At 62.9% G+C, this 56022-nt stretch carries 58 protein-coding genes; 37 read left to right on the top strand and 21 right to left on the bottom strand.

Features of this window, described 5'->3' with window-relative positions; genetic code table 11:
- The first annotated feature begins 8 nt into the window (after positions 1-8).
- Positions 9-305, top strand: a complete 297-nt coding sequence (locus V1289_RS00290; RefSeq protein ID WP_334395159.1) for a DUF1330 domain-containing protein — start codon at positions 9-11, stop codon at positions 303-305.
- A gap of 120 nt (positions 306-425) precedes the next feature.
- On the opposite strand, the gene V1289_RS00285 is transcribed toward V1289_RS00290, so the two are convergent.
- The gene (locus V1289_RS00285) at positions 426-1439 is read right to left on the bottom strand and encodes a zinc-binding alcohol dehydrogenase family protein (protein WP_334395158.1); all 1014 of its coding nucleotides are present in this window, start codon (positions 1437-1439) and stop codon (positions 426-428) included.
- A gap of 135 nt (positions 1440-1574) precedes the next feature.
- Between V1289_RS00285 and V1289_RS00280 the strand changes: the two genes are divergently transcribed.
- The 5 genes from V1289_RS00280 to V1289_RS00260 all read left to right on the top strand — a co-directional run bounded on the left by V1289_RS00280 (position 1575) and on the right by V1289_RS00260 (position 7482).
- The gene (locus V1289_RS00280) at positions 1575-1952 is read left to right on the top strand and encodes a winged helix-turn-helix transcriptional regulator (protein ID WP_334395157.1); all 378 of its coding nucleotides are present in this window, start codon (positions 1575-1577) and stop codon (positions 1950-1952) included.
- Positions 1953-2093: 141 nt separating this feature from the next.
- On the top strand, positions 2094-3485 hold the full coding sequence (locus V1289_RS00275; protein WP_334395156.1) for a DegQ family serine endoprotease: 1392 nt from the start codon (positions 2094-2096) through the stop codon (positions 3483-3485).
- A complete protein-coding gene (locus V1289_RS00270; protein ID WP_334395155.1) occupies positions 3482-4816 on the top strand; it encodes a replication-associated recombination protein A in 1335 nt (444 codons plus the stop codon). The genes V1289_RS00275 and V1289_RS00270 overlap by 4 nt, the downstream gene beginning before the upstream one ends.
- A 90-nt stretch (positions 4817-4906) precedes the next feature.
- The gene (locus tag V1289_RS00265) at positions 4907-6103 is read left to right on the top strand and encodes an RluA family pseudouridine synthase (protein WP_334395154.1); all 1197 of its coding nucleotides are present in this window, start codon (positions 4907-4909) and stop codon (positions 6101-6103) included.
- A gap of 158 nt (positions 6104-6261) precedes the next feature.
- The gene (locus tag V1289_RS00260) at positions 6262-7482 is read left to right on the top strand and encodes an amidohydrolase family protein (RefSeq protein WP_334395153.1); all 1221 of its coding nucleotides are present in this window, start codon (positions 6262-6264) and stop codon (positions 7480-7482) included.
- Positions 7483-7502: 20 nt separating this feature from the next.
- Here the strand turns inward: V1289_RS00260 and V1289_RS00255 are convergent, their stop codons facing one another.
- A complete protein-coding gene (locus V1289_RS00255; RefSeq protein WP_334407197.1) occupies positions 7503-7946 on the bottom strand; it encodes a hypothetical protein in 444 nt (147 codons plus the stop codon).
- 102 nt (positions 7947-8048) lie between these two features.
- Here V1289_RS00255 and V1289_RS00250 point away from each other — a divergent pair, with 102 nt between their 5' ends.
- From V1289_RS00250 to V1289_RS00230, 5 genes are all read left to right on the top strand, one after another.
- Complete coding sequence (locus V1289_RS00250; protein WP_334395152.1) at positions 8049-8825, top strand: ATP12 family chaperone protein; 777 nt, start codon at positions 8049-8051, stop codon at positions 8823-8825.
- A gap of 150 nt (positions 8826-8975) precedes the next feature.
- Positions 8976-10610 (top strand): flagellar hook-length control protein FliK, encoded by a 1635-nt coding sequence (fliK, locus tag V1289_RS00245; protein ID WP_334395151.1) that lies wholly within the window; start codon positions 8976-8978, stop codon positions 10608-10610.
- Positions 10607-10873 carry an EscU/YscU/HrcU family type III secretion system export apparatus switch protein gene (locus V1289_RS00240; RefSeq protein WP_074276065.1) on the top strand — a complete coding sequence of 89 codons (267 nt, stop codon included), beginning with the start codon at positions 10607-10609 and terminating at the stop codon, positions 10871-10873. Before fliK ends, V1289_RS00240 begins: the two co-directional genes overlap by 4 nt.
- A gap of 213 nt (positions 10874-11086) precedes the next feature.
- A complete protein-coding gene (gene blaOXA / locus V1289_RS00235; RefSeq protein WP_334395150.1) occupies positions 11087-11905 on the top strand; it encodes a class D beta-lactamase in 819 nt (272 codons plus the stop codon).
- Positions 11906-11991: 86 nt separating this feature from the next.
- Positions 11992-12648, top strand: coding sequence for a carboxymuconolactone decarboxylase family protein (locus V1289_RS00230; RefSeq protein ID WP_334395149.1), 657 nt, complete (start codon positions 11992-11994; stop codon positions 12646-12648).
- A gap of 172 nt (positions 12649-12820) precedes the next feature.
- Here V1289_RS00230 and V1289_RS00225 read toward each other — a convergent pair whose 3' ends face one another.
- Complete coding sequence (locus V1289_RS00225) at positions 12821-13822, bottom strand: dienelactone hydrolase family protein (protein WP_334395148.1); 1002 nt, start codon at positions 13820-13822, stop codon at positions 12821-12823.
- A 69-nt stretch (positions 13823-13891) separates the two neighbouring features.
- Positions 13892-14299, bottom strand: coding sequence for a DUF4260 domain-containing protein (locus V1289_RS00220; protein ID WP_334395147.1), 408 nt, complete (start codon positions 14297-14299; stop codon positions 13892-13894).
- 232 nt (positions 14300-14531) lie between these two features.
- Between V1289_RS00220 and V1289_RS00215 the strand changes: the two genes are divergently transcribed.
- Entirely contained in the window at positions 14532-16064 is a 1533-nt protein-coding gene (locus V1289_RS00215; RefSeq protein ID WP_334407196.1) for an acyl-CoA carboxylase subunit beta, read from the top strand.
- A 120-nt stretch (positions 16065-16184) separates the two neighbouring features.
- On the opposite strand, the gene V1289_RS00210 is transcribed toward V1289_RS00215, so the two are convergent.
- Positions 16185-16394, bottom strand: coding sequence for a hypothetical protein (locus V1289_RS00210; protein ID WP_334395146.1), 210 nt, complete (start codon positions 16392-16394; stop codon positions 16185-16187).
- 470 nt (positions 16395-16864) lie between these two features.
- Here V1289_RS00210 and V1289_RS00205 point away from each other — a divergent pair, with 470 nt between their 5' ends.
- The gene (locus tag V1289_RS00205) at positions 16865-17311 is read left to right on the top strand and encodes a DUF2214 family protein (protein ID WP_334395145.1); all 447 of its coding nucleotides are present in this window, start codon (positions 16865-16867) and stop codon (positions 17309-17311) included.
- A gap of 150 nt (positions 17312-17461) precedes the next feature.
- Positions 17462-17776: a hypothetical protein gene (locus V1289_RS00200; protein ID WP_334395144.1), complete on the top strand. Its 315-nt coding sequence runs from the start codon at positions 17462-17464 to the stop codon at positions 17774-17776.
- A 139-nt stretch (positions 17777-17915) separates the two neighbouring features.
- Here the strand turns inward: V1289_RS00200 and V1289_RS00195 are convergent, their stop codons facing one another.
- Positions 17916-19163 carry a glycerophosphodiester phosphodiesterase family protein gene (locus tag V1289_RS00195; protein ID WP_334395143.1) on the bottom strand — a complete coding sequence of 416 codons (1248 nt, stop codon included), beginning with the start codon at positions 19161-19163 and terminating at the stop codon, positions 17916-17918.
- 184 nt (positions 19164-19347) lie between these two features.
- On the opposite strand from V1289_RS00195, the gene V1289_RS00190 reads away from it, so the two are divergent.
- Positions 19348-19665 carry a twin-arginine translocation signal domain-containing protein gene (locus V1289_RS00190; protein WP_334395142.1) on the top strand — a complete coding sequence of 106 codons (318 nt, stop codon included), beginning with the start codon at positions 19348-19350 and terminating at the stop codon, positions 19663-19665.
- Positions 19666-19857: 192 nt separating this feature from the next.
- Here V1289_RS00190 and V1289_RS00185 read toward each other — a convergent pair whose 3' ends face one another.
- The 3 genes from V1289_RS00185 to V1289_RS00175 all read right to left on the bottom strand — a co-directional run bounded on the left by V1289_RS00185 (position 19858) and on the right by V1289_RS00175 (position 22126).
- Positions 19858-20103 carry a GCG_CRPN prefix-to-repeats domain-containing protein gene (locus tag V1289_RS00185; protein WP_334395141.1) on the bottom strand — a complete coding sequence of 82 codons (246 nt, stop codon included), beginning with the start codon at positions 20101-20103 and terminating at the stop codon, positions 19858-19860.
- 159 nt (positions 20104-20262) lie between these two features.
- Positions 20263-21267, bottom strand: a complete 1005-nt coding sequence (locus V1289_RS00180; RefSeq protein ID WP_334395140.1) for an alpha/beta fold hydrolase — start codon at positions 21265-21267, stop codon at positions 20263-20265.
- 163 nt (positions 21268-21430) lie between these two features.
- Complete coding sequence (locus V1289_RS00175) at positions 21431-22126, bottom strand: ArsR/SmtB family transcription factor (RefSeq protein ID WP_334395139.1); 696 nt, start codon at positions 22124-22126, stop codon at positions 21431-21433.
- A gap of 228 nt (positions 22127-22354) precedes the next feature.
- Here V1289_RS00175 and V1289_RS00170 point away from each other — a divergent pair, with 228 nt between their 5' ends.
- From V1289_RS00170 to V1289_RS00160, 3 genes are read left to right on the top strand one after another with little or no spacing between them, the layout of a single operon-like run.
- Positions 22355-22663 carry an NIPSNAP family protein gene (locus V1289_RS00170; RefSeq protein ID WP_334395138.1) on the top strand — a complete coding sequence of 103 codons (309 nt, stop codon included), beginning with the start codon at positions 22355-22357 and terminating at the stop codon, positions 22661-22663.
- Positions 22664-22691: 28 nt separating this feature from the next.
- Positions 22692-23042, top strand: a complete 351-nt coding sequence (locus tag V1289_RS00165) for an antibiotic biosynthesis monooxygenase family protein (protein WP_334395137.1) — start codon at positions 22692-22694, stop codon at positions 23040-23042.
- Positions 23043-23097: 55 nt separating this feature from the next.
- A complete protein-coding gene (locus tag V1289_RS00160; protein WP_334395136.1) occupies positions 23098-23913 on the top strand; it encodes an isocitrate lyase/PEP mutase family protein in 816 nt (271 codons plus the stop codon).
- Between the two features lie 67 nt (positions 23914-23980).
- Here V1289_RS00160 and V1289_RS00155 read toward each other — a convergent pair whose 3' ends face one another.
- Positions 23981-24415 carry a hypothetical protein gene (locus tag V1289_RS00155; RefSeq protein ID WP_334395135.1) on the bottom strand — a complete coding sequence of 145 codons (435 nt, stop codon included), beginning with the start codon at positions 24413-24415 and terminating at the stop codon, positions 23981-23983.
- Between the two features lie 166 nt (positions 24416-24581).
- Here V1289_RS00155 and V1289_RS00150 point away from each other — a divergent pair, with 166 nt between their 5' ends.
- The gene (locus tag V1289_RS00150) at positions 24582-25229 is read left to right on the top strand and encodes a trimeric intracellular cation channel family protein (RefSeq protein ID WP_334395134.1); all 648 of its coding nucleotides are present in this window, start codon (positions 24582-24584) and stop codon (positions 25227-25229) included.
- 3 nt (positions 25230-25232) lie between these two features.
- Here V1289_RS00150 and V1289_RS00145 read toward each other — a convergent pair whose 3' ends face one another.
- Positions 25233-26444: a cytochrome c gene (locus tag V1289_RS00145; protein ID WP_334407195.1), complete on the bottom strand. Its 1212-nt coding sequence runs from the start codon at positions 26442-26444 to the stop codon at positions 25233-25235.
- Between the two features lie 309 nt (positions 26445-26753).
- Here V1289_RS00145 and V1289_RS00140 point away from each other — a divergent pair, with 309 nt between their 5' ends.
- The gene (locus V1289_RS00140; RefSeq protein ID WP_334395133.1) at positions 26754-30245 is read left to right on the top strand and encodes an indolepyruvate ferredoxin oxidoreductase family protein; all 3492 of its coding nucleotides are present in this window, start codon (positions 26754-26756) and stop codon (positions 30243-30245) included.
- A gap of 137 nt (positions 30246-30382) precedes the next feature.
- Here the strand turns inward: V1289_RS00140 and V1289_RS00135 are convergent, their stop codons facing one another.
- The gene (locus tag V1289_RS00135; protein ID WP_334395132.1) at positions 30383-31234 is read right to left on the bottom strand and encodes a hypothetical protein; all 852 of its coding nucleotides are present in this window, start codon (positions 31232-31234) and stop codon (positions 30383-30385) included.
- Positions 31231-31887 (bottom strand): cation transporter, encoded by a 657-nt coding sequence (locus V1289_RS00130; protein WP_334395131.1) that lies wholly within the window; start codon positions 31885-31887, stop codon positions 31231-31233. Before V1289_RS00130 ends, V1289_RS00135 begins: the two co-directional genes overlap by 4 nt.
- A 71-nt stretch (positions 31888-31958) precedes the next feature.
- Between V1289_RS00130 and V1289_RS00125 the strand changes: the two genes are divergently transcribed.
- Positions 31959-32375, top strand: a complete 417-nt coding sequence (locus V1289_RS00125; protein ID WP_334395130.1) for a MerR family transcriptional regulator — start codon at positions 31959-31961, stop codon at positions 32373-32375.
- Positions 32376-33030: 655 nt separating this feature from the next.
- Here V1289_RS00125 and V1289_RS00120 read toward each other — a convergent pair.
- The gene (locus tag V1289_RS00120) at positions 33031-33993 is read right to left on the bottom strand and encodes an IS110 family transposase (protein ID WP_334395129.1); all 963 of its coding nucleotides are present in this window, start codon (positions 33991-33993) and stop codon (positions 33031-33033) included.
- Positions 33994-34662: 669 nt separating this feature from the next.
- On the opposite strand from V1289_RS00120, the gene V1289_RS00115 reads away from it, so the two are divergent.
- From V1289_RS00115 to V1289_RS00085, 7 genes are all read left to right on the top strand, one after another.
- A complete protein-coding gene (locus V1289_RS00115) occupies positions 34663-35811 on the top strand; it encodes a thiolase domain-containing protein (protein ID WP_334395128.1) in 1149 nt (382 codons plus the stop codon).
- Positions 35811-36200, top strand: a complete 390-nt coding sequence (locus tag V1289_RS00110) for a Zn-ribbon domain-containing OB-fold protein (RefSeq protein WP_334395127.1) — start codon at positions 35811-35813, stop codon at positions 36198-36200. The genes V1289_RS00115 and V1289_RS00110 overlap by 1 nt, the downstream gene beginning before the upstream one ends.
- Positions 36201-36336: 136 nt before the next feature.
- Positions 36337-37197 carry a MaoC/PaaZ C-terminal domain-containing protein gene (locus V1289_RS00105; RefSeq protein ID WP_334395126.1) on the top strand — a complete coding sequence of 287 codons (861 nt, stop codon included), beginning with the start codon at positions 36337-36339 and terminating at the stop codon, positions 37195-37197.
- A 152-nt stretch (positions 37198-37349) separates the two neighbouring features.
- Positions 37350-38228 (top strand): SDR family oxidoreductase, encoded by an 879-nt coding sequence (locus V1289_RS00100; protein WP_334395125.1) that lies wholly within the window; start codon positions 37350-37352, stop codon positions 38226-38228.
- A 122-nt stretch (positions 38229-38350) separates the two neighbouring features.
- Positions 38351-39307 carry a dihydrodipicolinate synthase family protein gene (locus V1289_RS00095; protein ID WP_334395124.1) on the top strand — a complete coding sequence of 319 codons (957 nt, stop codon included), beginning with the start codon at positions 38351-38353 and terminating at the stop codon, positions 39305-39307.
- A gap of 123 nt (positions 39308-39430) precedes the next feature.
- Entirely contained in the window at positions 39431-40231 is an 801-nt protein-coding gene (locus tag V1289_RS00090) for an NUDIX hydrolase (protein WP_334395123.1), read from the top strand.
- Between the two features lie 82 nt (positions 40232-40313).
- Positions 40314-41237 carry a DMT family transporter gene (locus V1289_RS00085; protein ID WP_334395122.1) on the top strand — a complete coding sequence of 308 codons (924 nt, stop codon included), beginning with the start codon at positions 40314-40316 and terminating at the stop codon, positions 41235-41237.
- Here the strand turns inward: V1289_RS00085 and V1289_RS00080 are convergent.
- The gene (locus V1289_RS00080; RefSeq protein ID WP_334395121.1) at positions 41229-41423 is read right to left on the bottom strand and encodes a cytochrome-c peroxidase; all 195 of its coding nucleotides are present in this window, start codon (positions 41421-41423) and stop codon (positions 41229-41231) included. The genes V1289_RS00085 and V1289_RS00080 overlap by 9 nt on opposite strands.
- 207 nt (positions 41424-41630) lie before the next feature.
- Here V1289_RS00080 and V1289_RS00075 point away from each other — a divergent pair, with 207 nt between their 5' ends.
- The gene (locus tag V1289_RS00075) at positions 41631-44312 is read left to right on the top strand and encodes a PAS domain S-box protein (protein ID WP_334395120.1); all 2682 of its coding nucleotides are present in this window, start codon (positions 41631-41633) and stop codon (positions 44310-44312) included.
- 184 nt (positions 44313-44496) lie between these two features.
- Here the strand turns inward: V1289_RS00075 and V1289_RS00070 are convergent, their stop codons facing one another.
- Positions 44497-44844 (bottom strand): GrlR family regulatory protein, encoded by a 348-nt coding sequence (locus V1289_RS00070; RefSeq protein ID WP_334395119.1) that lies wholly within the window; start codon positions 44842-44844, stop codon positions 44497-44499.
- Positions 44845-45084: 240 nt separating this feature from the next.
- On the opposite strand from V1289_RS00070, the gene V1289_RS00065 reads away from it, so the two are divergent.
- The gene (locus tag V1289_RS00065) at positions 45085-45564 is read left to right on the top strand and encodes a hypothetical protein (protein ID WP_442895931.1); all 480 of its coding nucleotides are present in this window, start codon (positions 45085-45087) and stop codon (positions 45562-45564) included.
- A gap of 149 nt (positions 45565-45713) precedes the next feature.
- Here V1289_RS00065 and V1289_RS00060 read toward each other — a convergent pair whose 3' ends face one another.
- Positions 45714-46091, bottom strand: a complete 378-nt coding sequence (locus V1289_RS00060) for a VOC family protein (protein WP_309177572.1) — start codon at positions 46089-46091, stop codon at positions 45714-45716.
- Between the two features lie 296 nt (positions 46092-46387).
- Here V1289_RS00060 and V1289_RS00055 point away from each other — a divergent pair, with 296 nt between their 5' ends.
- Both V1289_RS00055 and V1289_RS00050 read left to right on the top strand, forming a co-directional pair.
- Positions 46388-46957, top strand: a complete 570-nt coding sequence (locus V1289_RS00055) for a hypothetical protein (RefSeq protein ID WP_334395117.1) — start codon at positions 46388-46390, stop codon at positions 46955-46957.
- A gap of 118 nt (positions 46958-47075) precedes the next feature.
- Positions 47076-47534, top strand: coding sequence for a hypothetical protein (locus V1289_RS00050; RefSeq protein WP_334395116.1), 459 nt, complete (start codon positions 47076-47078; stop codon positions 47532-47534).
- A 95-nt stretch (positions 47535-47629) separates the two neighbouring features.
- On the opposite strand, the gene V1289_RS00045 is transcribed toward V1289_RS00050, so the two are convergent.
- Both V1289_RS00045 and V1289_RS00040 read right to left on the bottom strand, forming a co-directional pair.
- Positions 47630-48010, bottom strand: a complete 381-nt coding sequence (locus tag V1289_RS00045; RefSeq protein WP_334395115.1) for a hypothetical protein — start codon at positions 48008-48010, stop codon at positions 47630-47632.
- Positions 48011-48198: 188 nt separating this feature from the next.
- Entirely contained in the window at positions 48199-48402 is a 204-nt protein-coding gene (locus V1289_RS00040; protein WP_334395114.1) for a hypothetical protein, read from the bottom strand.
- Positions 48403-48548: 146 nt separating this feature from the next.
- Here V1289_RS00040 and V1289_RS00035 point away from each other — a divergent pair, with 146 nt between their 5' ends.
- From V1289_RS00035 to V1289_RS00015, 5 genes are all read left to right on the top strand, one after another.
- Positions 48549-49634: a pyridoxal phosphate-dependent aminotransferase gene (locus tag V1289_RS00035; protein ID WP_334395113.1), complete on the top strand. Its 1086-nt coding sequence runs from the start codon at positions 48549-48551 to the stop codon at positions 49632-49634.
- Between the two features lie 240 nt (positions 49635-49874).
- On the top strand, positions 49875-50861 hold the full coding sequence (locus tag V1289_RS00030) for an alpha/beta hydrolase (protein WP_334407194.1): 987 nt from the start codon (positions 49875-49877) through the stop codon (positions 50859-50861).
- Positions 50862-51034: 173 nt separating this feature from the next.
- Positions 51035-51595, top strand: a complete 561-nt coding sequence (locus V1289_RS00025; protein WP_334395112.1) for a hypothetical protein — start codon at positions 51035-51037, stop codon at positions 51593-51595.
- Between the two features lie 488 nt (positions 51596-52083).
- Complete coding sequence (locus tag V1289_RS00020) at positions 52084-52287, top strand: hypothetical protein (RefSeq protein WP_334395111.1); 204 nt, start codon at positions 52084-52086, stop codon at positions 52285-52287.
- Between the two features lie 1194 nt (positions 52288-53481).
- Positions 53482-54617 (top strand): IS3 family transposase gene (locus V1289_RS00015; RefSeq protein ID WP_334395110.1). Its coding sequence is split into 2 segments (ribosomal slippage): positions 53482-53740 and positions 53740-54617, totalling 1137 coding nucleotides; the frame shifts between segments, so codons are not numbered across the junction.
- A gap of 1008 nt (positions 54618-55625) precedes the next feature.
- Here the strand turns inward: V1289_RS00015 and V1289_RS00010 are convergent.
- Complete coding sequence (locus tag V1289_RS00010; RefSeq protein ID WP_334395109.1) at positions 55626-55775, bottom strand: hypothetical protein; 150 nt, start codon at positions 55773-55775, stop codon at positions 55626-55628.
- A partial coding sequence (locus V1289_RS00005) for a hypothetical protein (RefSeq protein ID WP_334395108.1) occupies positions 55765-56022 on the bottom strand: 258 nt, incomplete at its 5' end. The genes V1289_RS00005 and V1289_RS00010, both read right to left, overlap by 11 nt.

Here is a 56022-nt window from a genome sequence, read left to right as displayed (position 1 = left end):
GATGAGAGATGTCGGCCTATGTGATTTCAGAACTCGAAGTGCGCGATCCCGTCGCCGTCGAGACCTATCGCACCATCGCCGCCAAATCGATTGCGCAATATGGCGGCCGCTATCTGGTCCGCGGTGGCGCCGCCGAGGTCGCCGAGGGCGGCCCGCCGGTGAAGACCATCGTCGTCGTCGAGTTTCCCTCGATGGAACGCCTGCGCGAATGGTACGCCTCGCCGGAATACGCCGAGCCGCTGAAGCACCGGCGGACGGCGCTGGAGCGGCGTTTGATTTTTGTCGAGGGTGTGGCGGCGGCATAGTTCGTCATTTTCCGTCATGGCCGGGCTTGTCCCGGCCATCCACGTATTCCTGCTTCGCTGCACGCGAAGTCGTGGATGCCCGGGACAAGCCCGGGCATGACGAGGCGGATGGAGAGACGCTTACCACCCCTCCAGCACGATCTTGCCGCGCGATTTGCCGCTTTCCAGCAGCGCATGCGCGCGCTTCAGGTTCGCCGAATTGATCGTGCCAAACGTCTGATCGAGCGTGGTGCGCAGCACGCCCTTGTCGATGAGGTCGGCGACGTCGTTCAGCAGCATGTGCTGGCCGATCATGTCTGCGGTCTGGAACGAGGAGCGCGTGAACATGGATTCCCAGTGGATCGAGACCGCCTTGCCCTTGAAGGCGCTGACATTGAATTCCGGGGGATCGTCGATCAGACCGAACTTGCCCTGCGGCGCGATGAAGTCGGCGATTCCCTTGTAGTGCTGGTCGGTGTAGGTCAAGCTTGCGACCAGGCCGACCGGCGGCAGCTTCAGCTTTTCGATCTGCTCCTTCATTGGCTTCGCGTGATCGATCACGGCATGGGCGCCGAGATCGAGGCACCATTTTTGCGATTCCGGACGTGTCGCGGTGGCGACCACGGTCAAGCCCGTGAGGCGGCGCGCGAGCTGGATCAGGATCGAGCCGACGCCGCCGGCGCCGCCGGTGATCAAAAGCGTGCGCGGGTCGACGCTCTTGCCCGGCACGGCGCCGAGGCGGTCGAACAGCAATTCCCAGGCGGTGATCGAGGTCAGCGGCAATGCTGCCGCCTGTGCAAACGACAGCGATTTCGGCTTCTTGCCGACGATGCGCTCGTCGACCAGATGAAACTCCGAATTGGTGCCCTGGCGCTGGATCGAGCCGGCATAAAAGACTTCGTCGCCCGGCTTGAAGAGGCTGACGTCGGGGCCGACGGCATCGACGATTCCGGCGGCGTCATAGCCCAAAATCTTGGTCTCGCCCTCCGGGGGTGCTGCACGCTTGCGGACCTTGTAGTCGACCGGGTTGGCGGAGATCGCCTTCACGGCGACCCTGACGTCGCGGCCCTTCGGCTCGGGTTTGGCGGTCTCGAAATCGATCAGTGCATCCGCGGCATCGATCGGCAGCGATTTTTTGTATCCGACGGCCTTCATGTCCTGTCTCCATCTGCGGGCGCCTGAAAAATGCTCTCCGGCTAATTGTCGCGCTGGCGTCAAAATGGCAAGTACTGTAAATTCAGGGATATAGTCCCTGTTTGGATACTATTGGAAAACACCCGGAAAAATCGCATGAAACGGCGGAATTTTGCCCATCGGCCCGGCTGCGCGGTGGAAACAACGCTCGACCTGATCGATGGCAAGTGGAAGGGCGTCATCCTGTTCCACCTGCAGGTCGGCACCCAGCGCTTTGGGGAGTTGCGGCGGCGGATGCCCGGCATTACCCAGCGCATGCTGACAAAACAGCTCCGCGCGCTCGAGGATGACCATCTCGTGATCCGCAAGGTCTATGCCGAGGTGCCGCCGCGGGTCGAATATACCCTGTCGGAAATCGGCGAAAGCCTGCGGCCGGTGATCGATACGTTGAAGGCCTGGGGCGAAGGCCATCAGGAAAGGCTATCCTGTGCACCGGTGCCGGCAACCATCAAAGCGCCCGATCGCGCGGCGTAGAGCATGATCCGGAAAAGTGGGCACCGGTTTTCCGAAAAGATCATGCTCAAACAAAGGTAACGGTTTCGCGTCCCGGTTTCTCTTCTCTCGCTGTTGGCTCGCGCCTATATCAAAGGCCACGAATTTCAGGATTTTCGCAAGATGTTGATACGCTCTTTGGCTGTGCTGCTGGTTTCCGCCGTAGTCGCAACCCCGGCGCTGGCGCAGGACCGCCGTGTGCCGTCCTCGCCCGCGGAACTGCGAATGTCCTACGCGCCGATCGTGCAGCGCGTGCAGCCCGCGGTGGTCAACGTCTATGCCGCCAAGACCGTGCAGAACCGCAACCCGCTGCTGGACGATCCGATCTTCCGCCGCTTTTTTGGCGTACCCGGCCAGCAGCCGGAACAGATGCAGCGTTCGCTGGGTTCGGGCGTGATGGTCGACGCGTCCGGTCTGGTCGTCACCAACAACCACGTCATCGAAGGCGCCGACCAGGTCAAGATCTCGCTCGCCGACAAGCGGGAATACGAGGCCGAGATCGTGCTCAAGGACAGCCGCACTGATTTGGCGGTGCTGCGCCTGAAGGACACCAAGGAGAAGTTTCCGACCCTCGACTTCGCCAACTCGGATGAATTGCTGGTCGGCGACGTCGTGCTCGCAATCGGCAATCCCTTCGGTGTCGGCCAGACCGTGACGCACGGCATCATCTCGGCGCTGGCGCGCACCCAGGTCGGCATCACCGACTATCAGTTCTTCATCCAGACCGATGCTGCGATCAATCCCGGCAATTCCGGCGGCGCGCTGGTCGACATGACCGGCAAGCTCGCCGGCATCAACACCGCTATCTACTCGCGCTCCGGCGGCTCGCAGGGCATCGGCTTTGCGATCCCCGCCAACATGGTGCGCGTGGTGGTGGCATCCGCCAAGAGCGGCGGCAAGGCGGTGAAGCGCCCGTGGCTCGGCGCGCGGCTGCAGGCGGTGACGCCTGAAATCGCTGAGACCTTGGGGCTGAAGCTGCCGAATGGCGCGCTGGTCGCCAATGTCGCGCCGAACAGCCCGGCGTCGCGGGCAGGGCTGAAATTGTCGGATCTGATTGTCGCGATCGACGGCCAGGCGATCGACGATCCCAACGCATTCGACTATCGCTTCGCCACCCGGCCGCTCGGCGGCTCGGCACAGATCGACGTGCAGCGCGGCAGCAAGACCGTCAAGCTGACGGTGGCGCTGGAGACCGCGCCCGACACCAACCGCGATGAAATCGTGCTGACCGCGCGTTCGCCGTTCCAGGGCGCCAAGGTCGCCAACATCTCGCCTGCGGTGGCCGACGAACTGCATCTGGACGGGTCGACCGAAGGCGTCGTGGTGACCGATCTCGCCGACGATGGAACGGCCGCCAATGTCGGCTTCCAGAAGGGCGACATTATCCTGGCGGTGAATAATGAGAAGATCGCCAAAACCAGTGACCTCGACAAGGCTTCGAAGACGTCAGCGAGAGTCTGGCGCATCGTCCTGGTGCGCGGCGGGCAGCAGATCAACGTGACGCTGGGCGGATGAGCCCGAAGCAACCGCGCGAGGCTACCAACCTCTTTGCCGCGGCAGGGATGGAGCAGGACGCCCCGCGTCCGCTGCCGGACCGGTTGCGCCCGCGGGCACTGGCCGATGTCGTCGGTCAGGATCACATCCTCGGCCCCGACGGCGCGCTGACGCGGATGCTGGAAACGCGCACGCTGGGCTCATTGGTGTTCTGGGGACCGCCCGGCACCGGCAAGACCACGGTGGCGCGGCTGTTGGCGGATGCCACGGAGCTGCATTTCGAGCAGATTTCGGCGGTGTTTTCCGGCGTGGCCGATCTGAAAAAGGTGTTCGATGCCGCGCGCGCGCGCCGCGAGATGGGCAGGGGCACGCTGCTGTTCGTCGACGAGGTGCACAGATTCAACCGCGCGCAGCAGGATTCCTTTCTGCCTGTGATGGAAGACGGCACGGTGGTGCTGGTCGGCGCCACCACCGAAAATCCGTCCTTCGAGCTCAACGCGGCGTTGTTGTCGCGGGCGCGCGTGCTGGTGTTTCATTCGCTCGATCCCGCCGCGGTCGAAAAACTTTACGCCCATGCGGAGAAGGTCGAGGCACGGAAACTGCCGCTCGATGCCGAGGCGCGCGCCGTGCTGGTGCGGATGGCCGATGGCGACGGCCGTGCCGCGCTGACCCTTGCGGAAGAAGTCTGGCGCGCCGCGCGCAAGGACGAGGTCTTCAACGCCGAACAGTTGCAGGACATTCTGCAGCGCCGCGCGCCGATCTACGACAAATCGGCCGACGGCCATTACAACCTGATCTCGGCGCTGCATAAATCCGTGCGCGGCTCCGATCCGGATGCGGCGCTGTACTATCTCGCGCGCATGATGGATGCCGGCGAGGATCCGCTGTTCCTGGCGCGGCGCGTGGTGCGGATGGCGGTCGAGGATATCGGCCTCGCCGATCCGCAGGCGCTGGTGATCTGCAACGCCGCCAAGGATGCCTATGATTTCTTGGGCCACCCCGAAGGCGAGCTCGCGATCGCGCAGGCCGTGATCTATCTCGCCACCGCGCCGAAATCGAACGCCGCCTACATGGCATTCGGTGCCGCGATGCGCGCGGCGAAGGAGGGCGGTTCGCTGCTGCCGCCAAAGCATATCCTCAATTCGCCGACCAAGCTGATGAAGTCGGAAGGCTATGGCGGCGGCTACGAATACGACCACGACGCGTCGGACGCGTTTTCCGGCCAGGAGTATTTCCCGGACGCGCTGGGCCATCAGACTTTCTACGACCCGCCCGACCGCGGCTTTGAGCGCGAGATCCGCCGGCGGCTGGATTACTGGGCGAAGCTGCGGCGGGAGCGGGGGCCGAAATAGGCCGATCCGACGCCGGATTTCTCCCGATTCACCGTGACGATTCGCGGCATTTGCGCTACCCAACGGCTTAACTCCGGAGCCAGCGCAATCATGAGCCGTCGCGTCAAGAAACCTCTCCGCCCGGCGGGCGATCGCCCCAAGGGCGCGCGGCCCTATCGGGGTTCGCAGGCCGAGCGGGCGCCGGCGCATCGTCCGGGCGGCAAGCCCGCGCGCTTTGCGGCTTCGGCGCCGCGTGCGCCGAAGCCCTTCGTGCCCGAGCCTGAAATAGTCGTCGTCGAGGCGCCGCCGCTGCCGACCAAGGTTCAGACCGTGGTGGTGACCGCTGATGAGACCAACATGCGCGTCGACCGGTTTCTCGAAGCGCGTTTCCCCGGCCTGTCGTTCTCCCACATCCAGCGCATCGTCCGCAAAGGCGAGTTGCGCGTCAACGGCAAACGCGCCGACAGCAAGGACCGGCTGGAGGAGGGGCAGAGTGTGCGGATTCCGCCGCTGAAGCTCGATGCGCCGAAGGCGGCGCCGGGAAGCCTGTCCGAAGCCGCGCAAAAGACGCTGCAGGCGCTGAAGGACATGATCCTGTTCGAGGACGCCGACGTCATGGTGCTGAACAAGCCGCAGGGGCTGGCGGTGCAGGGCGGCTCCGGCATCACGCGCAATATCGACGACATGCTGGAAGTGATGCGCGACCCCAAGGGCCAGAAGCCGCGGCTGGTGCACCGGCTCGACAAGGAAACTGCGGGCTGCCTCTTGATCGCGAAAACGCGCTTTGCCGCCACCGCCTTGACCGGCTCGTTCCGTCACCGCTCCGCGCGCAAAATCTACTGGGCGCTGGTCGCGGGCGTGCCAAAACCGAAGCAGGGCCGCATCTCGACCTATCTCGCCAAGGAAGAGAGCGAGGACGACACCATCATGCGGATCGCCAAGCATGGCGACGAGGGCGCGAGCCACGCGGTGACCTATTACGCGGTCGTGGAGACATCGGCGACCAAGCTCGCCTGGGTGTCGCTGAAGCCGGTCACCGGACGAACCCATCAATTGCGCGCGCATATGGCGCATATCGATCACGCCATCGTCGGCGATCCCAAATATTTCAACAAGGAAAACTGGCAACTGCCGGGCGGCATTTCGAACCGCCTGCATCTCTTGGCGCGCCGCATCGTGATTCCGCATCCGCGCGGCGGCGTGATCGATGCCAGCGCGCCATTGCCGCCCCATATGCTGCAATCCTGGAACCTGCTCGGACTCGAGGCCGAACGGTTCGATCCGATCGAGAACGCGCCGGAGGAATGACGGTGCTCCACGGCATCAACGCACCGTGATCCGATATCGTTCGAGAGGGAGCAAGAGCTGTCAAGGCGAGGTCGCACCGATCGGGTATCGTTCGGTCCGACCTGCTCCTTTCCTCAATGCTTCGAGCGACCATCATGCAACATTCAGGGATTTCAGGCTTGATCGGGAATCTGCGCCATGCCGCGCGTTTCCTTTTCCTCCTCGGCGCCGCGGCTTTCTTTAGTCCCTCCGCAAACGCGCAGAACCTCGTTCTCGCGGGCGGCAGCGTCTATAAGTCACCGGATGCTGCCCCGCTCGCGGATGCCGTCGTGGTGACGTCCGATGGCGTCATCACCGCGATCGGCAGCCGCAGTGAAGTGCATATCCCGAAAGACGCGCAGACCATCGATTGCACGGGAAAGACCGTCGTCGCCGGCTTCTGGAACAGCCACGTCCATTTCACGCAGGCCGCATGGCGAAACGCGGCCAGCGCGCCGGTGGCGCCGCTGGAAGAGCACATGCGGGAGATGCTGACCAAATGGGGATTCACCACCGTGTGGGACCTTGGCTCCGACCCGGATGATTCCCTGCCGCTGCGCCGTCGCATCGACGCGGGGGAAGTCGCGGGTCCCAACATCCGTTTTGCCGGCAACATCTTTCCCAAGGGCGGACATCCGGTCTATCTGCCCGCCGAGATACGGCTCCCCGAGGCCGCCACACCCGAGGAAGCCGCGCAGATGGCGCGCGGCTTCATGGGAATGGGGATGGACGGTGTGAAGCTGTTCACCGGCGCCTATATGGGCGACAAGCCCGTCGTGAACATGGATGTGGCGATCGCCAGGGCCGCGGTCGATGTGGCGCATGCACAAGGCAAGCCGGTGTTCGCCCATCCGCAAAACCGAACCGGACTGGAGACGGTGATTGCGGCGGACGTCGACGTGCTCGCCCACACCGTGCCCGGTGAACGCTACAGCCCCGAGCAGCTTGCCCGGTTCAAATCGCAGGGCACCGCGTTGATTCCGACGCTGTCGCTTTTTTCCAGAACGCTCGGCGGTCCGGCCCTGGCTGCCCGGCTGGTCGGGTCCGGCGTCGACCAGCTCAAGGCATTTTCCGACAATGGCGGCGCCGTTCTGTTCGGAACCGACGTCGGCTTCACCGAAATGTATGACACCTCGCTCGAATATGAACTGATGCACCGCGCGCTCTCGGAAAGTCAGGTGCTGGCCTCGCTGACGACGAACCCGGCGCGCTATTTCAAGGCCGCGAGCAAGGGCAAGGTCGAGCAGGGATTTGACGCCGATCTCGTGGTGCTCGATGGCGATCCCATCGCCGATGTCGGCAATCTCGCCAAGGTCGCCTACACCATCCGCGCGGGCCATATCATCTATCAGAAGCCGTGAAGCGGAATTGGCCGATCGCTCTACTGCCTGAACTGCGCGAGAAACATCCGCAGTGAATCGTGCGGGCTCTCGACGTCTGCAATCACCCAGCCGTCGGGGCCGTTGACGACGATGAAATTCAGCGTCACGGGGCGGCCGTGATTGTTGAAGGCCACGGTAACATAGATCTTGTCGAACTGTTTGCGCAGGATCGCGATCCTGACCGGGCCAAGTTGCCAGGTCGGGCTCTGCACCAGGAAATCGTAAGGGGCGTCCCGCGGCGCGCTCCACGCCGCGCGCAAACCCTGATCGAAGAACTGCCGCGCGGTTTCGGGATCGCGCGGCAATCCCCTTGAATAGTCGGACGCGCCATTGCCGTAATGGGCGTAGACGTTCCGGATCAGGGATTCCGGCGAACGGAACCCGGCCTGCGCTGGCGCGAGTCCGGCCAGCAGAACCGTGATTGCAGCGAAAATCCGCGCCATTCCGATCAGCTTTATTTGCATCCCGCCCAAACCTATCTATTTCAAGCCTATCTTCTTTATGCCAACCGGTGTCCATCTCGCTCAAAAACGCTATAAGGCCCCATGCGCGAATTATTCGATGAAGTGGCGGGAAAATCCCCGCTCGATCCGCAGGAGGCCGTGCGCCGCACGACGCGCGCGCCACAGCGCAAGCGCGTTTATACCTCGGCCGGCGTGGCCGAGGCTGATGGCGGCTTTGCGGTCACGCTCGATGGCAAGCCGATCCGCACGCCGTCCGGCCGCCAGGTGGTGGCGCCCACGCGCGAGATTGCGGAGGCGATCGCAGCCGAATGGAATGCGCAAGGCGAGATGATCAATCCCTTGACCATGCCGCTGACGCGCTTTGCCAACAGCGTCGTCGAGGCGGTAGCCGATCGGGTCGACGCGGTCGCGGACGATGTTGCAAAATACCTAGGCACCGATCTGCTGTTCTATCGCGCCGGCTATCCCGAGGCGCTGGTCGCCAAGGAAGCCGCGCATTGGGACCCGATCCTGTTTTGGGCGGCCGATACGCTGGGCGCGCATTTCATCCTCGCCGAAGGCATCGTGCATGTCGCCCAGCCGGAGACGGCGGTGGCGGCGGCGCGGGGCGCTTTCCCTGACGACCCCTGGTCGATCTCGGCGTTGCATGTGGTGACCACCCTGACCGGCTCGGCGCTGCTGGCGCTGGCGCTGGCGCATGGCGTGCGCGACGCCGAACAGGTCTGGGCCGCCGCCCATGTCGACGAGGACTGGAACATCGAGAAATGGGGCATGGACGAGGAGGTGGCGGCCCGCCGGGCCGCCCGGCTGGTCGATTTTCAGGCCGCCGTCCGCATCCTGACCGCCCTGAAGCGCTAAACCCCCGGGCGTATGAACATGCGCCTGTTTCATAATTTGAGCGCGATCGGACGCAAAACCGGTTGCCACTTTTGCTGATCGCGCTCTGTCGGTTAACGAGAGGTTTACGACGCTGGGGTAGCGTTTCGCCTTCGGGCCGAGACCTCCGCCATGGCGATATCCATCAATCCAGTGCTTCCGGTTATTGCCGTCCAAGAGGTCGGCGCGACCGCGCCCGATCTCGCGCTGCAGGCCGGCAGCGTGGTCAACGCGCAGGTCTTGAAGGTGCTCTCCGCCGATCTGGTGCGGATCGCGATCGCGAGCCTGTCGATCGACGTGCTCTCGGAAGTCCCGCTGCAGGAGGGCCAGACCCTGCAGCTTGCGGTATCGCACACCCAGGATGGCGTCCGGCTTGCGGTAGTCGGGCAGGGCGCCGATGCCGCTGGCCTTGCGGGCGACGCGGTATCACTTTCGCCTGAGGCACTGGTCGATGCCGCCGGCAATCCGCCGACGATCACGGCGCCACAAAGGAATGTGCTGACGCCGCTGGAGCGCGCGGTGGTCTCGGCGGCGGCGCAGGGTGCAGCGACCGCGCAGGAAAGCCTGGCGCCGCTGTTTGCCAATCTCGGCGCGGTGACGTCGTCGGGCGGCCTGCCGCCGAAATTGCAGCAGGCGATTGCGCAAGTGGTGGCGCAGCAGACCAGCCTCGATCAAAATCTCGCCGGCAGCGATATCAAGGCGGCGTTTCAGAAGTCCGGACTCTTTCTTGAAGCCTCGCTCGCATCGGGATCGGTCCCGTCCACCGCCACCGGCGTTCCCGATCTCAAGGCCGCGTTGATCGTGCTGCGGCAAACGCTGCAAGCGGCGCTCGGCACGACGGCAAGCGCACCAACGCCGGTAGCTGCGGCAGCGGTGACGCCGGCGGTGGACGCGGCGGCGCCGTTGCATGCCGCGGCAACAACCGGCCTTGCTCCCGGCCTTGCTTCATCACCGTCACCAAGCCTGGATATCGAGGAAATACTTCTGCCGCAGGCGCGGCTGCCGGTCGCCGAGGATCTCTTTCAGTCGAGCGGCCTTGGCCGCAGCGCGCTGGCCGCCGCGCTCGATGCCGGCCCCTCGGCGGGCGCGACCTTGAACATGCTGCAGGAAGCCTTGCAGGAGCTCGGCAACCCCGCCCGATCGCTGGCGACGCCGCGCGATATTCTCGGCGCTGACGTGACCGTCCACACCAACACGCCGCCGCCGCCATTTCGCGGCGCGCTGCCGACTGCCCAGCCGATTGCGTCGCCGTCGATCGCACCCGGCGCGCCGCTGGCAACCGCGGCGCATCATCTGCTCGGCGATACCGATGCGGCGATCGCGCGGCAAATCCTGCTGCAGGTGGCGTCGCTGCCGGACCGCATCGACCTTTCAAACACCAAAATCGACACCAGCACCCCGCGCTGGAATTTCGAGATTCCGTTCGTGACGCCGCAGGGCACGGCGATGGCACAGTTCGAAATTTCCCGCGACGGCGGCGGCGAGACCGTTGAAGCCGGCAAGCGGGTGTGGCGGGCGCGGTTTTCGCTCGAAGTCGAGCCGGCCGGTCCGGTCCATGCGCTGGTATCGCTGGTCGGCGACAAGACCTCCGTGCGTATGTGGGCGGAACGGCCCGCCACGGCGGAGCAATTGCGCGCCGGCGCCGGACAATTGAGCCAGGCGCTGAGCCGCGCCGAGCTTCGGCCTGGCGAAATCACGATACGCGCCGGCGTCCCGCCGCAGACCGCACCGGCCCGCGCCGGACATTTCCTGGATCGCGCGCTATGAGCGTGGATACCAAAAACCAGCTCGCGGTCGCGCTGCATTACGACAAGACCGGCGCGCCGCGCGTCACCGCCAAGGGCAGGGGCGTCATCGGCGCCAAGATCATCGAACTCGCCAAAGCCCACGACATCCCGATCGAGGAGAACGAGGTTTTGGCGGGCGCGCTGTCCAATGTCGAGATCGGCGACGAAATCCCGGCCGAGCTCTATAAGGCGGTGGCGGAAGTGCTGATCTTCGTGCTGCGGCTGTCGGGCAGAATCCGGTAAGGCGCGGGCCTCATGGTTCGAGACGCGCGGCGTTGCCGCGCTCCTCACCATGAGGGTTTGGAGACCTCATCCTGAGGAGCACGCGTTAACGTGCGTCTCGAAGGATGAAGCCACGGGCTGGAAAATCCGCCATCTGGCATTTGTCTTGTCATTGTTTTACCACGATGGCATCCACATCGTTGCCGCGCTCCTCAACCAGTCCGGATACCCCCCGTGATCAATCGCCGCCATGCGCTCGGTCTTCTTGCCGCCGCGACCATCCTGCCTTCGCGCAGCCTTGCCAATGTCTCCTATCAGCGCAGCGAGTTTCGCGAGGATCTGGCAAAACGGTTTTTCGACCTCGGCACCGAAGGCACCTTCGTCGGCTACAAGGTCGACGATTATTTGATCATCGCCAGCGACAAGGTCCGCTCCGGCCAGGCGAAGCTGCCGGCCTCGACCTTCAAGATCCCGAATTCGCTGATCGCGCTGGAGACCGGCGTGGTCGCGGATCCCGACAAGGACGTCTTCAAATGGGACGGGGTGACGCGCAGCATCGAGGCCTGGAACAAGGATCACACCATGCGCTCGGCGATCGCGGCCTCCGCGGTGCCGGTCTATCAGGAGATCGCGCGCCGCATCGGCCAGGAGCGCATGCAGAAATATGTCGACCTGTTCGACTACGGCAACCGCGACATCGGCGGCGGCATCGACCAGTTCTGGCTGACCGGCAATCTGCGCATCGATCCGATCCAGCAGGTCGATTTCGTCGACCGGCTGCGCCGCGGCGTATTGCCGGTGTCAAAACGCAGCCAGGATCTGGTGCGTGACATCCTGCCGGTGACGAAAGTCGGCGACGCCACCATCCGCGCCAAGAGCGGTCTGTTGGGCGCGGAGGTCGGCAAGCCGTCACTGGGCTGGCTGGTCGGCTGGGCCGAGAAGGGCTCCGAGCAGACCGTGTTTGCGATGAACATGGATTGCAAGGAGCCGAGCCAGATCGCCGCGCGGATGACGGTGACGCAGCAATGCCTCACCGATATCGTCGCGATCTGACGGGCTGACCTGCGCCGCGCCGGCTGGCGCGTGAAGCGCCGCCGGACTACCATCTTCGTGCAACAAAAAAATGCACGGAGGAAGTCATGCACCAAGCGTCACTCTGGATGTCGTCGCTCGCCATTGCCGCGGCCGGCGGCTGGTTCGCCGCCACGATGTTTGCAGCGCCCGCGACCGGCAAGGAGCCGCGCTTTCCGCAGCTCACCATGGACCAGCTCAGCGAAGCGCAAAAGCCGCTCGGCGAGCAGATCATGAAGGTGTCGAGCGTCGGCCTCGGCGGACCCTATAACCCGATGATCCGCAGCCCGGTGCTGGGCCAGCGGCTGTACGACCTGTTCTATTACCTGCGCTGGCAGACCTCGGTGCCCACCAAACTCAACGAGTTTGCGATCCTGATCATCGGCCGGCAGTGGACCTCGCAGGTCGAATGGTTCGCGCATGCGCCGCTGGCGGCAAAGGCCGGACTGTCAGCCGACATCATCGCCGAATTGAAAGAGGGCAAGCGGCCGTCGAAAATGGCCGAGGACGAGGCCGTCGTCTACGACTTCGTCACCGAATTGACGACGACGAAGAAGGTCTCCGACGAAACCTATGCGCGGGCCAAGAAAGTGTTCAATGACCAGCAGATCGTCGACCTGACCGCGGTCTCCGGCAATTACGTCATGGTCGCGATGCTGCTGGCGATGGCGGAAGAAACCGTGCCTCCCGGCAAGGAGCCGCCGTTCAAGGTGGGGGAGAAGTAGGCAAGCTTCCGATCCAGTGGCTTCATGGTTCGAGACGCGCGGCGTTGCCGCGCTCCTCACCATGAGGATCCACAGACCTCATCTTGAGGAGCGGCGTCTTCGCCGCGTCTCGAAGACCTCATCCTGAGGAGGCGCGAAGCGCCGTCTCGAAGGATGGACGCTTGCTGGATGCCTATTCCAGCTTGAACAGCGCCTGCAAAAAATCGCTCACGGCCTTGCGCGCTTCCAGCGCCGTCGCCGGATTGCCGCCGACATGCGGATTGAGTTCGATGCAGGGATCCTTGTAGGTAAACGGCGCCTGCGTATCCGCGTTCATCAGCTGGCCGCCTTCGCCCTCTTTGAGGTGGCAGTTGCGCGCGGTCTGCGCGTTGGTGGATACGGCAACGGTGCTCAGCCCGAGCAGGCCGGAGTCAAAGCCGTGCTGCGAGTCCGGATATTCGGTCAGCACCACGTCGCGCTTGGCCTCCTGCAACCGCGCAACATATCGCTTGCAGCTTGCGACCGGGTTGTAATCATCCGGCGCGCCGTGAAAGATCCGGATCGGGCGCGCCGCGACCTCGGTGTCGGTGGCGTAGGTCGTGGAGCAATCCGGATAAAACGGAATATAGCCGGCAAACTGCACGCCGGACTTGTTCCAGAGTTTGTTGAAGCGATCGAGGCTGGCGTAGAGCGCGGCCTGCCCGCCGCGCGAAAATCCCATCAGCACGATGCGATCGGGGTCGACGCGCGGATGCTTAGCGAGAATTTCAAGCGAGCGATAGATATCGATGATCAAATTGAGCCGGCCGAGCAGGGCCTGATTCGGGCCGACCGCGGTCAATCCGCGGCCGGAAAAACCGTCGATCACGAAAGTCGAAATCCCCATCGCGTTGAACTGGTGCGCCCACGGTTCGATCGAAGGCCCGACGCCGCTCGAGCCGTGCATCATGACAACGACCGGAAGCTTTCCGCTGCCTTGCGCGATGCGGAATTCGCCGGCGACGGTGACCTGTTTGCCGTTGGTGTCGCCGGTCAGGAATTGCTGGTCCGAAATGGTTAGCGACGGAATCGCGTAGATCTCGATCCGGGAGGCGATTTCCTTCGGCATCGATTGCGCGTTGGTTTCGATGCAGGTCAGCAAAACACCGGTACAAAAAATCGCGGCCGTGACCGCGACGCGCCAGTCCGTCAGCATCGGTTTCCCCCAAATTTTCTTATCGCGCCTTGTCGATGTTGGGGAAGACTACAAGCTGACGGGAGCCTGTCAAATCCGGGCGTTGCCGATCCGTCCAAGATGGGTGAAGCCGAATCCGGCATAGTATTTCAGGCCGTAGCCGAGCGCGCGGTCGAAGCCGATATGGGCCAGCCAGATCATGGCGATCGACAGCACCAGCGGCGAGGACAGCGCAAAGCCCGTCGTCATCAGCGCCATCGGCGCCATGTAGCTGTGCGCGGCGTTGTAGATGAAAGCACCGGCCTTGGGGCCGGCGAGATAGCCGGCAAAGGAGAGGTCGGGTGCCAGGAACAGGATGGCGTAGACCCACCACGACCCGTCCCAGACCCCGTACAGCAACGTCATGCCGAGAAACAGCGCCAATCCCTCCAGCCGGAGCAGCGTTCGCACGCCGCCCGATGCGGAGCCTGTGGGTTCTGAAATTGCGCTATCGGACATCGGATTCGGCTCCAGAGCATGATCCGGAAAAGTGGGAGCCGGTTTTCCGGAAAGATCATGCTCAAACAAAGATGAGATCATAATCCCATCGGGATTATGATCTGGCCCCCGCATATATCGACCGCAGGGCAGGGTTACCAGATGCCGGAAGGCCGTTTCCCGTCCCGAAATTGCCGTGTTAGAACCCCTGAAATCCAAAGCCAAATCGGTACTCAAGGACGGGCAGATACAGATGAAGGATATCCTGGACACCCTCGAAGAACGGCGCGCCGGCGCCAAGCTCGGCGGCGGCGAAAAACGCATCGAGGCGCAGCACGCCCGCGGCAAATTGACCGCGCGGGAGCGCATCGAATTGCTGCTCGACAAGGGCTCGTTCGAGGAATTCGACATGTTCGTCGAGCACCGCTCGACCGAATTCGGCATGGAAAAGACCAAGGTGCCGGGCGACGGCGTCGTCACCGGCTGGGGTACCGTGAACGGCCGCAAGACGTTTGTGTTCGCCAAGGATTTTACCGTGTTCGGCGGCTCCTTGTCCGAAACCCACGCGCAAAAAATCGTAAAGATCCAGGACATGGCGATGAAGGCGCGCGCGCCGATCATCGGGCTCTACGACGCCGGCGGCGCGCGCATCCAGGAAGGCGTCGCTGCCTTGGCGGGCTATTCCTACGTGTTCCGCCGCAACGTCATCGCCTCCGGCGTGATCCCGCAGATCTCCGTCATCATGGGCCCCTGTGCCGGCGGCGACGTCTATTCGCCGGCGATGACCGACTTCATCTTCATGGTGAAGAACACCAGCTACATGTTCGTCACCGGGCCCGACGTGGTGAAGACCGTCACCAACGAAGTCGTGACCGCGGAAGAACTCGGCGGCGCCTCGGTGCACGCCACGCGCTCCTCGATCGCGGACGGCGCGTTCGAGAACGACGTCGAGACGCTGCTGCAGATGCGCCGGCTGATCGATTTTCTGCCCTCGAACAACACCGACGGCGTGCCGGAATGGCCGAGCTTTGACGACATCGGCCGCGTGGACATGTCGCTGGACACGCTGATCCCCGACAATCCGAACAAGCCCTACGACATGAAGGAATTGATCCTGAAAGTCGTCGACGAGGGCGACTTCTTCGAAATCTCCGAGACGTTTGCCAAAAACATCGTCACCGGTTTCGGCCGCATCGCCGGCCGCACCGTGGGTTTCGTCGCCAACCAGCCGATGGTGCTGGCGGGCGTGCTCGATTCTGACGCCTCGCGCAAAGCCGCGCGCTTCGTCCGCTTCTGCGACGCCTTCAACATCCCGATCGTCACGTTCGTCGACGTGCCGGGCTTCCTGCCCGGCACCGCGCAGGAATATGGCGGCCTGATCAAGCACGGCGCCAAATTGCTGTTCGCCTATTCGCAATGCACGGTGCCGCTCGTGACCGTCATCACCCGAAAAGCCTATGGCGGTGCGTTCGACGTGATGGCGTCCAAGGAAATCGGCGCCGACATGAACTACGCCTGGCCGACCGCGCAGATCGCGGTGATGGGCGCCAAGGGCGCGGTGGAAATCATCTTCCGCAGCGACATCGGCGATGCGGAAGCGATCACCGCCCGCACCAAGGAATACGAAGACCGCTTCCTGTCACCGTTCATCGCCGCCGAACGCGGCTACATCGACGACGTCATCATGCCGCATTCGACCCGGCGCCGCATCGCGCGCGCGCTGGCGATGCTCAGGGATAAGCATGTCGAGATACCGATGAAGAAGCACGACAATTTGCCGTTGTGAGAATCCACTTCATAGTCGCATGAAACGTCGTCGCCGCGGCGTTGGCAAATTCCGACGGGACGATCTTGCCTTCGGAATCCAGCGCCGGCATTGTCCTGACACTCCGGCGGCCGATGCCCTTCACTCCTCATCGTCCCTTTGGCGTTGCTCGCCTTCGAGAAGGCGCTGCGCAATCGCCGTTCGTCTTGGTATCAGCGCGGCCTCATCCGTGAGCCGCTGCGCAAGATCAGAGTGATATTGTTGCACGACATCGAGCACCGCTTTCCTGGCGAGCGTGCGATGGTACTCGGCAAGGAACCTGTGCATGTCTACGAGCTGTTCATCGGTCATGGGCGTTCGCCTGGCCGTAACGCCGGAGTATACCGCAACCTGTTGATCCCGCGCCAGCTTTCGACGCGCCCAATCCCGGCAAGCTTCACAAACCCAGCCGCGGCAGGGTAGGGCTCTTTCACGTGCCGTGCCAACTTTACCGGGCCCGTCACCCCATCTGCGTTCTTGGTGCGCTTGCCCGACGGACAAATCAACGATTTCCGTATCAAGGCCAAGGAAAATAGTCCCAACCGGGCCTAGAACTCTCGCCGTCTCATCCCCCACGACTCGGGCGCATTGCGCCGCGGGGGGCGAAAGCGCGTGTCGTGAGAGCGTCATTGCGAGGAGCGCAAGCGACGAAGCAATCCAGTCTTTCTTGATGCGGCGGCATGGATTGCTTCGCTGCGCTCGCAATGACGGTCGCACCTTGAATCTGCTTCCTCCACGCTTACAATCGGCCGAAAAAAGGGAGCCTCGAGGGAATTCTGGCCATGTCCACGCTGTTCGCCTTCCTCCACCATGTCTGTGCGTTCACGCTGGTGTCGGCGGTCGCGATCGAATTCGCGTTGATCCGCGGGGAGCTGACGCTTTCCTCCGCGCGCCGGCTGCAGGTCACCGACATGGTGCTCGGCATCGCCGCCGGCGCGTTGCTCGTGATCGGCTTGCTGCGGGTGTTCTTCTTCGAGAAGGGCGCGGACTATTATTGGCACAGCCACGCCTTCATCACGAAATTCTCGATCTTCATCGTGATCGGCTTGTTGTCGATCATCCCGACCGTCGAATTTCTGTCATGGCGCAAGGCGATTGGGGAAGGGCAGGTGCCCGCGATCAGTGCGAAAAAGCTGCATCTGGTCACCGCCGTCATTCACGGCGAGCTTCTGAGCATCGTCTTCATCCTGCTCTTTGCCGCGATCATGGCGCGGGGCGGCTGGGTTTAGGGTTGGCGTTGCGCAATGTGTTTGCGCCGTCATTCCGGGGCGCGCGCCAGCGCGAACCCGGAATCTGGAGATTGTACGCGCGAGATTCCGGGTTCATCGCTCCGCGATGCCCCGGAATGACGAGCGAGAATGCGTAACTGGAGAACACCAATGCCGTTAGCTTACTTCGTCGTCCGCGCCATCGTCGCCGATGCCGCCAAACGTCCGGCCTTTGACGCCTGGTATTCCCGCGAGCATTTGCCGGATGCGGTCAAATCGTTCGGCGCGGAAAAGGCGTGGCGCGCCTGGAGCCTGACCGATCCCGCGCTGCATCAGGCGACGTACCAGTTCGCCGACCAGGCCTCGCTCGATCGCGCCGTCAACAGCGCGGACATGAAGCGGCTGGTGGCCGACTTCAACCGCGACTGGCCGGATGTGACGCGAACGCGGGAGTTGCTGGTGCTCGCGGAGGAATATGGGGTGTAACTTCCTCTGGCCGTCGTCCCGGCCAAGCGAAGCGCGAGCCGGGACCCATAACCACCGGCGGTTATGTTGCGCGAGGCTGTCCCGGCGTTCGCCGGGACGACGAAAGAATTTTCGGCGCAGACCGAAAGACTTGCTGCCCTTACTTCATTCCCATGCAACTCGCATAGAACGTCGTGGTCGCCGGCCAATCGGAAAACATGGCGCGGACGCCGACCTGCTTTGCAAGCACGTCGAGCACCGTCAGGATGTCGCCGTCGCGGTCGATCGCGGCCTTGACCGACGAGTGATAGAAGCCGCCGCCCTTGTTCAAGGGGCCGTCGCGCTCCAGCGACCAGCCGATCAGATCGATGCCGGCGGCCTTCGCGGCCTGGGCGTATTCGGACGGCACGATTTCCTTTTTGTCGTTCAGCGCCAGCATCACCCAGATCGGCGGCGCCAGGATTTTGACGCCTTGCGCTTTCAGCTCCGCCATCGACGGCTGCCAGGTCTCGGGTTTTGCAGGGTCGAGGCCGCGTTTCTCGTAGCGATCCTCCAGATACACCGCCTGTGCCGCGAACGCGGGCTCGGTCTTGCCCCAGAACAGGATATCGGCGAGGTTAAAGCTCTGGGCGTATACGTCGCTCGCCGGAATGCCCGCCTGCTTGTAGGCCTGCAGCATCTGGCTGGCGTATTTTTCCTGGGTGTAGTCGCCGTCGAACGGCATCGGCACTTCCGGCGCCTTCAGTTCCGGCGTGAATTTGGCGCCGAGACTCCTGATCAGCGCGATGCTCTCGTCATGCGTCATCACGGTCCCGGAATTGCTGTAGAGGTCGGTGCGCCAGCGCGGCGTGCCGTTCTGGTAGTCGGCAATTGTTGTCGCGTCCGGATTGAAGCCGTCCATCTTGGCCGTCAGCGTCTTGAATTCGGCCAGCCTGATGTCGCTGGTGCAGCACTTTGCGGACGCCTTCTTGCCGGTGGCGGGATCGGCCGGGCTAAAACCTTGCGCGCATTTCGCTGATAGCGCCGGCACCGACAGGATGTTGGTGGTGGTATGCAGGTCGCATTGCGAATGCCGGCACACCAGTTGCTTGTCTTTGGTGAAGGTGACGTCGCATTCGATCACGCCGGCGCCCATGCGCGCCGCGGCCATGTACGACTCCCTGCTGTGCTCGGGAAACTGCATTGCCGCGCCGCGATGGCCGAAGGAAAAATCGGTCTTGTGGAACGGCCCGGTGCACTGGCTGAGCTGCGTTTTCAGCGGCCCGTCCTTCATCTTGTCGACGAGATAGAACGGACGGGGGCCGATTTGCGCCTCGCGCGGCAGCGGGATGCTTTGCGCCGCGGCGGTTGCCGTCAAGGCGAGCGCCCAGAGCGCGGAGAGGGCGGCGGAACGTCGGCGTAAAAGCATGGTCACCTCGATGGCGGGATGCGCGGATGATATCACCATAGCATTGTGACAGCTGCTGTGGCGGGCGGCAGCAGGGATGCGAAGCGAGATTCGCGTTTCCTGAATAAACAATTCAGCGAGCGTTCATATCGGAGCGGCGAAAATCCGTTCGCATCACTCGCCATCCCAGGAGGAGGAAGATGTCATGGAACGCCGGGACTTTTTGAAGATTGCTTTAGGCGTTGTTGCGGGCGCTGCGGCGGTCGCCGCCACCGCCCAGGCCGCGCCGCTGGCACCGCAACCGCTGGGCACGGACGGACGGTTTTCCGCCCATCAAGATGCCCATCCTGCCGTCACTAATGAAAGCGAAGTCGATCGTCTCAAGCCGCAGGAAGTACGCTGGGGCCACCACTGGCACCACCGTCACTGGGGCTGGCATAGGCGGCATTGGGGTTGGCACCACAGGCATTGGGGCTGGCACCACCGCTGGCATCGCCATCACTGGCACCGCCGCTACTGGTAAAGGGCGTCCCTATGGTGGATGCCGTCCGATGTATAATTGCCCGCCCGGCTGGCATTCCGGCCCGTTCGGCCGCCACTGCTTCCGCAACGGCTGGTGAGTGAAGCGCAGGGGCCGCATCAAGGCCCCTGTCTCCTTCATCCAAACAAAAACCCCGCCTGAGCGAGGTTCTTGCCTTGCGTCAGATGTTTGCGCTCAGAGCGGGCGGCAGCGGCCGTAACGCCAGGAGAAGCCGATCGGGCAGACGCGGCCGGGGCGCACCATGACCACAGGCCGTTCGACGACGACCGGCCGTTCGACGACCACGACGCCGCCGCCATTGACCCGGCATCCGCCTTCGGGCCCGCGATGCATGCCGGGGCCGCAGCCGCCCGCGGCATTGGCGGCGCCAAAGCCCGCGATTGTCGTTGCCATCAGAACTGCCGCGAAAAGGTATTTCATGTTTTTTCCCTTCATTTCGGGGCCGCACCACGCGACACCGCAAAAGACTTCAAGCCTTATGATTCGATGAGCTGTGCCATCCTCGAAACATGGTCAGCCTAACGGCACTGAACTGAATACGGCATGAACGTAGTTGATCCAAATGCCTGTTCGGCAGCGCTAACGGGCGGCGAGAAAGCCGAGCAGCAGTTCGTTGTATTTCGCCGGCGCTTCGAGAAACACCAGATGGCCGGTATCCGGGATCACCTCGGCGCGGCCGTTGGGCATTTTCGCCGCGAACGCCTTGGCGAGTTCGGCGTTCTGGCCCATCTTCGCGCGCAGCGCTTCCGGTGCATTGGGCCTGCCCGGCGCGTTGTGATCGTCGGCGCCCATGATGAACAGCGTCGGCTGCGTGATGAGCGGGATTTCGTGGGCCACCGGCTCGCGGTAGATCAGTTGCGCGGAGGCGACAAAGGCGCGCAGCCAGCGCGGATATTCGGCGCTGCCCTTGATGTTGAAGCGCGCATCGATGAACGGCGTCACCTGGTCGGGCGGCAGCTTGAGCGCATAGTTGGTCTCGAGCTGCTTGCGATAGCCGTCGGCCGTGAGCTTGTCCTCGTTCTCCAGGATTTTTTCGGTCGGCGTCGGCGGCACGTAGAGCCGGTAATCCTCCAGCCCGATCGGCGCGGTGAGCACGAGATGGTTGACCCGGTCGGGGTAGGCGCGGGCGATGCGTACGCCGAGCATGCTGCCGAGCGAATGCGCGACGATGTCGGCTTTGGCGATCTGCAGATGATCGAGCAGCGTGACGGTGTTGCGCGCCAGCGTGTCGAAATGCAGGTCACCCATCGGCTTGGAGGATTTGCCAAAGCCGATCTGGTCCGGCACCACCACGCGGTAGCCGGCGTCGGTCAGCGTCTTGATCACGGGGGCCCAATAGCTCGACGGGAAATTGCGGCCGTGCAGCAGCACCACGGTGCGCCCGTTCGGCTGCGCTGCGGCTACATCCATATACGCCATCCGCACCTGTTCGCCGTCATTGACCAGCGGCAGCATGTTGACGGGGTAGGGATAGGCGAAGCCTTCGAGCCCGATGCCGTAGGGCTCGCGCTCGGCGGCGCAGGCGGGGGTGAAGGAATAGGCGAGCAGGGCGCCGAACAGCGCTGTGGCGAACAGATATTTCATCGAAAGCTCCGGAAGACAGTTTTTCCGCCATGGCCGGGCTTGTCCCGGCCATCCACGTCTTTGCTTGCCGACATACCGAAAGATGTGGATGCCCGGCACATCTGGCGCGAAGACGCGCTTCGCGCTTTTGGCCGAGCATGGCGACGATCAGGAGTGGCTAACTCTATTCGCCGTTTCCGAACAGCGCTGCAAACCGCTTTTCGCCAGTTCGCGAAAAGTTGACGACGCGGCTGCCCTGGGCCGAATCCCGCTCGGCCCATTTGAGTTCCGTGAATCGCGACATCATGGCCGCGCCCAGCGTGCCGGCCAGATGATGCCGCCGCTCGCTCCAGTCGAGGCAGGCCTTGCACACCGGACGGCGCGGGTGGGCCAGCGTGTCGGCGTCGATCTGCAAGGCGGTGGCCATGAACCGCTTGCCCTCGCTGGTCAGTTCGATCGTCTGCTTGGTTTCGCGCACCAGCCGCTGCTTCTTCAGGCTGTCGAGCATCTGCACGCCGAGATCGCCGGCCAGATGATCGTAGCAAATCCGCGCCCGCCGCAGCGCCGGATCCTTTGGCCCGGTGCGCACGCGCATATGGCCGGCGCGAGCGGCAAGGCCGGCGAGGCCTTCGAGCACGCCGGCGACGTCGGGGCCGGTGAGGCGGTAATAGCGGTGGCGGCCCTGTTTCTCAGGCTCGATCAGGCCGCCGGCCTCGAGCTTCGCCAGATGCGAACTCGCGGTCTGCGGCGTGATGCCGGCTTCCTGCGCGAGCTCGCTCGCGGTCAGCGCGCGGCCGCTCATCAGCGCGGTCAGCATGTTGGAACGCGCGGGGTCGCCGACCAGGGAAGCGACCATGGCGATATCGGGGCCAGCTTTCATAGTTCGATGATAGCCGAAGCATTGACGTCAATCAAGCGGATATTCTCGGACTCGAAGTTTGGCTCCGTCATGAAGCTTGGCTCCGTCATTGCGAGGAGCGAAGCGACGAAGCAATCCATTCTTCCTTTCCTCGGAACGATGGATTGCTTCGCGGAGCCTGTCATCGGGCGCGCATTCGCGCGACCCGGTGGCTCGCAATGACGAAGTAATACACATCGGAGGGTTCCCGTGACCGTCACCGTTTTCATCCGTTACCAGCTCGATCCGTTCAAGTGCGCGCTGTTCGAGGAATATTCCAAGCGCTGGCTCACCATCATTCCGAAATGCGGCGGCGACCTCCTGGGCTACTGGATGCCGCACGAGGGCACCAACAACATTGCGTTCGCGCTGATCTCGTTCGAGAGTCTGGCCGCGTACGAGGCCTATCGCGCGCGACTGCGCGCCGACAAGGAGGGTATGGCCAATTTCAATTTCGCCGAGGAGAACAAGTTCATCCTCGCCGAAGAGCGGACATTTTTGCGGCAGGTTGCGCTATAAGGGTCGCAATCACGTCAGGGAGAGTTGAATGATTGCGGTGATCTTCGAAGTCTGGCCGAAGCCGGAACACAAACAGCAATATCTGGATCTCGCAGCCGAGCTGCGGCCGATTCTCGAGACCATCGACGGTTTCATCTCGATCGAACGGTTCGAGAGCCTGACCGAGAAGGGCAAGATCCTGTCGCTGTCGTTCTTCCGCGACGAAGCGGCGGTGGAGGCATGGCGCAACATCCCGCAGCATCGCCGGACGCAAGGCATGGGCCGCGCCAAAATCTTCCAGGACTACCGGCTGCGCATTGCCGGCGTGATCCGCGACTACGGCATGACCGATCGCGCGCAGGCGCCAAAGGACAGCCGCGCCGTTCACGAGGCGCACTAGCGCCGCCAGACGCGCGCACCTATCTTTGCCAGCCAGATATCAGGGAGCGAAAACAATGCCGGTCACGACCGCGGACAAGCGCGCCATCTTCAAGAAGATGCACGAGAGCGGATGCTTCATCATTCCCAATCCGTTCGACGCCGGCAGCGCCCGCGCGCTGCAGCATCTCGGTTTCAAGGCGCTGGCCTCCACCAGCGCAGGCTTTGCCTGGACCATCGCCAAGGCCGATAACCGCGTCACCGTCGATGAGGTCTGCGAGCATCTCACCGCGCTGTGCGCGGCGGTCGATCTGCCCGTGAATGCGGATTTCGAAGGCGGCTTTGCCGTCGAGCCGGAAAAAGTCGGCGCCAACGTCGCGCGCGGCGTGAAGACCGGCGTTGCCGGGCTGTCGATCGAGGATTCCACCGGCGATGCCGCAAATCCGCTATTCGAATCGGAACTGGCGGTCGAGCGCATCAAGGCCGCCCGCAGGGCGATCGATGCCGACCACAGCGGCGTGCTGCTGACCGGCCGCTGCGAAGGTTTTCTGTGGGGCGTAACCGATCTGAACCTGGTGATCGACCGGCTCAAGGCGTACTCGGACGCGGGCGCCGATTGCCTTTATGCGCCGGGCATCAAGACACGGGAGCAGATCGCAGCCGTGGTGAAAGCGGTGCATCCGAAGCCGGTCAATCTCCTGATCGGCGCGTCCGGTCTGTCGCTGAAAGAGGCCGCCGACCTCGGCGTGCGTCGCATCAGCGTCGGCGGGTCGCTGGCGCGCTCGGCCTGGGGCGGGTTCATGAAGGCCGCGCGCGAGATGGCAGAGCAGGGCACGTTTGGCGAGCTTGCCAACGGTTATCCCGGCGGCGAATTGAACAAGATGTTCAAGTAACTCAAAACGGAAAACGCCGCGGGCAAATCAATGCCCGCGGCGTGGTGTCGGATTGATGCGTCAGGCGTTACTTGCTGGCCGGTGCGGTGTCCGCCGGCGGATTGGCGCTCTTGTTCATATCCGTGCTGGCCGGCGGCGTCGCCGGACGTGCCGGAGCCGCACCCGTTGTCATGCCGGACTGGTTGTTGGCACGGGGCGTCACGTCACGCATGCCCGGAGGGGCTGCGGGGGGATTGGCAGGCTGAGTCTGCGCGGTCTGGGTAGCCGGCGTCGTGCCGGCCTGGTTGATGCTGCTGTTGTTCAGCCCGTAGAACACGGCGCCCAGCACCACGGCGATGGCGAGCGCGAACAACGCGACCTTGGCGTTGCCGGCCGGACCCTCGGAGAGCTCCGGATCGGGCTGGATCTCGTTGTCGAGACTGTTGAGACGTGCCTGACGGCGGATTTCGTCATCGGTCAAACCAGTGCGGTAGGGATCGTTCGGATTGAATTGGTATGCCATGAATTGGGTCCTCCGTTAGCGCCCCAATGCTAATCGCGGGAGACAATCGCTGGCGCGGGCGGAGGTTCCGGGTAATCTTGCAACCTGTGCCTGATGGAACCCAAGACTCAATTGAAGGGCTCACGTCCAGGCCCCGAGGTTCCAAACCCGTTCCATGAGGTTCTCGATGTGGACCCTGCCGCCGACCGATTCGGTTCTGCAAATTCTGTCGTTCGTGGCCGTCGCAGCCCAGGCGATGACGGCGGCATTGGCCGCCGGCAAGCGCAGCATGGACTGGGCCGGCGTCTGCATGCTCGGCTGCATTACCGCGCTCGGTGGCGGCACCATCCGCGACGTCCTGCTCGGGCATTATCCACTGGTCTGGGTGCAGCACCCGCCCTTCCTGCTGCTGGCGGCGGGAGCGGCGCTGGCGACCATCCTGATTGCCCGCCTGGTGCATCGGCTGTACGCGGCGTTCCTCGTGCTCGACGCCATCGGTCTGGTGATCTTCACCATGGCCGGTTGCGACGTGGCCTGGCAGGTCGACGCCTCCTTGCCGCTGGTGATCGTGGTGGTGGCCGGGATGATCACCGGCTGCGCCGGCGGCGTGCTGCGCGACATCCTCTGCAACGACGTGCCGCTGCTATTCCGCTCGGAACTCTACGCCAGCATTTCCGTCGTCACCGGGCTGTTCTACGCCACCGCGTTCGGGCTGAAGCTGAATGACCAGGTCTGGACCGCGCTGACCTTTGTGCTCGGCTTCACGTTTCGTCTGCTGGCGATCCGCTACAAATGGGAAATGCCGAAATTCGTCTTCCGCGGGGATCAGCGCTGACGATCATTTTGCCCTGCGCGCTTTCGCGACCTGATCCGGTGTCACCGCAGGCGCCGCGTTGCCCCAGGAATTGCGGATGTATGTGGTGACATCGGCGATCTCCTGGTCCGACCATTTCGCGGCATAGGCCGGCATCGATCCGGTGTTGGGCGCACGCGGCGTCGTGATGCTTTGTGCGCCATCGAGGATGACGCGCAGCGTGCTCAAGGGATCGGCCGACTGCAGATTGGCGTTGCCCGGCAACGGCGGATAGATCCGCGGCGCGCTGGACCCATCGAGCTCATGGCAGGCGACGCAGGCGCCTTTGTAGAGCTTCTCACCGTCAGCCATTTGCGCCGGCGGGGGCGCCGACACGGCAGGCTCCGGCGGGCCTGCCGGCAAATCCTTGAGGTAGACCGCGATCGCCCTGACATCCGCATCGCTCATCCTGGAGGTTGAATTGAGCACGACCTCCGACATCAATTCGCCGGCATGGCTGCGGCCGTTGCGGCCGCTCTGCAGATATTCGGCGATATCGTCGGCGCTCCACGATTTCAGGCCGCTGCGTTCGGCGCCGTCGAGCCGCGGCGCGAACATGCCGCCGACCTGTCCGCCGGCGAATGGCTGGCCGCGTTTGTCGGCACCCAGCATGTTCTTCGGCGTATGGCAGGCGCCGCAATGGCCCGCGCCCTCGACGAGATAACGACCGCGATTCCACGCCGCGCTCTTCGACTGGTCCGGCATCAATATTCCGGGCTTGAAGAACAGCAGATCCCAGCCGCGCATCACGATCCGGTAGTTCAGCGGCCAGCGCAGTTCTGCCGGCTTCGGCGTATTCCGAACCGGCGTCAGCGTCGCGAGATAGGCGCGGATCGCCAAAATATCGTCACGGATCAGTTTGGTGAAGTTGGGATAGGGAAAGGCGGGGTAGTAGCGCGAGCCGTCGCGGGCGACGCCATAGCGCAGCGCGCGATAAAACTCCTCGTCGCTCCAGGCCCCGATGCCGGTATCGCGGTCCGGGGTCAGGTTGGGCGAATAGATCCCGCCAAACGGCGGCGTATCGATCCGTTTTCCGCCGGCGAACGGCTTTGCGGGATCGGCGGTATGGCAACTCGCGCAATCGCCGGCGTCCGTCAGCGCCTTGCCGCGGGCGATGACCTCAGCCGAGGGCTCGGCGCGGCCTTCGCCGGCGACGAACGCAGTGCACAAGAGGAAACAAACGAGAATCGCCCGCATGATCTGCTGTCGTCCCTGCACCGATTGACCTTCCAAGGCGTTATAGCGCGAAAGCGAGCGTGATGCCGACGCCACGCCATTTCGCGCCGGGGCTCCCGGACGACACAAACCGAAAAAGGCAGCCGTTATTCCCAACACGAAATTGCGAACTTCGAAAGCGGGGTTCGTTTGCCCAGAATTGTAGTGCGCGAGAGGAAAAATCCGACATAGACTGGCTCTAACAAGTTCAGATGACTAGTTAAAAAGAGTCGTCGTGACCAAGGCTTACGCGACCAGAGCTTACCGCGACCAAATCTTTAAGAGGGCGGAATGGGAATCAACCAGGGTCCGATCAGTCTCGACCAGAAATACACCCAAGGGACCGGCCACATCTTCCTGACCGGCATTCAGGCGCTGGTCCGCCTGCCGATGGCGCAAATCCGCCGCGACCGGGCCGCCGGCCTCAATACCGCGGGCTTCATTTCCGGCTATCGCGGCTCTCCGCTCGGCGGCTACGACCAGCAGCTGTTCGCCGCCCGAAAGCACCTCGAGCAATACAACATCAAATTCCAGCCCGGCGTGAACGAGGATCTCGCGGCCACCGCGATCTGGGGCTCGCAGCAGCTCAATCTGTCGCCCGGCGCCAAGCATGATGGCGTGGTCGGCATCTGGTACGGCAAGGGCCCCGGCGTCGACCGCTGCGGCGACGTCTTCCGCCACGGCAACGCGGCGGGATCGGCGAAAAACGGCGGCGTGCTGTGTCTGGCCGGCGACGACCACGGCGCCAAATCCTCCACCGTCCCGCATCAGTCGGACCACGCCTTCATCTCCGCGCTGATGCCCTATCTCTATCCGTCCAGCATCCATGAAATGATCGAGATGGGCCTGCTGGGGATCGCGATGTCGCGTTACAGCGGTTGCTGGGTCGGCATGAAGGTGATTACCGAGACGGTGGAGACCACCGCCGAGATCGACCTCACCGACGAGATGACGCCCTTCATCATCCCGACCGATTTCGAGATGCCGCCGGATGGACTCAACCTGCGCTGGCCCGACGACCGCTATGCGCAGGACCGCCGGCTGCAGGACTACAAGGGCTTTGCCGCGATCGCCTTTGCCCGCGCCAACAAGGTCAACCGCGTCACCATGGATTCGCCGAATGCCCGCTTCGGCATCATGGCGTCAGGCAAAAGCTACGAGGATATCAGGCAGGCCTTACGCGAACTCGGCGTGACGCCGGAAATCGCCGCCAAGATCGGGCTTCGGCTGTACAAGATCGGCATGCCCTGGCCGCTGGAGCCGGAAGGGGTCAGGCAATTCGCGGTCGGGCTCGAGGAAATCTTCATCATCGAGGAGCGCCGCGAGATCGTCGAAAATCAGGTCAAGCAGGAACTGTTCAACTGGCGCGACGACGTGCGGCCCCGCATCATCGGCAAGATGGACGATCACGACAAGCGCTTCCTGCCGTTCGCGGAGGAGCTTAGCGTCGCATCATTGGCAAGCTCGCTGACCGAACGCCTGCTTCGACTTAATCTCAATCCCGAGATCGCAGCCATGCTGCGCGCCAAGGCCGACTGGTTCAACGGCCGCCAGGCCAGCCAGATGCAGGCCGTCGCCCCGATCACCCGCACGCCGTATTTCTGCTCGGGCTGCCCGCACAACACCTCGACAAAAGTCCCTGAAGGTAGTCGCGCCTTTGCCGGCATCGGCTGCCACTTCATGGCGCTGTGGATGGACCGCTCGACCGAGACCTTTACCCATATGGGCGGCGAGGGCGTGCCGTGGGTCGGCGTCGCACCCTTCACCAAGGAAGAGCACGTGTTCGCCAATCTCGGCGACGGCACTTACTTCCACTCCGGCAGCCTCGCGATCCGTCAGGCGATCGCATCCGGCGCCAACATCACCTACAAGATCCTTTATAATGACGCGACCGCGATGACCGGCGGCCAGCACGTCGACGGCGAATTGTCGCCGCAGCAGATCACCTTCCAGCTTCACTCCGAAGGCATCCGCGACATCTATCTGGTTTCCGAAAATCCCGACGCCTATCCCGCGAACGAAATCGCGCCTGGCGTCAAGACCGCGCATCGCGACGAGCTCGATACGGTCCAGAAAACGCTGCGCAAGGTGAGGGGGGCGTCGGCGATCGTGTTCGTGCAGACCTGTGCCGCCGAAAAGCGCCGCCGCCGCAAGCGCGGCACCCTGGAGGATCCGGCGCGCCGCGTCCTGATCATTCCCGCCGTGTGCGAGGGCTGCGGCGACTGCTCGGTGCAATCGAACTGCATTTCGGTCGAGCCGCTGGAAACCGAGATGGGCCGCAAGCGCACCATCAACCAGTCGACCTGCAACAAGGACTATTCCTGCCTGAAGGGCTTTTGCCCGTCCTTCGTCACGGTCGACGGCGGAAAGCTGCGCCGCCGCGCGCCGGCCGGCGTCGGCGATATCGGCGATCTGCCCGAACCGGCGTCAAGGCCCACGCTGGAGCGGCCCTATAACGTCGCCGTTGGCGGCGTCGGCGGCACCGGCGTGCTGACGATCGGCGCGTTGCTCGGCATGGCCGCGCATATCGAAGGCAAGGCCAGCATGATCCTGGACATGTCCGGCCTCGCGCAGAAGGGCGGCGCGGTGCTGAGCCATGTCCGGTTGTCCGAACATACCGCCGACGTCACCTGTTCGCGCATCGTCACGGGTACGGCCGATCTCGTGCTCGCCGCCGACGAAGTGGTGGCCGCCGCCAAGGAAACCATCACGCTCTGCGAATCCAGCCGCACCACCGGCGTCATCAACACCCACCTCATCCCGATCGCCGACTTCATCCTCAACCGCGATTTCAATTTTAGGGCACGCCAGGTCAACAGCGTGCTGGAAACCGCGCTGCGCAAGGATTCTTCGTTCTTCGATTTTACAAAACCCGCCGAAGTGCTGCTTGGCGATTCCATCGCCACCAACATGATGATGATGGGTTTTGCCTATCAAAAAGGCCTGCTGCCGCTGTCGGCAAACGCCATCGAGCAGGCGATCGAGGTCAATGGCGTTGCCATCAAGCTGAACATCCAGGCATTCCAGTTGGGACGTCTGGCTGCGGCCGATCCGGCCCGACTGATCGCGATGATGAAGGATCAGGACGAGACGGTGGCGCCCAAAACGCTGGATGCGATGTCGCTGGACGAGATCATCGCCCATCGCAGCGCGTTGCTGACGGATTACCAGAACGCGGGGCTTGCCGAGCGTTACCGCAAGCTGGTGACGCAGGTGCGCGACGCCGCAACGAGCGGCGGCTATGGCGAGGCACTGCCGCGCGCGGTGGCGATCAACTATGCAAAACTGCTCGCCTACAAGGACGAATATGAAGTGGCGCGGCTCTACACCGACGGCCGTTTCGAAAAACAGCTTCGCGACCAGTTCGAGGGCGACTTCAAGTTCAGCTTCAACCTCGCGCCGCCGTTCCTGTCACGCGGCATCGACGCCCTGGGGCGGCCGGGCAAGCGCGCCTTCGGTTCGTGGATGATGACGGCGTTCCGCATCCTCGCGAAGATGCGTGGCCTGCGTGGCACCGCGTTCGATATCTTCGGCCAGACCGCCGACCGCAAGCTCGAGCGCGATCTGATTGTCGGTTACGAGAAGGATGTGACCACCGTGCTCGGCCTGCTGTCGCCGCTGACGCTGGATACCGCGATCGAAATCCTGTCGCTGCCCGACCGCATCAGGGGCTATGGCCCGGTGAAGGAGAAGGCGGTGCAGGACGCCAAAGCGCGCTACGCGCAACTGGCCGCCGATCTCGTCAATCCGCCGCCGGCGCCAAGGCAGATGGCGGCGGAGTAGGTTGCACTGCTGTAGGGTGGGCAAAGGCGCGTATGCGCCGTGCCCACCACCTGTGAACGCATGCCGTCTTGACGGTGTGCACGCTTCCGCGGACGGACAGCGAGCCCTCGGGGTCGGCTCGCGGGGCTCTGGGTCGATCAGAAGTTATACCCAAACCGAAGCTTCGCCTGATAGCGCTCGTAATTGGCAAGATCCAGCGAGCCGGAAGGAGCGTTGACCGCTCGGCCAGTGACCTGCGCATTCCAGGCTGCCGAAACCCACGCACGTTCCGAGAGCCGTGCATAGAACGTGGGCCCGATGAAAAGGGCTTTTCCTATCAAAACGTCGAGCCCGAGACCGTCATAGCTGCGCATGTAGCGCACCTCTGCGCCGAGGAAAACAGCCGGATGCACTTGCAAAACCATCGCTGCGGATGTCCCGAGTTGCGATTGATGTTCCCATATGCCGGTCGCACGCAGCCGGATCGCTTCGGGCTGATAGAAAACATTGAAGGCCGCGAAGATGCGATCGGATACGAGCTCCTTGTCGGCGATGATCCAAAAATCGGTGCCATAACTATCAACGGGTTCTCCGGTCAGGTCGTCGACGCGGCCCCAATGCGGATCGGCGCCGAGGGTCAGTCCGAAGGGCGCACGCTCGCGATTGAGCACGCGATACCGCATCTCAAGCGATACCGTGTCGAACGCCATCTGATGCCGGTCGTCGAGACCTGAGACGCCGCTTATGTCATGATAGGCGACGCCGACGCTGGGCTCGATCGAAAAATCCTGGAATGGGATGAACTTGACCGCGAGCTGTTGTGAGAGCGCGGTATACGAGCCGGCACCCTTCCCGAAGCGGTTGGTGCCTTCGCTCTCGGCCTCATTCTCGCCGACGTCGTTCACATCGCTGCCGAGCGTGAAGCCGAAGAGGTGCGTGGTCTCAAGCTTCTCGGCGAAGCATATCGTCGGCAGGAGTGCGAGCGTTGCGGCCGCTACCAAGCTCTTCACGAAACCCTTCCGTTGGTCTGTGACGTCAACCGCGGCTCCCCGCGAAGCTCTGCGATGGCATGCCATATGATTTGAAAGCCGCCCGACAGGGAGAGGGTAGCCATAATTGAGGCGACGATCACGTCCGGCCAACCGGTGCCGCTGCCGAAAACGCCGATGGCGGCAAGGAGGACGGCGACGTTGCCGATCGCATCGTTGCGTGAGCATATCCAAACCGAGCGCATATTCGCGTCGCCGCGGCGGAAGCGATACAGCATGAGGGCGACGGCGCCGTTGGTGACGAGAGCGAGAAAGCCGACCGCCCCCATGAGCTCGGCCTTCGGGAGGGTACCGTAGGTGGCATGGAGGATCGTCGTTGCCGCCACCCATGTCCCAAGTGCGAACAAGGTGATCCCTTTGAGAAGCGCGGCACCGGCGCGCCAGTTCAGTGCCATTCCGGTGACGCCAAGACTGATCGCGTAGTTTGCCGCGTCACCCAGGAAGTCGAGGGAGTCGGCTTGGAGCGAACTGGAGCCGGCCGCCATTCCAGCGCCGATTTCGATGGCGAACATTCCGGCGTTCACGGCAAGCGCGATCCAGAGCGCGCGTCGCCATGCCGGTGCCGCCGAAGCGTGCGCGTCGGCACAACAGTGGTCCTGGCAGCGATCGATCATAGTGAGACCCAATGTACTCGCATCCAATCGGGGATATATGCTACCTCTAGCGGCTAGAGGAGCAAGAGCCCATGGGCGAAAGACCGGAGGTATTGTCGATCGGTGACGTCGCCCGGCGAACTCGGGTCAAGGTGCCGACCATTCGTTACTACGAGCAAATCGGCCTCTTACCCGCTCCCAGCCGTTCAGATGGCAACCGCCGATACTATACCGAGGATGCGACGCGGCGGCTCACGTTTGTCCGACATGCCCGCGAGCTTGGTTTCGAAATCGAAGCAATCCGAGCATTGTTGGCGCTGCAGGATGAACCCGATCGGCCGTGCAATGACATCGACGCGCTTGCCCGCGAGCACTTGGCTGCGATCGAGCAAAAGATCGAGCGTTTGACGGCGCTGCGCAGAGAGATGAAACGGATGCTGAAATCGTGCAGCGGAGGTCGCGCTGCCGAATGTCGAGTAATTGAGGCGATTGGAAAATCGCCCGATTGACCAAGCGCTCCGCCCGATCGCCTCCCGCTGGCTTGGTGGCCGAGGGTAGGACTAATGTCGAAAACGTCGGCGTCCGGTTTTGCCATTGAAGACATCGATCTTGCTCGCGTCGCCATCGATTGCCCGACGGGCAAATCACTTGCCGCGTTTTGCGAAGTGCGAGTCAATCCCCACTCTAGAAAATATTCCTGTTTTCAGGTGACCCCAACTCAGTTCACATCTATTGCCATCCCGTCCCGAGAAGAGGGGCGTTGGCCATCGTCACGAACGTTGGGACGGGCTGCGGTGGACGCGACAGCGTCGCGCGCGCGAGAGATCGCAGGGCGGATTTCCGTGAGCGATCACGGCGCGCAGGACGAGCGACGTTGTTGCGTACGGCAAAACCGTGTGGTCCTGGCACCCGTTGCTGGTGTCAAGTCGGCGGAGGTTTTTCGAGCCCAACCGGGCGCGCACGAAACCTTAAATCCGCTGACGACGGTGACAAGACGAATTCGTCGCCGGGGAGCAACTGTGATGAATTGGACCAGTGATCGGCCGGGTTCAAGGCTGGCAAGCGCCACCGCCTCCGGCGGCTTCGGCCTTGAGCCCGTCCGCTCACCGGTCCTTTGGCTTGGCAGGCGCTCGGTCGCAGACCGAGCGCAGAGGAGGCGCTCGATCAGCTCAATGCGTACCGATTGGCATCCCACTTTTGGCGCCGCTCGATCATGATGTTGAGAATGCTGATCAGCTTGCGCATGCAGGCGGTCAGCGCCACCTTCTTTTCTTTTCCCTTGGCAACCAGGCGATCGTAAAAGGCCTTGAGGACCGGATTGTGCTGTGTCGCCGCCCCAAGGCAGGCCATATAGAACACGTTGCGGATCCGACGGCGCCCGCCCTTGATGTGCCGCTCGCCTCGACGTCGGCCACTGTCGTCATCGTAAGGGGCGACACCCAACAAGGCCGCAACGATCCTGTTGTTGGCTTGCCCCAGTTCCGGCATGGCGGCGATGAGCGCAGCAGAGGTGGTGCGGGCGAGGCCCGGAACGCTTTCGATGATCTCGGCGAGTTCGGTAAAATGCGGCGTCGCCTGGATCTTGGCCGAGATCGCGGCCTCGATCTTGACCAGCTCGACACCGATCGTCTTCAGGATCCGGGCGTGAATCCGCTGCACCGCGGCCGGCAGCGCATGCTCGCCCTGGCTTTCCAGCTTGGTCTGCATCTCCTTCAGTGCCTGGCGCGCATTCACCATCTGATGAAGCTCTTCGCGCTTCGCGTCATAGGCTTGGCCCGGAGCTTCGTCGAAGGTCTCGGCGAACCAGGCAATCATCTCGGCATCGATCGTGTCATTCTTGGCGAGCCGTCCGGCCGATTGAGCGAAGCTGCGAACGCGCTTCGGATCGACGATCCGAACCTCGATCCTGGCATCACGCAGCGCCTTGGCCCACTCGCGCTCGTAGCCGCCGCTCGCCTCCATCACCGCCTTGCTGACCTTCCGCCGGCGGAGCCACGATGCCAGTTCGCGGCGACCTTCGGCTGTGGCTGCAAACGTGCGCCTCAAAGCCAGCGAACGAATGCAAACATCCACCTTGTCCTTGGCGACATCGATTCCCGCGACAACGAGATCATTTTGTGCCATCATCCAGCTCCCTTCCTTGCTCGGTTCGGGCTCCAAGCCCATGCAACTGTTCGGGTTGAGGAAGACACCGGACCTGTCCCACGCTCCCCGGCAGGCTCTATGGCCTTCGAGCACGAACGGGCTCAGATCCAGCGAACGGGCGGTTGGTCAAAACCGCCCGTTTGCACATTCTGACAGATTTTGCGGACACAAGAGCGCGGCATAAGCCGTAAAGCCATTGCGCAGGGAATGTCGGATTGCCTCCGCTGCCCTGTATGCTCGTGTGCGCATCTTCTTGTGCACATTGCACACACGAGACCGCGGGTGCAGCGTGCATCCGGCATTCCCTGCGCCCTCTCTTTTCGAGAGGTGCGAAAATGACCTGCAAACCTCGGGCGCGTCGCGCCGCGAGAACGGGAAGTTGTGTTTACCGTCATTGCGAGGAGCTCTTGCGACGAAGCAATCCATTCTTTCTTGACGCGGAGAAATGGATTGCTTCGCTCCGCTCGCAATGACGGCCTCTACGATCGCGCCATACCGTCCACGTCATCGCCCGGCTCGACCAGCGCTTGACCGGGGAGGGTGGTGGCGATCTGCGACCGTCTCGCCAGACGGAATATTTCCTTACTTGCCAAGCCAGCCCTTACAGGCCAGAAAAACTGCCGGAGACAAGAAACGCCACCGGAGAACGATTTGACCATCAAGGGCAAGGCCTACATTGCCGGGATCTATGAGCATCCGACCCGGCACGCACCCGATAAATCCACCGCACAGCTACATGCCGAGGTCGCGAAGGGCGCGATCGAAGATGCCGGGCTGACCAAGGCCGACATCGACGGCTATTTCTGCGCCGGCGACGCCCCGGGCGGCGTGATGAACATGGTCGATTATCTCGGCCTCAAGGTCCGTCACCTCGATTCCACCGATACCGGCGGCTGTTCCTATCTGATCCATCTCGGCCATGCTGCGGAAGCGATCGCCGCCGGCAAGTGCTCGATCGCGCTGATTACGCTGGCGGGCAAGCCGCGTACCGGACCGATGCCGCCGCGCGCGGCCGGCGCCGAGGCCGATTTCGAGACGGCCTATGGCGCAACCACCCACAATGCCTACGGCATGTGTGCCATGCGCCATATGCACGACTACGGTACCACCAGCGAGCAGCTCGCCTGGATCAAGGTCGCGGCGTCGCATCACGCCCAATACAATCCGCACGCGATGCTCAAGGACGTCGTCACCGTCGAGGACGTGCTGAACTCGCCGATGATCTCCGATCCCTTGCACCGGATGGATTGCTGTGTCGTCACCGACGGCGGCGGCGCGCTGATCGTGACCACGCCGGAGATCGCCAAGAGCCTGAAGAAGCCGCTGGTGCGCCTGATCGGGCACGGCGAGTCGACCAAAGGACCGCGCGGCGGCAAGGATCTCGATCTGACGCACTCCGCCGGCCTCTGGTCCGGACCCCGCGCGTTCGAAGAGGCCGGCGTCACGCCGAAGGATATCAAATACGCCTCGATCTACGACAGCTTTACCATCACGGTGCTGATGCAGATCGAGGATTTGGGATTTTGCAAGAAGGGTGAGGGCGGCAAATTCGTCGCCGACGGCAATCTGATTTCCGGTGTCGGCAAATTGCCGTTCAATACCGATGGCGGCGGCCTCTGCAGCAACCATCCCGTCAACCGCGGCGGCATGACGAAAATCATCGAGGCGGTGCGCCAGTTGCGCGGCGAAGCCCATCCGAAGGTGCAGGTGAAAAATTGCGATCTCGCGATCGCGCACGGCACCGGCGGACTGCTCGGCGTGCGCCACGCCGCCTCAACCTGCATCCTGGAGCGTGCATGATGGCTGAAGCAAAAAAATATCCGGCGCCGGTGACCAACCCCGAAACTGCAGCGTTCTGGGAAGCGGCGAAAGCGGGCAAGTTCATGATCAAGCGCTGCACCGCCTGCGGCGAGCCGCATTATTTTCCGCGCTCGATCTGCCCGTTCTGCTTTTCCGACAAGACGGTGTGGGAGGAGGCTTCCGGCGAGGCCACGATCTACACCTTCAGCCTGATGCGCAAATCCGCCACCGGGCCGTACGCGATCGCCTACGTCACGTTGAAGGAAGGCCCGTCGCTGCAGACCAACATCGTCGATTGCGACATGGACAAGCTCGAGATCGGCCAGAAGGTGAAAGTGGTGTTCAAGCCGACCGACGGCGCGCCGCTGCCGTTCTTCACGCCGGTGTAGCGAGATTGCGCGCGGTGCGCGCCCAGCAACAGGTGGTCATCCCCGCGAAAGCGGGGATCCAGTAAACACCGGCGATTACTGGATGCCCGCCTTCGCGGGCATGACAAGCAGAAAAAATTCGGGAGGACGCACGAACATGCCTATCAAGTACGATGAGCTGATGGCCCTGAAAAATCTCGGCCAGAAATACGCCTACACCGATCGCGAAGTCATGCTCTACGCCTATGGGATCGGAATGGGCGCTGACCCCATGGACGAGAAGGAGCTGGCGTTCGTCAACGAGGCCGTCGCCACGGCGCGGGCGTTGAAGGTGGTGCCGACCTTTGCCTCCGTCGCGGCGTGGGGCGCGGGTCCCGGCGAAATGAATCTCAACCGCGTGATGGTGGTGGACGGCGAACGCGACATCACCTTCCACAGGCCGTTTGCGACCGCGGCCCACATCACCGCCGACTCCACGGTCCTCGACGTCTTCGACAAGGGCAAGGACAAGGGCGCGGTGATCCGGCACCAGACGGTGCTCAGGGATGAGAGGGGCGAGAAGCTCGCGACCCTGGTCGCGTCGCGCTTCGCACGCGGCGATGGCGGCTTTGGTGGGCCTTCGGAAGGCCAGCCCGATCCGCACAAGGTGCCGACGCGCGCGCCCGACAAGACCGTCGATATTTCGACGCGTCCGGATCAGGCCTTGGTCTACCGTCTCTGCGGCGACCGCAATCCGCTGCACAGCGATCCCGAATTTGCCAAGAAGGCCGGCTTCCCAAGACCGATCCTGCACGGCATGTGCACCTACGGCATCACCTGCCGCGGCGTGTTGCAAACCTATGCCGATTACGATCCGTCCGCCTTCAAACAGCATTCCGCGCGGTTCTCCTCGCCGGTCTATCCCGGCGAGACCGTGACCATGGAATTGTGGAAGGACGGCAACGTGGTTTCATTCGAAGCCAAGGTGAAAGCGCGGGGCGTCACCGTGATCAAGAGCGGCAGGACGGTGCTGGGCTAGGGCGGCGAGGGCGGTGCGCATCAGTAATTCGTCATGCCCGGCCTTATGCCGGGCATCCACGTCTTCCTTTTGGAAACGAAGAAAGACGTGGATGGCCGGGACAAGCCCGGCCATGACGGCGTTTAAATAAACGAAGGTACGGGAGAAACACCATGGGATTACTCGACGGCAAGGTTGCGATCGTCACGGGGGCGGGCGGCGGGCTGGGTGAGGCCTACGCCAAACTGTTTGCAAGCGAAGGCGCGGCGGTCGTGGTCAACGACCTCGGCGGACCGCGCGACGGCTCCGGCGCCGATGTCTCGATGGCGCAAAAAGTGGTCAACGCGATCAAGGCCGAAGGCGGCCGCGCGGTCGCCAATGGCGCCGATATCTCGACCATGGCGGGCGGGCAGTCGGTGTTCGACGACGCGATCAAGAATTTCGGCCGCGCCGATATCCTCGTCAACAATGCCGGCATCCTGCTCGACGAGACCTTTGCCAAGGCGAACGAGACCAACTGGGACAAGGTGATCCGGGTGCATTTGAAAGGCACCTTCTGCTGCACCCAGCCGGTGTTCAAATGGATGCGCGAGAACGGCGGCGGCGTCATCGTCAATACGTCCTCGACCTCGGGCCTGATCGGCAATTTCGGCCAGACCAATTACGGCGCCGCCAAGGGCGGTATCTGGGGATTGTCCAACGTGCTGGCGATCGAGGGCCGCAAATACAACATCCGGATCTGGACCCTGGCGCCGGGGGCGCTGACCCGCATGACCGCGGACCTGCCGCGCTACAAGGAAAACCCCGGCCTGGCCTTAGGTCCCGACGGCATCGCACCGGCCGTGCTATACATGGTCAGCGATTTGTCGGGCGACCAGACCGGCAAGGTGCTCGGCGTCTCCGGCCCCCGCGGCGTCCGCGAGATGCGGATGATGGAAATGGACGGCTGGAAGCCGCCGCATACGGGCTGGAAGGCCCAGGACGTCGTCGACCACGCCAAGGAGATCTTCTTCTCCGAGGAGCAGATCAAGATGGGCGCGCGAAGGTTTTGAGTTTACCGTCATTCCGGGATGGTCCGAAGGACCAGACCCGGAATCTCGAGATTCCCCGATGTGCAATTGCACATCGTAGTTCGCTTCGCGCCCCGGAATGACGAAAGAGGATAGAGGCACAAATGACAAAACTCACCGCCCAGGCCGCAGGCACCTTCGCGATCGCGCCGACCCCGTTCCACGACGATGGCCGCATCGACGACAAATCCATCGACCGGCTGACCGACTTCTACGCCGAAGTCGGCTGCGACGGCGTCACCGTGCTCGGCATTCTCGGCGAGGCGCCGAAGCTCGATGCCGCCGAGGCCGAGCAGGTCGCGGTCCGCTTCGTCAAGCGCGCCAAGACCATGCAGATCATCGTCGGCGTCTCCGCGCCCGGATTTGCCACCATGCGCTCGCTGGCGCAAAAATCGATGGATGCCGGTGCGGCCGGCGTCATGATCGCGCCGCCGCCGCATCTGCGCACCGACGATCAGATCACCGGTTATTTCAAGCAGGCCCAGGAAGCGATCGGCAACGACATTCCCTGGGTGCTGCAGGATTATCCGCTGACCCTCAACGTGGTGTTCACGCCCGCCGTGATCCGCAAGATCGTGATGGACTCACCGTCCTGCGTCATGCTCAAGCATGAGGACTGGCCGGGGCTGGAAAAGATCTCCACGCTGCGCGGCTTCCAGAAGGACGGCTCGCTGAAACCGATGTCCATTCTCGTCGGCAATGGCGGGCTGTTCCTCGATTTCGAAATGGAGCGCGGCGCCGACGGCGCCATGACCGGCTACGCCTTCCCGGAATTGCTGATCGATGTCGTAAAACTGTCGAAGGCGGGAAAACGCGATGCCGCGCACAATCTGTTCGACGCGCATCTGCCGCTGATCCGCTACGAGCAGCAGCCCGGCGCGGGGCTTGCGGTGCGCAAATACGTGCTGCAGAAGCGCGGCATCATCGCCTCCAGCGCGCAGCGCAAGCCCGGCGCGACCATCACGGCCGCGGCCAAGGCCGAGGTGGATTATTTGCTGTCGCGGGTCGCGCGGGTCGACCGCCGCGCCAATCTGCAACCGCAATCCAGCGCAGCGGGCTAGAAATTCCTCATGGCGAGGAGGCGCGCAGCGCCGTCTCGAACCATGAGGCCCCAATGCCACCAATCATCCTTCGAGACGCGGCCAAGGGCCGCTCCTCGGGATGAGGTCCCGAGGAGTAAGCCCATGGCCGAGATCGTCGCCCCGCGTCCCGCATCCACCATCCTGCTGCTGCGCGACAGCGCGGCGCAAGGCGAAATCGAAGTCTTCATGATGGTCCGCCATTACGAGATCGACTTCAATTCCGGTGCGCTGGTGTTTCCCGGCGGCAGCGTCGACAAGGGCGACAAGGAGATCATCGCCAACCCCGCGCTCTATTCGGGCGGCGAGGAGCTCGACGAGGCTAGCTTAAGTTTCCGCATCGCCGCGATCCGCGAGACCTTTGAGGAAAGCGGCATCCTGCTGGCGCGGCCGCAGGGATCGAATGCGCTGGTCGATGCCAAGCGTGCGGGCGAGATCGAGGCCATCAATCGCGCCGATTTGTGCGACGGCAAGATCAGCTTCCTGAAAGTGCTCACCGACAACGGCATGCTGCTAGCGCTCGACGAACTCGTGCCCTATGCGCACTGGATCACGCCAGAGGGCATGCCAAAGCGCTTCGATACCTGGTTCTTCCTCGCCGCAGCCCCTCCGGAACAGGCCGGCGCCCATGACGGCAAGGAATCCACCGACTCGATCTGGGTGTCGCCGCGCGAGGCGCTGGAAGGCGGCGAAACCGGCCGCTTCAAGCTGCCATTCCCGACCACCCGCAATTTGATCAAGCTCGGCAAACAGGCCAGCGTAAAGGCAGCGCTGGACGACAGCCGCGGCAAGCCGGTCGTGACAGTGACGCCGGTGATGACGAAATTGAACGGCGGCCGTCAGCTCCGGATTCCGCGCGAGGCCGGCTATGACGGCGAGGTGTTCGAAGTCGGCGCGCTGGGTTAGCACACTTCGGCGCGCAACGAAGTATTCTGTTGCCTTCACCATGTAGATTCCGCTTCGATCAATCGAGGGCCGGAAAACCGACATGGAAGAATCCCACCCGCGCCACCCCAACATGGCCGTCGAACTGGCGCTGCTCGTCCTGCTGGCCACGCTGTGGGGCGCATCCTATACCTTCATCAAGCTTGGCGTCGCGACCATTCCGCCGATCACGCTGATCGCGGCGCGCACCGCGATTGCGGGCGTGCTGCTGCTGGCGATCATGCAATGGCGCGGGCTGAAAATGCCCCGCGACGCTGCGACCTGGCGGCGCTTTATGTTTCAGGCCTGCCTCAACAGCGTGATCCCCTGGACCATGATCGCCTGGGGCGAGCGCTCGCTCGACGCAGGGCTGGCGACCATTCTCAATTCCACTTCGCCGATTTTTACCTTTTTCCTGACGCTGTCCGTCGCGCGGCATGAGGTGCTGACGTCGCGAAAACTGCTCGGCGTCGTCGCCGGCATGGCCGGTATCTGCCTGATCGTCGGCGTGCAGGCGCTGGCCGGGTTGGGCGAGCAGTTGACCGCGCAAATCGTCACCGTGCTTGCCGCGATCTGCTACGCGGGCGCGGCGATCTTCAGCCGAGGCTTTAAAGACCTCGACCCGATGGCGTCGGCGGCAGGTTCGCTGCTGTGTGGCGCGGCCATCCTGATCCCGCTTAGCCTGGTGGTGGACCAGCCCTGGACGCTGGCGCCATCGGCGAGTTCGTTGCTGGCGCTATCGGGCCTTGCGGTATTCTCGACCGCGTTCGCCTTCGTCATTTACTTCCGCCTGATCCAGACCCTGGGATCGGTCGGCACCACGGCGCAGGCCTATCTGCGCGTACCTATCGGTGTCGCGCTGGGCGTGCTGTTCCTTGGCGAGAGTTTGGCCCCGACCGCGTGGATCGGGCTGGCTTGCGTGGTCGTCGGCGTGGCTGCGATGACGATCCCGGCAAGGAAGGTGGCACCGATTGGCGCCTCATCCTAAGCCGTCATTACGCCGCAGGCCGTCGCCCCAGGCCAGCCTGGGATGATGGCAGGTGGCGCAGGAAATGGTGCCGGAGGCCGACATCAGGGGGTCGAAGAACAGCCTACGCCCGAGTTCAGCCTTCTCGGGCGAGTAGGGGTTTTCCGCCGGAAACGGCACGCTGGCGGGCCGCGTGAATTTCGCCATCCGGGCACTCCGCTCGGCCGCTGCCGCCGCGGAATCCCGGATTGGTGCAGCGAGAATCGCGAATGTGACACCCAACGTGATGTACAAGGCTATGTACTGGGCGAGCGATCTGGCGAATCTGGCCGGTTTCTCCGTCATTTTCAGCATGTTCCCCATCGCCCGAAATACATCGTATATTACGACCGTTTGGAGCCCGGCCTCAATAACATGACCTCTGAATTGCCGCCGAATTCGCCAATGACGCGATCGTTCTCGCTTTCGATCGGTCAGCTGACGTTCGGCAGCTTCCTGCTGGTGCTCGCGGTGATCATCATCACTTCGACCGCCAGCGTCATCGCCATCCGCCATCTCGACGCGACCTTTGGCGAGCTGCAGCGGTTGCAGAGCGTCGGCGACCTCGCCGAGGACATCGACCGGCGCATGAACGAATTGCGGCTGGCGGCGCGCGATTTCGTCACTGACCCCGGCACCCAATCGGTCCAGGTGGGCGAAGCCGCGACCTCGCTGAGCGAGGTCCTGAAGAAGACCCGGCTGGAGCTTGCCCCCGAACAGCAGGACATGATCGATGGCGTCACCGAACGGCTGGCGACCTACCGCAGCGGCATCGAGCGGATCTCGGCGCTGATCAACCGCCGCGCAGAAATGATCGTCGGGCTGCCGCCGCTGCGCGAGAAATTCGACGAGGCCGTCGCCGACAGTCCCGATCCCAACATCTCCTCAACGCTGTCCCAGACCCAAAGCCGCATCGCTTCTGCGCTGCTGGCGCACAATCCGTCGGCTGCCGAACAGGCGGCGCAAACCATGCGCTCGATGTCGATCCCGGATCCAAAACTCCGCATGGCTGTCGACAATTACGCCGAAGCGATCGTCGGCATATCGATCCGCGAACGCCAGATATCCGATATCGACAAGGAGGTGCTCGGCGCCGAGGGCCGCCTGATCCAGCGCGTCACCGAATTGTTGCGCGAGGTCAGCGCGCGCCAGGGCCATGTTCTGTCCCGCGATTTCGCCAGAACGCTGACGGAAGCCAGATGGCAAAGCATCGTGCTCGGCACCGCCGGCGTCCTGATCGGACTGTTTGCAGCACTGCTGGTGGTGCGCCGTACCGTGCGCCCGCTGGCATCGATTGCGACCTCGATCCGCGCGGTGGCGGGCGGCGAGAAAAGCGCCTCGATCCCGCAGACCGACGTCGACAACGAGATCGGCGATATCGCCCGCGCCGCCGAAGTATTCCGCCAGACCCTGGTCGATGCCGACGCCGCGCGGGAAGCGGCGGTGCGCGCTCTGGCCGAACAGCGCCTTGCCGAGGAGAGCTATCGCAAACTGTTCGAGGCGTCGGTCGACGGCATTTACGTCACGACACCGGGCGGCGCGCTGCTCAACGCCAATCCGGCGCTGGCGCGGATGATGGGTTACGCCACGCCGTACGCCCTGATCAACGGCATCGGCGACATCGCCGATACCGTCTATGTCGATAGGGCGGCGCGGACGCAATTTCAGAAGCTGATGGAACGCGACGGCATGGTCCGCGAGTTCGAATACCAGGTCCGCGCCCGCGACGGCGCGGTGCTCTGGCTCTCGGACAGCGCCAGCGCGGTGCGCAACGAGGCTGGCGAGGTGGTCCGCTACGAAGGAACGGTGCGCGACATCACCGACCAGAAGCGCGCCGAAGATGCGATCGCCGAAGGCCGCCGTTTGCTGCAGATGGTGATCGACACGGTGCCCGCGGTAATCAACGTCAAGGACAGGAAGCTGCGTTATGTGCTGATGAACCGTTACATGGCCGGCATTTTCGGCATCGAGCCGCAGGACGCGATCGGCCAGACCACGCAGGACCTGATGTCGCGCTACGGCGCTGCAAAGACCGACGAGAACGACAAGCGGGTGCTGGCGGGCGGCCGGGAACTCGGCTTTTACGAAGAGGAATACAAGGATTCCGCCGGCAATATGCGGCAATGGCTGGTCAACAAGCTGCCTATCCTGGACACCGCGGGCGAGATCGAAAACATCGTCACCGTCGCGCTCGACATCGGCGAACGCAAGCGCGTCGAGTTCGAGATGCGCAAGGCCAAGGACGCCGCCGAAGCGGCATTGCGCAATCTGCGGGAGACGCAGAACTCGCTGATCGAGGCCGAAAAGCTCGCCGCCCTCGGGCGCCTCGTGGCGGGCGTCGCCCACGAGGTCAACAATCCCGTCGGCATCAGCCTGACGGTCGCCTCCGCACTGGAGCGCAAGACCGCGATGTTCGCGGCCGAAGTCGCGCGCGGCGAATTGCGGCGCTCCAGCCTGAATGATTATCTCGACACCAGCCGCGATGCGTCGTCGCAACTGGTCGCCAATCTCAATCGCGCTGCCGAACTGATCACCTCGTTCAAGCAGGTCGCGGCGGATCGCAATTATTCGGACCAGCGCAATTTCGACCTCGGCGATCTCACCGAGCAAGTGGTGATGAGTCTGCGGCCGGGCCTGCGCAAGCACAATCTGACGCTCAACGTCGATTGCCAGCCCAACCTCATCATGAACAGCTATCCCGGCCCGTACGGGCAGGTGCTGACCAATCTGTTCCTGAATTCGGTGGCGCACGCGTTCCCGGACGGCAAGCCCGGCACGGTCGATATCCAGGTGCGGGAGTCCGGCAAGGACAATGTCGAGGTGCTGTTTTCCGACGACGGCTGCGGCATGAGCCTCGACGTCCGCCGCCGCGCGTTCGATCCGTTCTTCACGACGCGGCGCGATCAGGGCGGCACGGGCTTAGGCCTGCACATCGTCTACAGCATCGTGACCAACCGCCTCGGCGGCCGGCTCGACCTCGATTCCGAACCCGGCGGCGGCACGCGGATCCAGATGATCCTGCCGCGCACAGCGCCGCTGGAGCAGGCGGCGGAATAGCTGTTTCATGTAAGCGGCTAGTTCGGATCACCTCGCCCGCTTGCGGCCGCAAGCGGGGAGAGGTCGGATTGCGCGCAAGCACAATCCGGGTGAGGGGGGACTCTCCGCGAGTCGAATGCGTGGAAGCAGCCCCTCACCCCAACCCTCTCCCCGCAAGAGCGGGGCGAGGGAGAAGGATCACGCCCTAATTCGTGTCCGCCAGCCTGCGCAGCGTCGCGCCGAAAATCTGGCTGGCTTTTCCGACCAGCGCCGTCCCGTTCATGGTGGCGCGGGTGTCGGTGAAGGTGCCGGTGACGCCGATGCCGACCGGGTTCGGTCCGCCGAACAGCGGATTGGCATCGGGGCTGGAAGTGTGACGCTGCACCAGCACCTCGCCCTTGAAGGTATCGCCCTTGACCGTGTAGCTGCCGGTGTAGAACAGATAGGCGTCCCCGCCGAGGATTTGGCCATCGCGGAACAGAATCACGCCGCTGCCCTTGCCGACGCGCCCGTCCAGCAAAGTGACGTGAATCGAATACAGGCCGTTCTTCATGACGTACCGCTGCCGGCGCGCCCGTTGTCCCCGGTGCCGGTAGTCTTTTATGCCAAAGCGCAGCACCCCGCGCAACGCGACAGCTTGACCGCTGGCCGGTGGGGGCGGGTCAGACCCTCGGTTCCTGCCAGCCGGATTATGTGACAGCGGGATGACGGCTGGGGCAACTCGAATCAAACTGGCCCGCGAAATGCATAGTTGATTTCGGCACCGGCCGGCGGGTGCTGGAGCAAGAGACAGGTGACCCACTGGAACAATTCCGGCGGCCACATGGCGCGCCGATGCACCGAGAGTGACGACCGTAGAATTGCGGATCGCCATCCGCCTTCGCTGACGCTGACGCTTCGGCGGACACGTCGGCGTATGAGGATGCCACTGAGCATAGCGCTGGCGGCGATGTTGACGGCAGCGGCCGCGTATCCCGCGCATGCGCGCGATCCGGACGGCCGTTACGCCAACTCGCCGCTCAAGCAATGGTTCGACAGCCTGAAAAGCGGCAAGGGGCCGTGTTGCTCCGACGCCGACGGCACCGCGGTCAGCGATGTCGATTGGGAATCCAGCAACGGACATTACCGCGTGCGGATCGAAGGCGAATGGGTCGAGGTGCCCGATGACGCCGTCATCACCGAACCCAATCGCGTCGGCCGAACCATGGTGTGGCCGATCCGCGGCTATGGCGGACTGACCATCCGCTGCTTCATGCCGGGATCGATGACATGACCTGTCCGGTGCAAGAGCCCGTCCGCCGACGTGTCCGCCGAAGCGTTAGCGAAGGCGGAAGCGTCGGCGAAGGCGGAAGCTTCAGCGCAGGCGGGCGCCGGGCAGCATGACGTAGCGGTCTTTGGTTTGCGTCGGACGGCGCGCCGTGCTCACGCGTATTTCTTGTCGCGCTCCAGGAGCTCGACCGAGATGCCCTGCGGCCCGCGGATGAAACAGATGCGCACGCCCGGCCGGATCGTGGTCGGCTCTCGCGTGAACTCGACGCCCTTGGCCTTGATCTCGGCGGCGACCGCGTCGATGTCTTTCACCGTCAGGCCGATATGATCGAGACCCTGATAGGGCGTCACCGGCGGTGCGTTGTCGCCGGCCTTGACCGGCGCAATGAACACATTGGCGCCGCCGAGCTTGACGTCGATCCGCCCGGGTCCGCGGATGATCTCGCCGCCGAGGATATCGTGCAGCCAGGCCGCGGTCGCTTCGGGATCGGGACTGCGCAAATGGACGTGGTCCCAGGTTACGGTCGGCATCTTGGGTCTCCCTGCATTTTTGTGATTGCGGCGCCGTGGCTGGCTTTCCGGGTGTTGCGGCCGCGCAATCCTAGCGGCCGGGCATCCGCCATGCCAATGGCTGCTTACGCAAACAAGGGCTGCCGCCGCAAAATTGTCACGCCGGCATGAAACCATTTCGTTCCAGCGCTATTGATGAATGGAACGCGGCGGAACCGTACAGCGGCAGTCGTGACAAAGGCCGTATGGTGTAAGCCCGTACGGCTTTTTTCATGCGCGGCGGGGCACCTGGCTCGCCGCCGGTTGAGGGCGCGGCTATGAGGATCGGCTATTGGTCGTCCGTACACGACAAGGCAAGGCTTGTCGTTTTGCCTGTCGTCGCCATCGCCGGATTTGCAGCCTGGATCATGCTTCCGGACCCAAGCGACGCAGAGGACCAATCCGCACCGGTGCCCGCCGTGATTGCAGGGCCTGCGCAAAATGCGGCACCGGTTGATCCGGCGACCGCGCCGACGCAGTCGACCGAGGCAACGGCGCCCGCCGACGCGGCCGCGCCTGCCGCGGTTGCGACCGAAACCACGGCGCCGGCCAAATCGCCGCTCGACGGCCTGAAGATTTCCGCGCAATCCTGGCGCCGTGGCGGGCTGGGTTCCAAGGCCCTGGTCACGCTCACGCTGCGCAACCGCAACGACTTCGCGGTCAAGGACATCGAGATCGACTGCGCCTTTGCGCGCCGCGACGGCAGCCATTTGACGGATCGCAAACGCGTGATCGGCGACGTCATCAGCATGAAGAGCCGGAAGACCTATTCCGGTATGCTGGTGGGGTTCGTCAATATTAATGCGAATAGGGCGAAATGCTCGCTGGTGACGGCCAGCCGGATTTAACCCCGGAACCCGAAAAAGTGACCGCCGCTGTTTGAACCTTCAATGCGGCGTCAGGAACTAATCACTACATCACCCGTTAGGCGATGAACCGCGCGATCGCGCGGGGGGAGCGATACCAATGCCCGTGGCGCGTTATTTCCTGTATATCGGCGGAGTACTCCTCGCGCTGCTGTTCGCGGTCGACGCCTTTATGCCGCAGGAGTTCGCGGTGGCGAGCCACAGCGCCCCCGGAATCGACAAGTCGACCGTGCGAATACATTCCGTCCAGAAATTGCCGGAGCGGGTGGTGTACGACACCAGCCTGCCCACGATCGTGCCGCCGGCGGCCAGGACCGTTGTCGCCGCTGCCGCCCCGCTGGCTCCCGCAGCCGATGCCTCGGCCCAGGCCCGTGTGCGCAACACCTTTGCGCAGTTTGTCCCGCCCGACGCCAAGAAGCTCGAACAGCCGCAGGCGCCAAAGAAACGCAGGATCGCCAAGGTTCGCATGTACCCGCCCGCGAACCCGCCGCTGCGCTTTGCACAGCAGCAACCGCATTTCGGCTTCTTCGGCGGCCCGATCTGGAACAGCACCTGGTAACGCGCGCCGCGTGAGGTGACACTCCACGTTCACGGGCAGCGACTTGTCCGCCGTAGCTCAATGAGCGAAGGCGGACGGCCAGGTCGGCTTTCTGCTTACTTCGGCAGTTTCGGGATCTTGTCGGCAAAGCCGTTGTAGCAGGTCAGCCGCTCGTCTTCCTCTTTCAGGAAGCGGCAATCATTGACGCCCTTGGCCGCCGGGGGTTTTGGCTTCGGCGTGGGCTTGAAGATCGCATCGTAGCAGTTCAGCCGGTCCTTGGTCGCGTCGTCGATGTCCTGACACGCCTGCAGCTTCTGGGCGATGGATTGGGGCTTGGCGGGCGCCTCTGACTTCTTGCCGGCCGCTTTTGGCTTCTTCGAGTCGACCTGCACCAGCGGCTTGTCGCCGACCGTCGGTGGGCTGGCCGGGGGTGGGGTGGTCTGGGCGAACACGGCGGCGGGCCACAGGAGCGCCAACGCCAGGATGATCTGTCTCATGTCATTCGCTTTCATTCTTTCGCTCGCAATGGGAATCTTCCACGCCGCCACGGCGGCCGGAGCTCCATCCCCAAGCAACTCGCCGATTTAGCTGATCTGTTGTGGTGGCGGCAACCCTCCATGGCCGGGGGTATGCCAAATGGGGTGCCCCTTTCGCCTCGGTTTTGCCGTCCTGGAGCGAGGTTTTATTAGGCCTTGATCGTGCCGGCGGCTCGAATTTCCGGCGCGCGGGCGAAGAAGTACTCCCGGTACTCCTCGTTGTATTCGCGCGGCGATTTGGTGTCTGGATTCCACGCGGGCGGCGCATGGGGCGGATAGTCAGCCAGAGCCTGCGCCACCTGACGCTGTTGCTCCGTCGTAGGCGGGTGAGCGCGCTTTAGCCAGCCAAACATCCGGTATCCTTTGCCGGGGAGGTGATAGGGCGACTTTACCCGACAGAGCCGACGGGCGACGATAATGCCGCTATATAAACGACACCTGCAGCGGGCCCGAGGCACGCCCATATGACCCGCGCATCCCGAACGACAGGCATTCCCGCATGACTTACGAACGCGCCCATCTCAAGGTCATGCAGGGCTACACGCCGGGCCAGCAGCCGGACACGCCGGCCATCAAGTTGAACACCAACGAAAATCCCTATCCGCCCGGCCCCGCAATTGCGCACGTCCTGAGTTCGTTTCCGCTCGACAGCTTGCGGCGCTATCCGGATCCGCTTGCAGGTAGCTTTCGCGCCAGCGTCGCTCGCCTGCAAGGCCTCGCGCCTGCAAACGTCATAGCGACCAACGGCGGCGATGAGCTGCTCCGACTGGCGTTGACGACATTCCTCGATCACGGAAAGCCGCTCGGACTGTTGACGCCGAGCTATACTCTCTATTCCGTTCTGGCGACCGTCCATGGCAGTCCGCTCGCCGGCGTACCGCTTGGCAAGGATTGGTCGGTTCCCGATGACACCGCCGACCGATGGAATGCGGCGGGAGCCCCGCTCGCGATCATCACCAACCCTCACGCGCCATCAGGCACTCTTGTCTCGGCAGTCGACCTTCATAAACTCGCGCAGACCTTCCGCGGCGTGCTGCTCGTCGACGAAGCCTATGTCGACTTTGTCGATCCCGAGATTGGCCATGAGACATCCACCTTGGTCGCCGCCTGTCCCAATGTGCTGCTGCTGCGAACCCTCAGCAAAGGCTATTCGCTCGCGGGGCTGCGGCTCGCCTACGGCCTCGGCGCTGCCGACCTCGTTGCTCCCATGCTGTCGAAGACGAAGGATTCCTACAACGTCGACGCCATCGCACAAGCCGTTGGGACAGCCGCACTCGAAGACATCAGATCCGCGGCCAGAAGCTGGGAGGCGGTGCGCCATGAGCGGAGCGCGCTTAAGCTCGCCCTGACCGCGATTGGTTTGCCATGCTCGCCGTCGCAGGCGAATTTTCTCCTCGCGACCGTTCCCGACGGCGGACGATGGCACAGCGCGGAGAAAGTCTATCGGTCTCTCATGGCCCAACGCATCTTTGTGCGATGGTTCAACGAGGAGGGACTGCGGGATAAACTGCGGATCAGCATCGGCACGCCCGAGGAAAATCGGCACCTTGTGGAAGCGCTCCGGCTGCTTGGCGGATCGAAGTAGATTTCAAAGCGATCTGAACCGCTCGTCGCCGCTTCAAGCGCACAAGCGGCGGTCTTGGCGTGACCGGTTCGATCGGTAAATCTGCAATGGCCCGAGATTTTGCACGACGTCCATAGGGCCGCCCGCCCATTTCTCGCCGCCATTGTCGTTCAGGAAGCTTAGTGGGGCTGGTCCAATAGCGGGCAGTATTCCTGAAGGTTCCGTGTGATCGTCCCATATTTGCTGCACCAAGACGTTGTTGTGTCTCGCCGCGCGCTGCTGGCCGGGCTTTCGTCCCTAACCGGCGCGCTTGCGCTCGGCGGATGCGCTGGCTTGGGCGCGACTGGCGCGAGCTTCGACGCTTCCTCGCTCTCAACAGACCCTACATTGCTCGTCACAACCACACGCAAGCGGGTGAATGGCGGGCGCGCGAAGCCCTGGTTCGGGCCGGAACGCGCGTCTGCGATGACGGTTGCACGGGCGAAGCTGGTGCCGCCGGACGACGGCCGCCTTTCGCTCGCCTCAGTTGGACTTGCCGACTGGCGTCTTGATCAGGTCGAGCCGCTGTCGGGGGAGGTCGGCGATCTTCTTGCGCAAGCCAGCGGCGGACCAGACGTCCTGATCTACGTCCACGGCTTCAAGCAGACGTTCGAGACGGCGGCGCTTGATGCCGCGCACCTTTCCGATGGAATCAAGTTCCGCGGCCGGACGATGCTATTCTCCTGGCCTTCGAAGGCGGGACTGTTCGACTACGCCTATGACCGCGACAGCGCGATGTGGTCGCGCGACGACTTCGAGCGCGTACTCTCTTCCATCGTGTCGACCCCGGGTAGCGGCCGCGTCCACATTATCGCGCACAGTATGGGAACCATGCTGGCGCTGGAAAGCCTGCGTCAGCTCTATGCGCGATACGGAGACACCATTGCGAGCAGGATCGGGGCGGTGGTGTTTGCCGCGCCGGACATCGATATGGACGTGTTCTCGTCGGCGATCCACCGCATCGGTCCGCTCGCTGGCAAGATCACCGTGATCGCCGCGACGAACGATCGGGCGTTGGCGCTGTCGGGACAAATCGCTGGTGGCATGACACGGGTCGGCGCCGCCGAGAAGGCGGTCATCGAACGGCTGGGGGTGCGCGTGATCGACGCTTCCGATAGCGGCTGGGGCATCATCAACCACGATTTGTTTCTATCGAATGCGGAAGTGCAGCGGGTGATACGCCGCTCGATTGACACAACGGCCGCATGAACTCGGCTTTGAGGAAACGATTGCGCGGGAAGGCTGCTTGCTGGCCGCGATGTCGCTTTTTTTCGCGTCGTTTCGGGTGCTTCCATGCCCGGGACCTGCTCCCGGTTCCTTGGTCTCCCGGCCGGCTCCGGGGAACACATCGTTGGCGTCCGAATTGATACGACGGAGGGGACATGACCCGGGTATGGAACACACCGATTTTCGGGATCGCGCTCGTCTATTTCATCGTCGACGGCGTCTTTTCCTATGTCACGCGACCGATCACAGTATGGATTGCAAGACAGAGGCTGTTTGAGCGCGTGCGGCTCTGGATCACTTCATTGCGGCCGTATCCTTCGCTTGCGCTTTTTGCGGTGCCGGTGATCATCCTCGAGCCGGCGAAACCTTTGAGCGGCTATTTGATCGGGACCGGGCATTTCTTCGCGGGAGCGGTCATTTTTATTACAGCCGAAGTCTTGAAGCTCACCGTCGTGGAACGGCTGTTTCAGTTGAACAAGGATAAGCTGTTGTCGATCCCGGCGTTTGCGTGGGGATACCGGTATTGGCGAACAATGATGGAGATCGTCGAATCTCTCGAAGTCTGGAAGGCGGCAAGAAGGGTGGCTGCTCGGGTCGGAAACGTGTGGCGTGCGGTTTTTCACCGATCCAGAGGCGCGCGAAGCGAACCACGCGCGCACGGCACGCGGATTGTTCGCTCGAGTTTAGCTGACCGATATCAAGGACGCGCTTCGTAGATCGCCAATTGGGCTGCTTAGCGGTTTAGTACGTAGCAGATGCTGGCGCACTCGGAGAACTTCTAACTGTACCAATAACCCATTGAAAGTTAGATATTTTCTCTGCGCGATTTTGCGCGGCGTACAAAACGAGAGACAAAACACAAGCGGGCGCTCTCCCGACCCCGTTACTTCCCGCCCTTCCGCTCATATCGCGCCAGCGCCTCGGCGCTGCGCTCGGCATCTTCTTGGCCGAAGGTCGGCCTCGGTGAGCCCGGTCCGGACGCCCGCCCATAAGAACGCGCCATGTTCCCGAATCGGTCCCAAGATCACGATGCGTTCCTATGGGTCGGGGGGTACTGTCCGTATTTAACCCCAAGTGTCCTGAGTAGAATTTCGTCTTGTCCCAATTTGAATGTTCACTTTGGAACCGACCGCCGAACGCCGGCATATTAGGATTGGAACTGCAAAACCCCACGGATTAGGACCCGTATGCAGGAGATGGAGTCATGCTGCGTCGCCGTTTCAAACAGACCAAATCCCTTGAAGAACGTCTTTCCGAAGAAGCGAAGCGTCTACGAGAGAAAGCCAAGTCGCTCCCACCTGGCGCCGTGCGCGAAGGCCTTTTACGCAAAGCCCGTCAAGCTGAAACCGCCTCTCGAATAAACGAGTGGCTTTCCTCTCCGGGACTCCAACCACCAGAACCAGCCTAGAAGAAGTAATGCCGCCTCAGTTGGCGGCCTCTTCACTCTGTTAGCCGCAATCGTGTTGATCATTGGCAGGATGAACGTCGCGCTAACCGTCATAAAAGCGTCATCAAGGTCTCCTGTATTCCGTGGAACTACGGGATGGGAGCCTGCTCATGATCAAATCCGACGTCACCTGTCCCGCATGCAACGGCGGCTATCGACGGATCGAACTAGCCTCGCGACCTGGGCCCAAGGGAGAATTTCGCTGTTTGGTCTGCGACCAGGTGCTTGAGGTTTTCGACGGCACAAAGGACGTCGCACTTAGGCTTACGGTACAGCCAGTAAAGCGGGGACAATCCATTTCCAGACTCGCATCATTGCGGCATACTTTCCACAGCTAGTCGTGATCATACGCCACGTCTGTAACGACTGGTGAGGCCCGGCGCGCGACTGACGGGGGACGCGGCCGGGCCGCCATTGTTATCGTAGCTTCATTAACCTGCGACACAGTTAGATCGCTGGGATTTAAAGACCCAGCCGGGGAAATGCCGACGCCGCGCCGAGCGAATATATTCCGCTCCGGCCGGCGTTGTTTTTGGGTCGCCTCAGTTGGCGGCCTCGTTCAATTCGCGCGTCGCGGAGAAGCAGCGGCCCCAGCAGCAGGGGGGCTGGGGTTGAGCTGGGGCCGCCCATTCCAACCGCTGGCAACGCGGAAACAAGCGGCCAACGGTGAACCAAATTACCGCAACTCGGCTGATCGTTCCGAACTAGTTTGGAGTACCTCAGTTGGCGGCCTCTTTCATTTCCCCGCCGGATCACTTGCCAGTCGTTCGGGCAGCGCTCGCCAGCGATCACAGTCGTATGGGGTGTCAGGGTTTCGTCGTCGGCCATCAAATCCCGGTTTCACGCAGCGGGCTCTTAAATTGATTCGTGAGGATCGGTCGAAAGGCTTCCACCTATCGTCGAATTCGCGCGACCAAGGCAAAGAACACCTCCGACTTTGGCATGCTTCGTGCTTAGTTTAAATCTGCCGGGAATTTAAGCACCCGACTGCGGAAATATTGCATACCCGAGCGAACATACTCAGCTTGGGGCGGCGCTATCCGTCAGGGCCGCTCATTTGATGAAGTAAGAGCCGGCTCCGGAAATCTGAACAGGGCGATAAGTGGAGTTTCTGCCTGACGGCGGGCAAGATTGGCCCGCGAATCAGGAGAGACGATGAGCAGACGAGCACGCCGGAACCACACCCCGGCTTTCAAGGCGAAGGTGGCACTTGCTGCCGTCAAGGGCGACCGAACACTGGCTCAACTGGCGGAGCAGTTCGACGTCCACCCCAATCAGATCACATCGTGGAAAGCGCAGCTTGAAGGCGGCGCCGCCGATGTGTTTGGGCCAGGTCACGGTAACGCTACGCGGTTACCCGCGATTGATGTGAAGTCGCTGCATGCCAAGATCGGGGAACTGACGCTGGAGAACGATTTTTTAGAAGGAGCGCTCACCAAGGCGGGATTGCTGAGCGCAAAGCGATGATCGACCGTGAGCACGATCTGCCGATCACCAAGCAGGCGAAAGTTTTGAAGATCAGCCGCGGCAGCGTTTATTATCTGCCGCGCCCGGTGTCGTCTGCCGACCTCGCGATCATGCCGCGGCTCGACCGGCTGCACCTGGAGTTTCCTTTCGCCGGTTCGCGCATGTTGCGAGGCCTGCTGGCTTTGCAGGGGTGCAAGATCGGCCGCCGGCATGTCAAAACGCTGATGCAGCGGATGGGGATAGAGGCGCTCTATCGCCGTCCGCGCACCACCAAGCCCGAGCCCGGCCACAAGATCTATCCATATCTGTTGCGCGGCATGGAGATCACGCGCCCGAACCAGGTCTGGGCAATGGACATCACCTACATCCCGATGGCACGCGGCTTCGTGTATCTCGCTGTCGTCCTCGACTGGGCGACCCGCCGGGTTCTGTCGTGGCGGCTGTCGATCACGATGGAGGCAGCCTTCTGCATCGAGACCCTGGAGGACGCCCTTGCTCGTCACGGCAAGCCCGAAATCTTCAATACCGATCAGGGCTCGCAGTTCACCGGCGCGGCCTTCACCGGCGCGCTCGCCAGCAACGGCATCGCGATCAGCATGGATGGCAAAGGAGCATGGCGGGACAACGTGTTCGTCGAGCGGCTGTGGCGCAGCGTCAAATACGAGGAGGTCTATCTGCGGGCCTACGAAAGCGTCGGCGAGGCACGACATTCGATCGGCCGGTATCTCGATTTTTACAACGGCCGACGTCCTCATTCGAGTCTTGACGACATGACCCCGGATCAAGCCTACTTCAACCTTCCGTCGCCCCGCGCGGCGGCCTAACCCCGGCAGAGGCTCCACTTATCGACGCGGAATTTTTGTTCAGACAACCGGGGCCAGCTCTGTATACAGCCGCTCGGGTAACCCCATGGGAGTTACTGAGGTTATGGACAGCACCCAACATTGCCGAGACCAGGCGGCGGAATGTCTTCGCTTGATGAAATCAGTACAGAATGAAGCTGAGGCCGCGGTTCTGAGAAATCTATCCCAGAGCTGGTCGAGACTTGCCGGCCAAATCGATCGATACAATGCGCTCGTGCGTGACAAAGACCGCGCGGCCAGGATAAGGGCCGTCTCGACCAATAATCCAGGCCAAACTGCATCCGTGACGAATATTGGCAGTTAGTTGAAGCGCGCCGCGCGTGCTTAGGGACTTGAGACCGCCCGATACTCCATGCCGCCGGCCGGTCCTCTGGCGTCCAATTGAAATTCGGTCGGACATCGGCGCCTCTCTTGCCACACGCCTTGCAATCGAAGCGCGCTTCCAGATCGGACAACCGGACCTCATCGGCCATCGGTCTGCGCTGATCGCGATTCGAATGGCTGCTGTAGACCTGCAGCCGGCGGAGGGCCGGGCCGGCGTATGTCGTCCGGCAACGTCGTGCGTCGGGCCTCTCTTTTATTGCTTGATCGCGACTATTGCTTGATCGCGACCCGGGCTGGTTTAGTCGAATGATGTTGTGGCGGGCCTATCGTTCCCCAGACCACCGCGGCAACTGCCAGTGCCGCCAAAACTGTCGCCATGACCCGCTTTTCGCTTCTCATGGTCGCGACTGTCAGTTCTTAAGTTCCAACTGCCGTATCTCAACCAGACGTGCGAGGCAATATTCGCGATACAAAACGTTGATGAGGTCCCACATGGCCGAATCCCCTTTGGTCCAATGAGGAAATGCTAGGCCGGGTTTGTTTCCGGCCGGCTTCGCGGACTCGAAAAATGGTTTCGTGGCCTTATCAGCCCGCCGGTTCACGCCCGGCGGGGTTTCTGTTTAGAATTTTGGGGTCTGAGCGGCCTTATGAGCGACGCGGCTCGTCGTTCTTTTCTGCATCTTCTTTGGGAACGATTTCGGCCGACTTGCCGGACTGGTTGCCCGGATTGTAATGGTGCTTTCCTTCCGATTTTTCGCCGGGCTGCTTCTCGTTCGGGTTCTTGTTATCGGACATCTGGTGCTCCTTTGAGCACAACAACCTTATCGGAAGACGTAAGTTCCTCTTGCGGCGCCCTCTCGAAACCACTCACATTCCAGATGATCGTAACAGCTGCGCAGACTTGACGACCTTGCAAGCCTTCGTGGCCATGCGTCGTGGTGCTGGTGGCGCAGTCGATCAGTGTCAGAGTTGCGGTCTGCCAGTGCGGGATATCCGTGAGCAAACTGCGGCCGTCGGGCAGCGCGATCGGATCGTCAAAGCT

The organism is Bradyrhizobium sp. AZCC 2289, assembly GCF_036924615.1.
Classification (GTDB): domain Bacteria; phylum Pseudomonadota; class Alphaproteobacteria; order Rhizobiales; family Xanthobacteraceae; genus Bradyrhizobium.
The sequence above is the reverse complement of the archived record's forward strand: the minus strand, read 5'-3'. Positions and strand labels throughout refer to the sequence as shown.

Bases quoted from the DNA above. Each gene is read 5' to 3' on its own strand.
- V1289_RS00270 (WP_334395155.1), top strand. From the start codon at position 3,482: ATGAGCCCGAAGCAACCGCGCGAGGCTACCAACCTCTTTGCCGCGGCA.
- V1289_RS00070 (WP_334395119.1), bottom strand. From the start codon at position 44,844: ATGAAGAACGGCCTGTATTCGATTCACGTCACTTTGCTGGACGGGCGC.
- V1289_RS00160 (WP_334395136.1), top strand. From the start codon at position 23,098: ATGCCGGTCACGACCGCGGACAAGCGCGCCATCTTCAAGAAGATGCAC.
- V1289_RS00280 (WP_334395157.1), top strand. From the start codon at position 1,575: ATGAAACGGCGGAATTTTGCCCATCGGCCCGGCTGCGCGGTGGAAACA.
- V1289_RS00095 (WP_334395124.1), top strand. From the start codon at position 38,351: ATGACAAAACTCACCGCCCAGGCCGCAGGCACCTTCGCGATCGCGCCG.
- V1289_RS00010 (WP_334395109.1), bottom strand. From the start codon at position 55,775: ATGTCCGATAACAAGAACCCGAACGAGAAGCAGCCCGGCGAAAAATCG.
- V1289_RS00200 (WP_334395144.1), top strand. From the start codon at position 17,462: ATGCCGTTAGCTTACTTCGTCGTCCGCGCCATCGTCGCCGATGCCGCC.
- V1289_RS00140 (WP_334395133.1), top strand. From the start codon at position 26,754: ATGGGAATCAACCAGGGTCCGATCAGTCTCGACCAGAAATACACCCAA.
- V1289_RS00290 (WP_334395159.1), top strand. From the start codon at position 9: ATGTCGGCCTATGTGATTTCAGAACTCGAAGTGCGCGATCCCGTCGCC.
- V1289_RS00085 (WP_334395122.1), top strand. From the start codon at position 40,314: ATGGAAGAATCCCACCCGCGCCACCCCAACATGGCCGTCGAACTGGCG.
- V1289_RS00145 (WP_334407195.1), bottom strand. From the start codon at position 26,444: ATGCGGGCGATTCTCGTTTGTTTCCTCTTGTGCACTGCGTTCGTCGCC.
- V1289_RS00110 (WP_334395127.1), top strand. From the start codon at position 35,811: ATGGCTGAAGCAAAAAAATATCCGGCGCCGGTGACCAACCCCGAAACT.
- V1289_RS00075 (WP_334395120.1), top strand. From the start codon at position 41,631: ATGACCTCTGAATTGCCGCCGAATTCGCCAATGACGCGATCGTTCTCG.
- V1289_RS00275 (WP_334395156.1), top strand. From the start codon at position 2,094: ATGTTGATACGCTCTTTGGCTGTGCTGCTGGTTTCCGCCGTAGTCGCA.
- V1289_RS00055 (WP_334395117.1), top strand. From the start codon at position 46,388: ATGAGGATCGGCTATTGGTCGTCCGTACACGACAAGGCAAGGCTTGTC.
- V1289_RS00120 (WP_334395129.1), bottom strand. From the start codon at position 33,993: ATGATGGCACAAAATGATCTCGTTGTCGCGGGAATCGATGTCGCCAAG.
- V1289_RS00130 (WP_334395131.1), bottom strand. From the start codon at position 31,887: ATGATCGATCGCTGCCAGGACCACTGTTGTGCCGACGCGCACGCTTCG.
- V1289_RS00035 (WP_334395113.1), top strand. From the start codon at position 48,549: ATGACTTACGAACGCGCCCATCTCAAGGTCATGCAGGGCTACACGCCG.
- V1289_RS00215 (WP_334407196.1), top strand. From the start codon at position 14,532: ATGAAGGATATCCTGGACACCCTCGAAGAACGGCGCGCCGGCGCCAAG.
- V1289_RS00190 (WP_334395142.1), top strand. From the start codon at position 19,348: ATGGAACGCCGGGACTTTTTGAAGATTGCTTTAGGCGTTGTTGCGGGC.
- V1289_RS00020 (WP_334395111.1), top strand. From the start codon at position 52,084: ATGCTGCGTCGCCGTTTCAAACAGACCAAATCCCTTGAAGAACGTCTT.
- V1289_RS00195 (WP_334395143.1), bottom strand. From the start codon at position 19,163: ATGCTTTTACGCCGACGTTCCGCCGCCCTCTCCGCGCTCTGGGCGCTC.
- V1289_RS00255 (WP_334407197.1), bottom strand. From the start codon at position 7,946: ATGGCGCGGATTTTCGCTGCAATCACGGTTCTGCTGGCCGGACTCGCG.
- V1289_RS00210 (WP_334395146.1), bottom strand. From the start codon at position 16,394: ATGACCGATGAACAGCTCGTAGACATGCACAGGTTCCTTGCCGAGTAC.
- V1289_RS00025 (WP_334395112.1), top strand. From the start codon at position 51,035: ATGACCCGGGTATGGAACACACCGATTTTCGGGATCGCGCTCGTCTAT.
- V1289_RS00105 (WP_334395126.1), top strand. From the start codon at position 36,337: ATGCCTATCAAGTACGATGAGCTGATGGCCCTGAAAAATCTCGGCCAG.
- V1289_RS00100 (WP_334395125.1), top strand. From the start codon at position 37,350: ATGGGATTACTCGACGGCAAGGTTGCGATCGTCACGGGGGCGGGCGGC.
- V1289_RS00155 (WP_334395135.1), bottom strand. From the start codon at position 24,415: ATGGCATACCAATTCAATCCGAACGATCCCTACCGCACTGGTTTGACC.
- V1289_RS00080 (WP_334395121.1), bottom strand. From the start codon at position 41,423: ATGGCGAAATTCACGCGGCCCGCCAGCGTGCCGTTTCCGGCGGAAAAC.
- V1289_RS00180 (WP_334395140.1), bottom strand. From the start codon at position 21,267: ATGAAATATCTGTTCGCCACAGCGCTGTTCGGCGCCCTGCTCGCCTAT.
- V1289_RS00125 (WP_334395130.1), top strand. From the start codon at position 31,959: ATGGGCGAAAGACCGGAGGTATTGTCGATCGGTGACGTCGCCCGGCGA.
- V1289_RS00285 (WP_334395158.1), bottom strand. From the start codon at position 1,439: ATGAAGGCCGTCGGATACAAAAAATCGCTGCCGATCGATGCCGCGGAT.
- V1289_RS00240 (WP_074276065.1), top strand. From the start codon at position 10,607: ATGAGCGTGGATACCAAAAACCAGCTCGCGGTCGCGCTGCATTACGAC.
- V1289_RS00165 (WP_334395137.1), top strand. From the start codon at position 22,692: ATGATTGCGGTGATCTTCGAAGTCTGGCCGAAGCCGGAACACAAACAG.
- V1289_RS00205 (WP_334395145.1), top strand. From the start codon at position 16,865: ATGTCCACGCTGTTCGCCTTCCTCCACCATGTCTGTGCGTTCACGCTG.
- V1289_RS00185 (WP_334395141.1), bottom strand. From the start codon at position 20,103: ATGAAATACCTTTTCGCGGCAGTTCTGATGGCAACGACAATCGCGGGC.
- V1289_RS00225 (WP_334395148.1), bottom strand. From the start codon at position 13,822: ATGCTGACGGACTGGCGCGTCGCGGTCACGGCCGCGATTTTTTGTACC.
- V1289_RS00250 (WP_334395152.1), top strand. From the start codon at position 8,049: ATGCGCGAATTATTCGATGAAGTGGCGGGAAAATCCCCGCTCGATCCG.
- V1289_RS00050 (WP_334395116.1), top strand. From the start codon at position 47,076: ATGCCCGTGGCGCGTTATTTCCTGTATATCGGCGGAGTACTCCTCGCG.
- V1289_RS00175 (WP_334395139.1), bottom strand. From the start codon at position 22,126: ATGAAAGCTGGCCCCGATATCGCCATGGTCGCTTCCCTGGTCGGCGAC.
- V1289_RS00150 (WP_334395134.1), top strand. From the start codon at position 24,582: ATGTGGACCCTGCCGCCGACCGATTCGGTTCTGCAAATTCTGTCGTTC.
- V1289_RS00045 (WP_334395115.1), bottom strand. From the start codon at position 48,010: ATGAGACAGATCATCCTGGCGTTGGCGCTCCTGTGGCCCGCCGCCGTG.
- V1289_RS00060 (WP_309177572.1), bottom strand. From the start codon at position 46,091: ATGCCGACCGTAACCTGGGACCACGTCCATTTGCGCAGTCCCGATCCC.
- V1289_RS00265 (WP_334395154.1), top strand. From the start codon at position 4,907: ATGAGCCGTCGCGTCAAGAAACCTCTCCGCCCGGCGGGCGATCGCCCC.
- fliK (WP_334395151.1), top strand. From the start codon at position 8,976: ATGGCGATATCCATCAATCCAGTGCTTCCGGTTATTGCCGTCCAAGAG.
- V1289_RS00230 (WP_334395149.1), top strand. From the start codon at position 11,992: ATGCACCAAGCGTCACTCTGGATGTCGTCGCTCGCCATTGCCGCGGCC.
- V1289_RS00040 (WP_334395114.1), bottom strand. From the start codon at position 48,402: ATGTTTGGCTGGCTAAAGCGCGCTCACCCGCCTACGACGGAGCAACAG.
- V1289_RS00220 (WP_334395147.1), bottom strand. From the start codon at position 14,299: ATGTCCGATAGCGCAATTTCAGAACCCACAGGCTCCGCATCGGGCGGC.
- V1289_RS00090 (WP_334395123.1), top strand. From the start codon at position 39,431: ATGGCCGAGATCGTCGCCCCGCGTCCCGCATCCACCATCCTGCTGCTG.